The 57,671-nt window shown below is 68.3% G+C and carries 36 protein-coding genes and 14 pseudogenes (1 of these 50 running past the window's edge); 22 read left to right on the top strand and 28 right to left on the bottom strand.

Annotation, left to right across the window (positions count from 1 at the left end; translation table 11 throughout):
• The 4 genes and pseudogenes from IE277_RS39245 to IE277_RS50185 form a co-directional block, all read left to right on the top strand.
• Positions 1-1,047 carry the 3' portion of a sensor histidine kinase gene (locus IE277_RS39245; protein WP_189958528.1) on the top strand. 150 nt of this gene lie to the left of the window's left edge, so 1,047 of the gene's 1,197 nt are visible here — the last part of the coding sequence; the start codon falls outside the window, past its left edge; it ends in the stop codon at positions 1,045-1,047.
• Positions 1,044-1,712, top strand: a complete 669-nt coding sequence (locus IE277_RS39240) for a response regulator (protein ID WP_189958527.1) — start codon at positions 1,044-1,046, stop codon at positions 1,710-1,712. Before IE277_RS39245 ends, IE277_RS39240 begins: the two co-directional genes overlap by 4 nt.
• Before the next feature lie 6 nt (positions 1,713-1,718).
• Positions 1,719-2,054 carry a hypothetical protein gene (locus tag IE277_RS39235; protein ID WP_373310977.1) on the top strand — a complete coding sequence of 112 codons (336 nt, stop codon included), beginning with the start codon at positions 1,719-1,721 and terminating at the stop codon, positions 2,052-2,054.
• Positions 2,051-2,632, top strand: a pseudogene (locus IE277_RS50185) (ATP-binding protein); the annotation flags it as partial. The gene IE277_RS39235 and the pseudogene IE277_RS50185, both read left to right, overlap by 4 nt.
• 395 nt (positions 2,633-3,027) lie before the next feature.
• Here the strand turns inward: IE277_RS50185 and IE277_RS39225 are convergent.
• Together IE277_RS39225 and IE277_RS39220 are read right to left on the bottom strand one after the other, a co-directional pair.
• Positions 3,028-3,294 carry a hypothetical protein gene (locus IE277_RS39225; RefSeq protein ID WP_189958526.1) on the bottom strand — a complete coding sequence of 89 codons (267 nt, stop codon included), beginning with the start codon at positions 3,292-3,294 and terminating at the stop codon, positions 3,028-3,030.
• Positions 3,295-3,885: 591 nt separating this feature from the next.
• A complete protein-coding gene (locus tag IE277_RS39220; protein WP_189958525.1) occupies positions 3,886-5,127 on the bottom strand; it encodes an MFS transporter in 1,242 nt (413 codons plus the stop codon).
• Between the two features lie 99 nt (positions 5,128-5,226).
• Between IE277_RS39220 and IE277_RS39215 the strand changes: the two genes are divergently transcribed.
• Positions 5,227-6,312: a helix-turn-helix domain-containing protein gene (locus tag IE277_RS39215; RefSeq protein WP_189958524.1), complete on the top strand. Its 1,086-nt coding sequence runs from the start codon at positions 5,227-5,229 to the stop codon at positions 6,310-6,312.
• A gap of 229 nt (positions 6,313-6,541) precedes the next feature.
• Entirely contained in the window at positions 6,542-6,760 is a 219-nt protein-coding gene (locus IE277_RS39210) for a hypothetical protein (RefSeq protein WP_189958523.1), read from the top strand.
• An 18-nt stretch (positions 6,761-6,778) separates the two neighbouring features.
• Here IE277_RS39210 and IE277_RS39205 read toward each other — a convergent pair whose 3' ends face one another.
• The 6 genes and pseudogenes from IE277_RS39205 to IE277_RS39175 form a co-directional block, all read right to left on the bottom strand.
• Entirely contained in the window at positions 6,779-6,955 is a 177-nt protein-coding gene (locus IE277_RS39205; protein ID WP_189958522.1) for a hypothetical protein, read from the bottom strand.
• Positions 6,924-7,061, bottom strand: a pseudogene (locus IE277_RS39200) (IS5/IS1182 family transposase); the annotation flags it as partial. The gene IE277_RS39205 and the pseudogene IE277_RS39200, both read right to left, overlap by 32 nt.
• Before the next feature lie 165 nt (positions 7,062-7,226).
• Positions 7,227-7,691 (bottom strand): GNAT family N-acetyltransferase, encoded by a 465-nt coding sequence (locus IE277_RS39195; RefSeq protein ID WP_189958521.1) that lies wholly within the window; start codon positions 7,689-7,691, stop codon positions 7,227-7,229.
• A 58-nt stretch (positions 7,692-7,749) separates the two neighbouring features.
• A pseudogene (locus IE277_RS50180) lies at positions 7,750-8,826 on the bottom strand (IS630 family transposase).
• A gap of 71 nt (positions 8,827-8,897) precedes the next feature.
• A pseudogene (locus IE277_RS39180) lies at positions 8,898-9,209 on the bottom strand (transposase); the annotation flags it as partial.
• Positions 9,210-9,743: 534 nt separating this feature from the next.
• Complete coding sequence (locus tag IE277_RS39175) at positions 9,744-11,684, bottom strand: RICIN domain-containing protein (protein WP_189958519.1); 1,941 nt, start codon at positions 11,682-11,684, stop codon at positions 9,744-9,746.
• Between the two features lie 56 nt (positions 11,685-11,740).
• On the opposite strand from IE277_RS39175, the gene IE277_RS39170 reads away from it, so the two are divergent.
• The gene (locus IE277_RS39170; protein WP_189958518.1) at positions 11,741-11,944 is read left to right on the top strand and encodes a hypothetical protein; all 204 of its coding nucleotides are present in this window, start codon (positions 11,741-11,743) and stop codon (positions 11,942-11,944) included.
• A gap of 1 nt (position 11,945) precedes the next feature.
• On the opposite strand, the pseudogene IE277_RS39165 reads toward IE277_RS39170, so the two are convergent.
• Positions 11,946-12,211 (bottom strand): annotated as a pseudogene (locus IE277_RS39165) (RICIN domain-containing protein); the annotation flags it as partial.
• A 5-nt stretch (positions 12,212-12,216) separates the two neighbouring features.
• Between IE277_RS39165 and IE277_RS48050 the strand changes: the two are divergent.
• Positions 12,217-12,333 (top strand): annotated as a pseudogene (locus IE277_RS48050) (sugar ABC transporter substrate-binding protein); the annotation flags it as partial.
• A gap of 43 nt (positions 12,334-12,376) precedes the next feature.
• On the opposite strand, the gene IE277_RS39160 reads toward IE277_RS48050, so the two are convergent.
• The 4 genes from IE277_RS39160 to IE277_RS39145 form a co-directional block, all read right to left on the bottom strand.
• A complete protein-coding gene (locus IE277_RS39160) occupies positions 12,377-13,933 on the bottom strand; it encodes an alpha-L-arabinofuranosidase B (protein ID WP_189958517.1) in 1,557 nt (518 codons plus the stop codon).
• A gap of 160 nt (positions 13,934-14,093) precedes the next feature.
• Positions 14,094-15,644, bottom strand: coding sequence for an alpha-L-arabinofuranosidase B (locus IE277_RS39155; RefSeq protein ID WP_373310978.1), 1,551 nt, complete (start codon positions 15,642-15,644; stop codon positions 14,094-14,096).
• 150 nt (positions 15,645-15,794) lie between these two features.
• Positions 15,795-18,488: an RICIN domain-containing protein gene (locus tag IE277_RS39150; protein ID WP_189958516.1), complete on the bottom strand. Its 2,694-nt coding sequence runs from the start codon at positions 18,486-18,488 to the stop codon at positions 15,795-15,797.
• 316 nt (positions 18,489-18,804) lie between these two features.
• Complete coding sequence (locus IE277_RS39145; protein ID WP_189958515.1) at positions 18,805-20,736, bottom strand: glycoside hydrolase family 97 protein; 1,932 nt, start codon at positions 20,734-20,736, stop codon at positions 18,805-18,807.
• A gap of 306 nt (positions 20,737-21,042) precedes the next feature.
• Here IE277_RS39145 and IE277_RS39140 point away from each other — a divergent pair, with 306 nt between their 5' ends.
• Positions 21,043-22,533 (top strand): RICIN domain-containing protein, encoded by a 1,491-nt coding sequence (locus IE277_RS39140; protein ID WP_189958514.1) that lies wholly within the window; start codon positions 21,043-21,045, stop codon positions 22,531-22,533.
• A 231-nt stretch (positions 22,534-22,764) separates the two neighbouring features.
• Here the strand turns inward: IE277_RS39140 and IE277_RS39135 are convergent, their stop codons facing one another.
• The 3 genes from IE277_RS39135 to IE277_RS39125 all read right to left on the bottom strand — a co-directional run bounded on the left by IE277_RS39135 (position 22,765) and on the right by IE277_RS39125 (position 27,576).
• Positions 22,765-23,592, bottom strand: a complete 828-nt coding sequence (locus IE277_RS39135) for a transposase (protein ID WP_189958513.1) — start codon at positions 23,590-23,592, stop codon at positions 22,765-22,767.
• Between the two features lie 136 nt (positions 23,593-23,728).
• Positions 23,729-25,483 carry an RNA polymerase sigma factor gene (locus IE277_RS39130; protein ID WP_189958512.1) on the bottom strand — a complete coding sequence of 585 codons (1,755 nt, stop codon included), beginning with the start codon at positions 25,481-25,483 and terminating at the stop codon, positions 23,729-23,731.
• Between the two features lie 176 nt (positions 25,484-25,659).
• The gene (locus IE277_RS39125) at positions 25,660-27,576 is read right to left on the bottom strand and encodes an autotransporter (protein ID WP_229882292.1); all 1,917 of its coding nucleotides are present in this window, start codon (positions 27,574-27,576) and stop codon (positions 25,660-25,662) included.
• A gap of 235 nt (positions 27,577-27,811) precedes the next feature.
• On the opposite strand from IE277_RS39125, the gene IE277_RS48045 reads away from it, so the two are divergent.
• Entirely contained in the window at positions 27,812-28,135 is a 324-nt protein-coding gene (locus tag IE277_RS48045) for a hypothetical protein (protein ID WP_229882291.1), read from the top strand.
• A gap of 507 nt (positions 28,136-28,642) precedes the next feature.
• Here IE277_RS48045 and IE277_RS39115 read toward each other — a convergent pair.
• Positions 28,643-29,074: pseudogene (locus IE277_RS39115) on the bottom strand (helicase associated domain-containing protein); the annotation flags it as partial.
• Between the two features lie 314 nt (positions 29,075-29,388).
• On the opposite strand from IE277_RS39115, the gene IE277_RS39110 reads away from it, so the two are divergent.
• The 6 genes and pseudogenes from IE277_RS39110 (at position 29,389) to IE277_RS39085 (ending at position 35,833) form a co-directional block, all read left to right on the top strand.
• Positions 29,389-29,979, top strand: coding sequence for an ArsR/SmtB family transcription factor (locus IE277_RS39110; RefSeq protein WP_189958511.1), 591 nt, complete (start codon positions 29,389-29,391; stop codon positions 29,977-29,979).
• Positions 29,972-30,724, top strand: a pseudogene (locus IE277_RS39105) (ABC transporter ATP-binding protein). Before IE277_RS39110 ends, IE277_RS39105 begins: the two are co-directional and overlap by 8 nt.
• Positions 30,724-33,279: an FtsX-like permease family protein gene (locus IE277_RS39100; protein WP_189958510.1), complete on the top strand. Its 2,556-nt coding sequence runs from the start codon at positions 30,724-30,726 to the stop codon at positions 33,277-33,279. The pseudogene IE277_RS39105 and the gene IE277_RS39100 overlap by 1 nt, the downstream one beginning before the upstream one ends.
• A gap of 20 nt (positions 33,280-33,299) precedes the next feature.
• Positions 33,300-33,611 carry an abortive infection family protein gene (locus IE277_RS39095; protein WP_189958509.1) on the top strand — a complete coding sequence of 104 codons (312 nt, stop codon included), beginning with the start codon at positions 33,300-33,302 and terminating at the stop codon, positions 33,609-33,611.
• Positions 33,612-34,309: 698 nt separating this feature from the next.
• Positions 34,310-34,831, top strand: a complete 522-nt coding sequence (locus IE277_RS39090; RefSeq protein ID WP_189958508.1) for a hypothetical protein — start codon at positions 34,310-34,312, stop codon at positions 34,829-34,831.
• A 612-nt stretch (positions 34,832-35,443) separates the two neighbouring features.
• Positions 35,444-35,833, top strand: a complete 390-nt coding sequence (locus IE277_RS39085; RefSeq protein ID WP_189958507.1) for a hypothetical protein — start codon at positions 35,444-35,446, stop codon at positions 35,831-35,833.
• Between the two features lie 40 nt (positions 35,834-35,873).
• On the opposite strand, the gene IE277_RS39080 is transcribed toward IE277_RS39085, so the two are convergent.
• From IE277_RS39080 to IE277_RS49820, 3 genes are read right to left on the bottom strand one after another with little or no spacing between them, the layout of a single operon-like run.
• Entirely contained in the window at positions 35,874-36,245 is a 372-nt protein-coding gene (locus IE277_RS39080; RefSeq protein WP_189958506.1) for a MerR family transcriptional regulator, read from the bottom strand.
• Between the two features lie 30 nt (positions 36,246-36,275).
• Entirely contained in the window at positions 36,276-37,043 is a 768-nt protein-coding gene (locus IE277_RS39075; protein WP_189958505.1) for an SDR family NAD(P)-dependent oxidoreductase, read from the bottom strand.
• Between the two features lie 52 nt (positions 37,044-37,095).
• Positions 37,096-37,305: a hypothetical protein gene (locus IE277_RS49820; protein ID WP_373310976.1), complete on the bottom strand. Its 210-nt coding sequence runs from the start codon at positions 37,303-37,305 to the stop codon at positions 37,096-37,098.
• A gap of 202 nt (positions 37,306-37,507) precedes the next feature.
• Here IE277_RS49820 and IE277_RS49815 point away from each other — a divergent pair.
• Positions 37,508-37,642 (top strand): annotated as a pseudogene (locus IE277_RS49815) (2-phosphosulfolactate phosphatase); the annotation flags it as partial.
• On the opposite strand, the gene IE277_RS39065 reads toward IE277_RS49815, so the two are convergent.
• A protein-coding gene (locus IE277_RS39065) for an IS630 family transposase (protein WP_444544854.1) occupies positions 37,605-38,694 on the bottom strand; the annotation gives its coding sequence in 2 pieces (ribosomal slippage) (positions 37,605-38,552 and positions 38,554-38,694; 1,089 coding nt in all). The pseudogene IE277_RS49815 and the gene IE277_RS39065 sit on opposite strands and share 38 nt — an antisense overlap.
• 640 nt (positions 38,695-39,334) lie before the next feature.
• On the opposite strand from IE277_RS39065, the gene IE277_RS39055 reads away from it, so the two are divergent.
• Positions 39,335-39,568 carry a hypothetical protein gene (locus IE277_RS39055; protein ID WP_189958503.1) on the top strand — a complete coding sequence of 78 codons (234 nt, stop codon included), beginning with the start codon at positions 39,335-39,337 and terminating at the stop codon, positions 39,566-39,568.
• Positions 39,569-39,810: 242 nt separating this feature from the next.
• Here the strand turns inward: IE277_RS39055 and IE277_RS39050 are convergent, their stop codons facing one another.
• Together IE277_RS39050 and IE277_RS39045 are read right to left on the bottom strand one after the other, a co-directional pair.
• On the bottom strand, positions 39,811-40,557 hold the full coding sequence (locus IE277_RS39050) for an SAM-dependent methyltransferase (protein WP_189958502.1): 747 nt from the start codon (positions 40,555-40,557) through the stop codon (positions 39,811-39,813).
• A 189-nt stretch (positions 40,558-40,746) separates the two neighbouring features.
• Positions 40,747-41,910, bottom strand: a pseudogene (locus IE277_RS39045) (IS256 family transposase).
• Positions 41,911-42,459: 549 nt separating this feature from the next.
• Here IE277_RS39045 and IE277_RS39040 point away from each other — a divergent pair.
• On the top strand, positions 42,460-44,286 hold the full coding sequence (locus IE277_RS39040) for a reverse transcriptase/maturase family protein (RefSeq protein ID WP_189958501.1): 1,827 nt from the start codon (positions 42,460-42,462) through the stop codon (positions 44,284-44,286).
• A 403-nt stretch (positions 44,287-44,689) separates the two neighbouring features.
• On the opposite strand, the gene IE277_RS39035 is transcribed toward IE277_RS39040, so the two are convergent.
• The 3 genes and pseudogenes from IE277_RS39035 to IE277_RS39025 all read right to left on the bottom strand — a co-directional run bounded on the left by IE277_RS39035 (position 44,690) and on the right by IE277_RS39025 (position 49,096).
• Positions 44,690-45,220, bottom strand: a complete 531-nt coding sequence (locus tag IE277_RS39035) for a hypothetical protein (RefSeq protein ID WP_229882289.1) — start codon at positions 45,218-45,220, stop codon at positions 44,690-44,692.
• Between the two features lie 437 nt (positions 45,221-45,657).
• Positions 45,658-48,239, bottom strand: a pseudogene (locus tag IE277_RS39030) (RICIN domain-containing protein).
• Between the two features lie 677 nt (positions 48,240-48,916).
• Entirely contained in the window at positions 48,917-49,096 is a 180-nt protein-coding gene (locus IE277_RS39025) for a hypothetical protein (RefSeq protein ID WP_189958500.1), read from the bottom strand.
• On the opposite strand from IE277_RS39025, the pseudogene IE277_RS39020 reads away from it, so the two are divergent.
• Positions 49,092-49,811: pseudogene (locus IE277_RS39020) on the top strand (transposase); the annotation flags it as partial. The gene IE277_RS39025 and the pseudogene IE277_RS39020 sit on opposite strands and share 5 nt — an antisense overlap.
• Positions 49,812-50,742: 931 nt before the next feature.
• Positions 50,743-52,194, top strand: a complete 1,452-nt coding sequence (locus IE277_RS39015; protein WP_189958499.1) for a ricin-type beta-trefoil lectin domain protein — start codon at positions 50,743-50,745, stop codon at positions 52,192-52,194.
• 88 nt (positions 52,195-52,282) lie between these two features.
• Here IE277_RS39015 and IE277_RS39010 read toward each other — a convergent pair whose 3' ends face one another.
• Positions 52,283-55,324, bottom strand: coding sequence for a glycoside hydrolase family 2 TIM barrel-domain containing protein (locus IE277_RS39010; protein ID WP_189958498.1), 3,042 nt, complete (start codon positions 55,322-55,324; stop codon positions 52,283-52,285).
• Positions 55,325-55,591: 267 nt separating this feature from the next.
• On the opposite strand from IE277_RS39010, the pseudogene IE277_RS39005 reads away from it, so the two are divergent.
• Positions 55,592-56,966, top strand: a pseudogene (locus IE277_RS39005) (IS1380 family transposase).
• A gap of 179 nt (positions 56,967-57,145) precedes the next feature.
• Here IE277_RS39005 and IE277_RS39000 read toward each other — a convergent pair.
• Positions 57,146-57,466, bottom strand: a pseudogene (locus IE277_RS39000) (transposase); the annotation flags it as partial.
• Positions 57,467-57,671 lie beyond the last annotated feature (205 nt).

Raw genomic sequence — 57,671 nt, 5'->3', positions numbered from 1 at the left:
CAGACTGTGCTGACGTGCTCGTTGGGCGTGGCCGTCGCCGTCCGGCGGCTGCTGCCACTGCCTGCCCTGGCGGTGGGGTCGGTGGTGATGGCCACCGACGGCGCGCTCAGCCTGACGGGGGTGCTGGCGACTGCTTTGCTGGTGTACGGGGTGGCGGTCGCCCGACCCGCGCGTGTCGCGGCGTACGCGAGTACGGTGGCAGGCGCCGCACAACTCGCCTTGATGATCCCTATGCAGGGCATCACAGGGCACGACTACTGGGGGTGGCCGGGGATGAGCCAAAGCCTCATCGTCGAGGCCGCCGCCTGGGCGATCGGATGGTCCACCAGACAGGGGCGCGCCTATACCCGAGGCCTGGTCGAGCAGGCCGAAGAGCGGGCACAGCTCCTCCTCGTCGAGGAACGCATGCGCATCGCCCGGGAGTTGCACGACGTCGTCGCGCACAGCCTGAGCATCGTCGCGGTCCAGGCGGGCGTCGGCCACCACGTCATCGGCAGCCGGCCTGACGAGGCCGCGAAGTCCCTCTCCGCGATCGAGACGACGAGCAGGGCCGCCCTGGGAGAGCTGCGTTCGCTGCTGGGTGTCCTGCGCGATGACGACGGCGCCGAATGGCTGCCCGGCGGCCTCGACGACCTCAACACGCTCCTCGAACAGACCCGACGGGCCGGTGTCCAGGTCGAGTTGACGATCAGCGGTCACCCGCACGACCTGCCCCGAGGTCTGGACCGCGCCGCCTACCGCATCGTGCAGGAAGCCCTGACCAACGTCGTCAAGCATGCCCGCACCAGCCACGCCCGGGCGACGGTCGCCTACGCGCCGGGCGAGGTCGCTCTCACGGTCGTCGATGCCGGAGCCGGCCGCACGACCACCCCGGTCACCGAGGGCCACGGCCTGACCGGCATGAAGGAACGCGCCGCCCTCTATGGCGGCGAGGTTCACGCGGGACCGCTCTCGCCGCACGGCTTTCGCGTCACCGCCCGGCTGCCGTACGCCACAGACGAGCGAACAGCCCAGTTCCCCGTGGGCGCCGATCTGGAGGGCGCATGACGGTGCGGGTCGTCGTGGTGGACGACGAGACCCTGGTGCGTGCCGGCTTCCGGGTGCTGATCGAGTCGGAAAACGATCTCCAGGTCGTCGGCGAGGCGGCCGACGGGAACCAGGCGGTCAGGTTGATCCGTGAACTGCGCCCCGATGTAGCCCTGATGGACATCCGGATGCCCGGGCTCAACGGCATCGAGGCCATCCGCACGCTGCTCGGCGGCCCGTCTCCGGTGCCCGTCCACGTCCTGGTGCTCACCACTTTCGACCTGGACGCATACGTCTTCGAGGCGCTCCGCGCAGGCGCCGCGGGCTTCCTCCTCAAGGACACTCCCCCCGCACGCCTGATCGACGCAGTGCGGGTGATCGCCACCGGGGAGTCGCTGCTGGCACCCGGTGTCACCCGCAGGCTCATCGAGACCTACGTCCGCCGCCCCGGCTACCCCGGCCCGGTCACCCGCACTCTGGACGGCGTGACCGGCCGCGAGTGCGACGTGCTGGGTCTGATCGCACGTGGCCTGTCCAACAAAGAAATCGCAGCCGAGCTGTATCTGACCGTTGGCACCGTCAAGACCCACGTCAGCCATCTGCTGACCAAGCTGGGGGCCAGGGACCGGGCCCAACTCGTCATCGCCGCCTACGAAAGCGGACTGGCCGGGCCCGCACGTCGTTGAAGGTCATTGACCAGCTTCTGGAAGTCAACGTCCTCTATCGGCTTCGTGCAGCCCAAGGGGTTCTCGAGCTGCGGAAGAAGTACGGCGACACGCGGCTGGAAGCCGCTTGCGCCAGGGCCATCGCGGTCGGCGATCCGTCCTACCACGATCAAGGGCATCCTCATCGCTGGCACCGAGACCGATCCCGAGACCGATCCCGAGCCCGAGACCAGCGGAGACGCTGGAGCTGCGGCTTTCCTCCATAGCCCAGCCCGGCTCTTTGCCACCGTCGCGACCCCTGACACGACGGACGACGACCACGACGACCAGCTGGACGACGAAGCCGAGGTGGAAGCCCGATGACCGTGATGGACGCCGCCCTGCGGGAGTCACTCAAGGCCCTGCGACTGTCCGGCATGCTGGAAACCCTCGACGCCCGCCTGGCCCAGGCCCACGGCGGCGAACTCGGCCACCTTGATTTCCTTCAGGTCCTCTGCCAGGGCGAGATCACCCGCCGGGAGACCGTCGCCTTCCAACGCCGCTTGCCGCGAGCCAAGTTCGGGCAGCAAGTCACCCTGGAGGAGTTCGACTTCACCGCCTCCTCGAAACTGCCCGCGGCCCAGATCCGTGACCTGGGTGCCCTGCGCTGGCTTCACGCCGGCGAGTCGGTCATCCTCTTCGGCCCGGTCGGCGTCGGCAAGACGCACATCGCGCAGGCCCTCGGCCACCTTGCCGTCCGCCAGGGCGCCCACGTCCGTTTTGCGAAGACCAGCAGCATCCTCGCCGAGCTGGCCCGTGGTCACGCGGACCGCATCTGGGAGAAACGGATCCGCGAGCTCGTCTGCCCCGACGTCCTCATCCTCGACGACTTCGCGATGCGCCAGCTGGCCGCGGCCCAGGCTGACGACCTCTATGAGTTCGTCTCCGAGCGGCAGGGCAGACGCGGTTTTCGGGGCCGTGGACGTGCGGGCCGCGGCGGCGCAGCGCGTCGGTCACGGTCAGCGGGACCGTGTGCAGGGCCGGGCGGAGTGCAGGAAGGCGCCGGCCTGGTCGAGGAACGCGTCGAGGTCCGTGGTGAGGTATCAGTGTTCAGGATTCCAGGGTTCACGCGACCCCATGATCGGGGTCAGCCGGCGGGTTCGGACACCGGTTTGCCCCCCGTTACGTCGCCCGCTGCCCGATGCCTTCTACGACGGGTCGGTCCCTGTCCACTGGCGGGTCTGACGGTCCGATACTGGCGAAGTGGACGGGCAGTGAGCGAGAGCGGACAGCACCCGCGCGGTGCACACGGGCTGGGGCTGGTGGATCGGGTGGACTGCAAGGTGCATGCCCCCTGTCAGGCCAGCTCGCGGATCACCGGGGCCAGCCACTGGCGATAGCCTGCCGCGTCCTCCCGCAGGGCCCGGCTCACCACCACATGCCTCTTGGAGACGCGCCAGCCCACCGCGCCTGCGACTGGCAGTTCCGTCACCTTCAGGTCGAACGGACGAGCCTTGCGCCCTTTCTCCGCCTCCACTGCCCGGACCAGGTCTCCCACCCTGAAGCGATCGCCGCGCCGCATGGCCGTGGCGTCCTCGCGGCCCCGGGCTGAACTCCATCGCACGGCATCATCGAAGCATTCCCGTACCAGCACAGCGAGTCCCTTGCTGTCCCCGGCCTGGAGTCCGGCGGCAGGAACCCGTGGTCCGGGCGGTCCTGGTCTGTCAATTCCCGGTTCCGCCACCGGGTCCACTGCACCGACGCTTCCGGGACTGCCAGCCGGACAAGACTCGCTCGGACGTCGACCGCCGGCATCAGCGCAGGAACGTCAATGTCGGTGTGCGGACACAGACCAGCCGCATCGCGCAGGAACAGCCCGATCACGAGCCCCTGCGAGGTCCCACTTCGAACCTGCCAGCTGGACGACCCGTCATATCGCATGACGGACATACTCGGTCACTGACGCCGTCCGGACCAGACCTGAGGCGGTTCAGGCTCACCGGACATGCAACTGCCCGGAGTGTGGGACGTCCTGGACGGTCGGGGTCGAACGTCGTGTCTCGGCAACGTAATGCTCTCTTGTGCTCAGATGACCGGGTCCAGTTCGGCCGTGCGGATCCGGGCTCTGCGAGTCTGGTGCTGGCCTTGTCCTGGGACAAGGAGCCGGAGCGCGTCCGCCGCCGCTTCAGGCCGTCCCCCGGGGCGATCGCCGAGCTCACGAGCCTGCTCGCGCCCGCCGGAAGCGACCGCTGAGCCGCTTTCCTTGGTCCCTCTCGGTGGCAACGGCGGTGGCGGAGAGGAGGGTCGCAGCGGCGAGGCTGCCCCAGAGGGCGGCCGAACCGTGGGAGGCGAGAGCGGTGATGACCGCCGGTGAGACGGCGAGGCCGAAGCCCGTGGAGAGCTGGAAGCGGGCGAGGGCGCGTCCCAGGAGATGGGCCGGGGCGAGGGCGGTGACGAGCGCGGTGGCGCTGCCGGCATAGATGATCTCGCCGATGGTGCAGACCACGGACACCGTGGCGACGGCCGGGGCACTCCAGCCGTGTCCTGGTGAGGTGGCCGCGAGGAAGCCGAGGTAGGACACGGCGAGTACCACGCCGGCGAGCGCCAGCACGGTCCGCCGGGAGAGGCGGGACATCAGGACGGTGACGGGCACCTGCAGGGTGACCACGAGCACGGTGTTGGCCATGAAGATGGCTGCCGACCACATCGGGGATGCGTGCAGCTGTGTCACCAGGACCAGCGGGAGCGCGATTTCGGGAACGTTGAGGCAGAACACGTAGACCACGTTGGCGGCCAGCAGCGCGCGCATCCGGGGTGCGGGCCCGGAGGTGATGTCCTTGGCCGGAGCGGCGGCTGGATGCGCGTGCAGGTGGACCGACCATGCCAAGGCTGCCGCAGCGAGATAGGCGAGCCCGGTGACGGCTGCCAGCGCCTGCAGTGCGGTGGTGCCGCCCGCCAGGCATGCGGTGGCGAGGAGGGCGCCCGCGCCCAGGCCGGCGTTGCGCAGGGCGCGGCCTGCTGAGAGAGCGGCGTCGCGTTCGCGGCCGTGGGCGACGGTGGCCACGAGGGCTGTATGGGCAGCCGGCCATGCCTGGTTGCCGATGCCGAGGAAGAGTGCCGCCGTCGCGAACAGCCAGACGTTCCCCGCCGGGGCGGCCAGCAGCAGCATCACGCCCACCACCCGCACCAGCATGGACGCTGCCACGACCGTGCTGCGTGCGCCCTGGTCAAGCCATCGGCCGACCGCGGGCATGCACACCAGGCCCATGACGACGCCAGCCGTCATGGCGATGCCGGTGGCCGACGTGGACAGCCTCTGCACCGTCACCCCGTAGAGCAGCAGAAAGGGTCGCAGCAGCCCGGTGCCGAGCGCGTCCACGGCCAGGGCGACGGCATAGCGGGGGCCTCCGGAGGCACGGACGAGGGCGCGCGGCTGGATCTTGGTGGTGGTTGCCATGGCGTCAACGGTGCGTTCGGTCGCCGGGTGGGCTATGCCGGTTGACGGAAAGTGTCAATCGACGCGGTCGTCGGCCATTCGGCTGGCGATGATGGGGGGATGACGTTGAGGATTGACATCGGCGGCCTGCCGTCCGGGAGGCTGCGGTTCGCTGCCTCCCCGCTGGCCGAACTGACCGCGATGCTGCATGTACTGGCCGAACCTGGGCATCACCCGCAGCTCGCTGGCTGGGCCGGGGACGTCTGGGCCGGGCTGCGGCCGGAGCTGGCCGAGCGCCTCAGGGAGGCGGAGTTCCTCTGGCGTTCCTCACGGGCCGACTTTCTGGTCCCCGCCCGTCCCCGGCTCACCCTCGCCGAGGAGTTGGACGATGTCGACCGGATCGACGACGAAACCTATGTGACTGCCGCGCTCATCACCACGTGCGGCAGCAACCGGGTCCACTTCGCCGCGCCGTCGCCGCTCGCCGACGCGACGGCGCGTGAGCGGGCCCTGGACCTCGCCCAGGCCCGCGGCGCGCTCCAAGAGGCCTTCGCGGAACGGCTGCTCGCGGACCCGGCCGCGGTGCGGGCGCGGGTGCGTGACACCCTCGAACAGTGCGCCGAGGCATTCTTCGATGCCGCCTGGAAGGGCGTCGCCGTGCAACTTGCCACCGACCTGCGCGTCAAGAACGACCTGCTGAAGCGCCAGGGCATCGGGGCGGCACTCGCATCGGTCTCCGGCGCCGTGACCCTGGCGCCGGACGGCAACCGCATCATCGTGGACAAGCTGCAGGACAATGCGACCGCCGCCCGCGATACCGGGGTCACCTTCCTCCCCAGCGTTTTTGGCCGCCCGCACCTGGTGGCGGTCCACGCGCCCGGGTGGCGGCCGGTGGTGCAGTATCCCGTGGCCGAGGCGAGTACACCGGAGCCGGTATCGCTGGAAACGGTCACGCTACGGCTGGAGGCACTCGCGCATCCGGTACGGCTGCGGCTGCTGCGCACCCTGGCCCGCGGCCCGCACACCACCGGTGAACTGGCCCACGCCTGGGAACTCTCGCCCCCGGAGATTTCCCGCCACCTCGCTGTCCTGCGCCGCGCGGGCCTGCTCACGGCTCAGCGGCAGGGCCGTTACATCCGTTATACCCTCAATCTGCCCGATCTGGCGGCGCTGGGGACCGACCTGCTGGCGGCCGCACTGCGCTGAGTAGCTTCCGTTACCATCTCCTGCACACGATCGGCGGGCGGCCGGCGCAGCACGGCTGGTGGTGGGAGGAGAAGGTCGCTCGCGAGAAATTCCTCGACTGCGTCGGCCTGTACGGCGCGCCCGGCGCCGGCATCACCCTCACCGACGAGGAGACCGGCACCGTGTTGACGACCTGGCCCGATGGGCGGTGAGTGGCTGCCATCCTGGCCAGGATCAAGGAGGCGACGCCATGGCCCACCGCTCGTACCCCAACCGTGAGCGCGCGCTGAAGCAGATCGAGCGGCGCTGCTTCGAGGTGGGCCCCGTCGTCCCGCCACGGCCGCTGACGGCGTTCGAGCGGCAACTCCTCGACGGCACGGCCACCATCGTGGAGACCGTCGAGCCCATGACGGCCGCCCTGCACCAGATGGCGCCGTCGGCCGGCGAGTACCGTCTCTGGACACGCTGATCCACCGCCCTCGCCGGCCTATTCGGTGTGGTTCTCCGTGGCGTGCCGGACTGCCCGTTTCACTGCCTGCTCCAGCTCGTAGCGGTTCTCCCCGGACGCCTCGGCGTGTGCGGTGACGGCCTCCTGCGCGGCCTCGGCCGCCTCCCGCCCGGATGCGGCCAAGAAGACTGTCGGGAGGAAGCGCGGGATCCTCACCGACGATCTTCTTCGCGGCATCGGTTCCTTGGCTGGTCAGGGGCACGTTGGTGGAGGTCTTCACGCTCTGGGTGTCGATGACGGAGGCGGTTGGTTCCGGCTTCTGAACTTGATTGAGTGATGTCGGGGCCGCTCGCCAGACAGCGGCGGGCTGGCTCCGGTGACCCTGGGGCGTGAGGTACGCGCAGGGCGATGGGGTGACCGATGCACTCAGCGAAGAAGAGTCCTGCGGCTCGACGCCTACCACCGTCCGCAATGATCTGTGGTCAGTTCACCGTGCTTCCAACAACTCGGTCGGAGACTGGAAGCCGGATCGGCGGTAGAGCGGGACACTGCGTTCGGACGGCCAGACGATCAAGACGTCCATGCCGCTGCCCTGCGCGTGCCTTCTCAGAGCTTCAAGAAGGGCTGCCCCGAACCCTCGATTGCGGTGTTCAGGAACCACGTAGAAGTTCGTGACGTAGCCGACGGGGGTGTTGTCCTCGTAGGGCTCCGGCACCCTCTCCACCAGGTGGAGGAAGACATGCCCGCAGATCTCGCCGTCGCTTTCGGCGACCCAGGCCAGCCAGGTTTTGCTCGTGAGCCGCTCTTGGATCCAGTCCTCAGCGTGGCTCACGGGCCGAAGCGGCTCGGAGAGGCCCCCATCATGGTCCTCTTGCTTGAATGCCCAGCGCAGGCGGGCCAGTACTGGAGCATCAGCCGCGTCAGCCTCGCGCACATTGACGTCAGTGATCATCAGGCAAGTCTCGCGCCCCCCGTGTTGTCGCGCTCCCAGTTTTCTGGCGCCAACCCCATCAGTCTGTCGGTTTGCCGTCCATGATCAGTCCGGTGGCGGCCAGGCAGCCGTCGACCAGGTGCGGGCGGTACTGGATCTGCTTGAGTCGGTGTTTCACGGCCCTGGTGATGTGGCCGAGGTCGGCAGCGGCCAGGTTGCCGATGTCGCGCTTGACCAGTGACCAGATGCCCTCCTGCGGGTTCAGGTCCGGCGCGTAGGTGGGCAGTTGGAACACGGTCAGCCAGGCGGCGTTCGCCTCGATGAACTCCCTCAGCGGCTTGGTGAGGTGGAGGCGGACGTTGTCCCAGACGAGCGCGATCGGTCCGCCGAGCTGGGTCCGGGCACGGATGATCAGGTCGCGGAAGTCCCGCCAACCGAAGCCCTTCGGCTCGCCCTTGCGGCCCCGGTACTCGCGGACGGCGTAGATCAGCCGGGACCGCTCGCCCGGCTTGTAGCAGGTCATGCCTGCCATCGACACACGTCCCGACCCCCGGCCACGCACCCGGACGACAGGCGTCTGGCCGATCCCGACCCCAGGTCCTGGCACGCGGCGGCGTCATCGACTGCCCGGCTTCGTCCTCGAAGACCAGCCAGGCCCCGAGCGCCGCCGCGATGCTCTTACCCGCGGCCAGGTCTCCTTCTTCCACACCTCGACTGCCGCATCGTCACGCTCGATCGCCCGCCGGGCGGGCTGCTGCCACGACCAGCCGTGCCGCTTCAGCAGCCGCCACGTGCCCTCCACCGTGTACGAGACGTGGAACAGCCGGCCGATCAGCGTCTTCACCCGTGCCAGCGTCCACCGCTGGTCCGCCCAGCCATGCGCAAGCGGTCCCCGTTCCAACTCCCGGTCCAGCCAGACGATCTGGTCCGGGCCGAGCCTCGGGCGGCCCGGCGAACCCTTCGACCGGACGCCAACCTCACCCCGCTCGCGCCAGGCCCGCCGCCACCGCTCCACGGACCGCCCGCTCACTCGCAACGCGGCAGCGATCTCCCTGTTCTTCTCCCCGCCCTCGAAGCGTTCCACGGCCTGCAGCCGAATCCGCTCCCGCGCGGCCCTCTCAGCGTCGGTCAGCCCGCCGCCCTGCGCGTACCTCACGACCCAGGGCTACCAAAACCGGTGGCCACTGTCCGGCGAACGGTCCCGACATCACCCAATCAAGTTGAGTTGCGCCCGTCTTCGACGCGGGCGAGTCCGGCGAGGTCGTAGTTGAGTTGGGCGAGGATTCCTTCATCGCGCCAGGCGGCGTAGTAGGCGTAGACGGTGCCGTGGTTCGGGAAGTCGTGCGGGAGGTATTTCCAGGGGATTCCTGTGCGGTTGATGTAGAGGAGTGCGTTGAACACGTCGCGTAAATTGACCTTGGCTGGCTGACCGGTGGGCCTGCGGTCGAGTCGGGCCTTCCTCCAGGCCGTCAACGTTGGGTCGATCAGGGCCCATCGGGCGTCGGACAGGTCGCTGGGGTACGGCTTGCGTTCACTCACGACCCAGCGTGATCATGTGCACGTCGGAAGAGGAGGTTCCGCTGGAGGTCGGGCGGTTTCGGGGCATTCTGAAATCAGACGGGTTTCTGGTAATGAACGGACCCGAGACGGACAGTTGCGTGCGCGGACTGGAGGGGAACATAAGACTGCCACTCGGATGAAGGCCCCAAAGCGGGGCACTGTCAAAACCCGCATGCCGGAAGAACTCTATGTGAACGCCCTCTGAGAAGTGCAGATGGCATCGCGGTTCCATCGCTCGGATGACATGGGGCATGGGAGCCGTCACGCACTCCCTTTGTCGCCGGACTCCAGGAGTCCGTTTAATCTTTGACAAGACGCGCGGCACGGATCGTCTTGTGGTTTCTGGAGTTGAAGACACTGGTAGCGCTCCGTGAAGTACCGCATCTCGGCTTGACCACAGCTGGACGCAGGCCCGTACTCCAGCAGCAGTTGGCGTTTTCCCCCGACCAGCTGATCGGGAGCGCGTGCATCCGGCGCCTAGGCGCGCCAGATGCACGTCTCTTTCATCCGCTGTCAGGAGGGGATGATCTGCCACTGCTGCTGGGGGACGGCAGTGTAGGTCCACTGGTTGACGGCGGCTCCGTCGGCGGTGGAACCGCCGTCGACATTGAGGGACAGCCCGCTGAGCCGGTTGGTGAGGAGGTGGTAGCCGCCGCCGGTGGCCGTGATGGCCCAGTGCTGCTGGGGTGCGCCGGCGTCGGCCCAGATGTCGGAGCCTGCGCCGTTCACGCGGGAGACTCCGCCGATTTCCATGAGCTTTCCGCTGTTGACGTTGCGGAGTTTGTAGTAGCCGCTGTCGGCCCGGGCGATGGTCCACTTCTGGCCGGCCTGGTTCTGCCAGGACGACTGCAGGATGGGAGTGTTGTTGGCGGTGCCGGCGCCCGAGCCGGCGACCTTGCCGCTGTGGCGGGCGACGAGGCGGTACACGGTGCCGTCGCCGGGGAAGAGCGTGGAGATCAGGGCGGGTGTCGCGGTGCGGCCGCCGATGCGCAGGTTGCCGATGTTGGCGTAGCCGCCGGTGCCGGCGGTGACCTGGATGCGGACGAAGGCGGCGTTGCGGGCCGACCATTCGACGACTTTGGTGGTGCGGTCGCCGGCCCAGCGCGCGGTGGCGACCTGGGTGAAGGTGATGCCGTCGGTGCTGGTGGATATGGTGCAGGCGGTGATGTCGCCGTCGGTGGTGTTGGTGCGGTTCCACTGCTTGGGCAGGTACTCGAGGGTGGAGATGTTGCTCCATACGCCGCCGAGGTCGATGGTGATGGTCTGGGGCAGCGGGAGGCTCCAGGTGGACCAGCAGGTCTCGAAGTTCCGGTCGCTGAGGCCGTCGATGGCGTTCAGGGGGCCTTCACCGGTGTGGTAGGCGGTGGCGTAGGCGGCCACGGGGGTGACCGGGTGTTCGGCGCGGAGCATCTGGGTGGGCAGGGGCGGTCGGGAGGTGTTGGGGCCGCGCCAGGCGGCGCCGACCTCGGAGAGCCGGTTGACGATGTTGGTGTCCAGCACACCGTTGCGGTTGGGCGGGCAGTTGAGGATGAACGAGGTGTACTTGGGCTCCAGGTCCGCCAGGTGGGAGAGGATGGCGTCCTTGCTCATCGGATCGGCCGTGGGCGTCGCCGGGTGCCAGAACCACCCTCTGCTGATCGTCTGGCCCTGCAGCGAGGCGTAGGTGTTGCCTGCCGGTGAGGTGATGCCGACGGGCTCCTCGAAGTAGATCGCGTCGCCGAGGAAGGGCACCGACAGCCCGCCGTGGTCGATCATCACGATGTTGGGCTGCAGGGACTTCACATGTTCCCTGATCTGCTGGTAGGGGACGGCCTGCTGGCCCATCTGCCAGGCGTAGCCGTCGGTGACGAACATGTCGATGGTGCCGTAGTTGGTGAGCAGCTCGGTGATCTGGTTGAGGATGTAGGTGATGTTGCCGGGCTGGATGGCCTGGCCGGAGGCGACTTTGTGGCGGGCGTCGTAGGCCTGCACGCTGTAGGTGCGGTCCCAGATGGAGAAGTACAGGCCGACCTTGAGGCCCTTGGCCCGGAAAGCGGTCACGTACTGCGCGACGATGTCGTGCTGGTAGGAGCTGTTGGCGACGTTGTAGTCGTTGTAGGCGCTGGGCCACAGGCAGAAGCCGTCGTGGTGTTTGGTGGTCAGGACGCCGTAGCTCATCTTCGCCGCCGCGGCGGCCGCCGCCCACTGCGCGCAGTCGACCGCCGTGGGCGCGAACAGGGCGGGGTTCTGGTTCGGGGCGGCCCACTCCTGGTTGGTGAACGTGCCCATGTTGAAGTGGTTGAACATGCCGAACCGCATGTTCACCAGGTTGCTGAGATTGGTCTGCATGTCCGCGGCGTCCGCCTGGGGGAGCAGGCGGGAGAAGCCCGGGACCACGGGCAGCGCGCTCGCGGCCACAGCGGCGCCCGCGGCGCCCAGCAGGCTACGACGGGACAGTCTTCTTCCTGACGACATGGGTGTACTCCTGGTTTCGGGTGGCTCTGTCGTGTCGGGGGCGAGGTGGTCTGGGGGTGGACGGGGCATACGGCTACGAAGGCGTCATCCGCGTCGTCGTCTTCGGCAGCAACACCTCGGTCACCGCCGGCGGGCAGACCGCCGTGGCCGTCAGGGCCACCGAAGTGCTGCTGCCGGCCAAGCTCCGCCGGTACGCGACGTCTACCGACCGGGACTCAGCCTCCGCGCGCGCCGCAGCCGCTTGTCATGCCGGTGCGTAAGTCACAGCGTCGTGAAGGTCCACAGCAGGTTGGTGCTGCTCCCGTAGGCCCACTGGTTGGTGGCGGAGCCCGAGGCCACGTTGCCGTCGCCGTCGAGCACCAGGCCGGTGGTGCGGTTGGCGATCGTGTGGCGGCCGTCGCCTCGGTGGGTGATCGTCCACTGCTGGTTCGTGCCGCCGTTCCACGGCGCCTGCCTGGTCGCTGCACCGTTGCCGGTGGCCCCCAGCCGTCGGCGACCATGCCGTTGGTGCGGTTGACCAGTTTGTAGCCCCGGCCTGCTCGAGGACCAGCTCTCCGCTCCCCTGGTCACCGTCGACGGCGGCACCTACGGCGGTGTGTCCAGCGTCAAGAGCAATGACACCTCCCTGTGCGGCAACAACCTCGGCTGACCTGCCCCGCCAGGCACCCAACGGCTGAGAGGCCGGTTGGTTGTCAGTTCCAGGGGGATGTGGTGAGCCAGCTGGTGTCCTGGGCCCACGACATTGTGGAGTCCCATGAGTTGGTGCCGCCGTTGCTGGCTATGTAGGCGGTGAAGTTGTAGTGGCGGAGGTACTTCGTCGGGAAGTTGACGGACCGGAAGGAGTGACCGGTCCCGCTGCTGCCCGTGGTGGGGCAGAAGGTGGCGTCCTGCGCGACGGAGCTGCCGCCGTTGTCGGTGTTCAGGTAGAGCTGGTAGTTGAAGTGGCGCAGGTACTGGCCGGGGTTGTTGGCGGACTCGAAGGACAGGCAGGAGGTGTTGGCCAGGCCGGCGCGGACGATCCAGGTGGCGTCGGCCTTGTCGGTGGCCGAGCTGGAGGAGTTGATGTTGGAGATGACGACCTTGGTGTCGGCGTCGTCGTGGCGGAGGTAGTCGTTGGTGCAGCAGGGGGCGGTGGTGGCCTGGAGGGAGATCCGGGAGCCGGGGGTGAGCGAGCCGGTGCTGGTCGAGCCGCTGTCGTAGCCGGCGGCGGTGATGTTGGCCTGTACGGCGTTCTCGGTGGCGTCCGAGGGGTAGCCCGAGGTCATGACGCCTTCGTAGAAAGTGCCTTGCGCGCCCTTGCTGTTGTCGCCGCCGATGCCGAGGATGATCGCGCCTTCCTTGTGCATCGGATTGTAGCCGGAGACGTTGGGGCGCACGCCGTTGTAGTAGGTGGACAGGCTGCCCGACTGGGCGTTGCCGCCGCGGATGGCCCAGTGGTTCGGGCCGCCCTTGACGATGGCGGTGAGGAACCGGTTGGTGACGGTGGGGTCGCCCGTGTTGAGGTGCTGGTTCACGCCGGAGAACAGACCGTTCTCCAGGTCGGCCATGATCCAGGGGCCGTTGCCGGAGCCGGAGCCCCAGTGGTTGTTGTTGCCGAAGTAGATGGCCTCCATGTGGCCGTTGCCGGTGTCGTGGCTGCTGGTCTCGGCGTTGCCGTAGTCGAAGCAGCAGCCGCTGTTGAAGTGCGTGCCGTCGAAGATCGCGTACATGCCCTCGGGCTGGTCGCCGGTGGCGATGCCGTGGGTGTTGTTGTTGCGGTAGCCGGTGCCGGGAGCGACGTAGACGCCGTACGCCTTGTGGCCGCCGACGGTGACGGGGGCTTCGAAGGCGTTGGCGAGGTTGTCCGGCCCGCTTGCGGCTCCGCCCGCGGGTGCCTGGGTGAGGTTGTTGCCCTTGCCGGACTGGTCGTAGATGACGGTGATGACGCAGCTGGTGCCCGCGCAGAAGGAGTCCTGCGCGTCGGCGTCGGCGTATCCGCCGGTGCTCAGTACGCCGATGTCCTTGGTCGTGTTGTCGGAGGCGCGCTTGATCTGGTAGAGCGGGCCGTTGTACGTCGAGTACAGGGCGCGGGTGGTGCTGTGTGCGGCAGCGCAGGGGGTGCCGCCTGCGGCGTAGATGTCGCATGGCTGCCGGGTGGCGGCCTGCGAGGTGGTGGCCGTGGCGGTGAGCAGGCCGGCGGCGAGCGCTGCGGTGGCACCAGCCGCGAGCAGTGTGCGTCTGACGCTGCGTATCCACGGTGGCTTGATCATGAAGTGCTCCTTCATCAGGTGGGGTGAGGCGTCAACGAGCCCCCTGTGTCCGGCTAGTCGGACAGTGTTCGACCGTTCGGACGTTGTGGGCCGCGCTGACGCTTCCGGGTCCGGTGCCGATTCGGCTCTCTCCGGCACCGGACCCGGCGTTGGCTGCTCGTCAGCTCCAGGGGGAGGCGGCGAGCCAGCTGGTGTCCTGGGCCCACGAGGACGGGTGGTCCCAGGCATTGGTACCGCCGTCGCTTGCGATGTAGCCGGTGAAGCTGTAGTGGCGGATGTACTTGGCCGGGTAGTTGAAGGACTGCAGCGAGTAGCCCGTGCCGCTGTTTCCTGGCTTGGAGCAGAAGGTGGCGTCGGCGGCGAACAGGCTGGTGCCGTCGTCGGGCTGGAGGTGGAGCTGGAGGGCGTAGTGCCTGAGGTACTTGCCGGGCGTGTTGGCCGACTCGAAGGAGACGCAGTTGCTGTTGGCCAGGCCGGCGCGGACGATCCAGGTGGCGTCACCCTTGTCGCCGGCGGAGCTGGAGGAGGTCACCGGTGCGACGACGACCTTGTCGTCGCCGGTGTCGTGCTGCAGGTAGTAGCCGGTGCAGCACGACGTGGTGGCCTGCAGCGACACCTTCGCGCCCGGAGTGAAGGGGGTGGTGGTGCCGTAGCCGGCCGCGGTGATGTTGGCCTGGACCGCGGCGTCGGTGGCATCGGAGGGATAGCCCTTGACCATGGCGCCCTCGTAGAAGGTGCCCGCGCTCGCGTTTCGGTTGGTCTGGCAGCAGTCGCCGCCGCTGCCGAGGATGATGGCACCCTGCTTGTGCATCGGGTTGTACCCAGCGGGCATTGCCCCGCTGTAGAACCGGGTCAGGCTCCCGGACTGGGCGTTGGCACCCTTGAGCGCCATCTGAGTGGTGCCGTTGTTCTTGAGCATCGCGGTGACGAAGCGGCTGGTCTCGGAGACCTGGCTGGGGTTCCACGCCTTGCTGCCGCCGGTGAACAGGCCGTTCTCCAGGTCCGCCTGCACCCATGGCCCGGTTCCGCTGCAGCCGCCGAACCAGCATTCGGTGCCGAAGTTGATCGCATCCATGGCGCCGTTGCCGTCGGCCTTGTGGTCGATCTCAGTGTTGCCGTAGTCGAAGCAGCAGCTGCCGTTGACGTGCGTGCCGCTGGTGATCATGTACTCGCCCTCGGGCAAACTGCCGGTCGGCACGCCCCCGGCGGAGTTGTAGGCGAAGTAGCTGTTGCCGGGGTTGATGTACAGCGCGTAAGCCTTCTGACCGCCCACACTCACCGCTTCGGTGCTCGCGACGGCCGCCGAGTCGGCGCCGCCGGTCCCGCCGGGCCCCTGGTAGACCAGGGTGTTTCTGCCGCCGGTCTGGTCGTAGAGGCGAGTGATGGTGCAGGTGGTGCCCACACAGAAGGAGTCCTGCGCCGCGGCGTCGGCGACACCACCGGGAGACAGCACCCCGATGTCCTTGAGGGTGCTGTCCGAGGCCCGCTGCACCTGGTAGAGCGGGCCGTTGTAGGAGGCGAACAGCGCGCGGGTGGTGCTGTGCGCCGCGACGCACGGCGTGCCGCCCGCCGCGTAGATGTCGCAGGGCCCCTGCGCGGCGGCCTGCGAGGCGCCGCTGAAGGCGACAAGGCTGGCGAAGGCCAGCGCCACCGCGGCCAGGCAGACAACCGCCCTCCGCCGCAGTCGTCGGAACATGAACAGCGCAGGCATCATGAACTCCCTTGTTCGTCGACACGAGGATCGCGAATCCGTGCCCCAGCTGGTTCGTGGTGGACTGGTGGCAGGGGCGGCTCGTTGGAGGACCGAGGGCGGGCGGACGCATTCGGGCGAGCGGACACTCCGACGCGTCGGGTCACCCTGTCACTGGATCGTCCAAGCCTGGTTGGCCTGGTTCAGGGGCATCCACTGATCGATGGCGGCTCCGTTCGCCGTCGATCCGTTGCCCACCTCCAGGATCTGCCTGCTCTCGAAGTTGCGGATGACGTACCCACCGCTGGTCGGCTCGAAGTACCACAGCTGGTTGTTGCCGCCGTTGTAGGTGTACTGCTGCAGCGAGGTCCCCTTCCGGTGGCTGGAGGCGTTGACGGCGAGGGCCTTGCCGCTGTTCCTGTTCACGATCTTGTAGAGCTGCCCACTGACCGGAACGATGTTCCACTGCTGGTTGGTACCACCGTTGCCCGGCCACTGGATGACGCTCGCGCCGTCGGCGGTGGACTTCTGGTACACGTCCATCAGTTGCGCACTGTTGGCGTTCTTGATCGTGTAGTACGTCGACGCGTTGATGTTCGGCGTACTGGTTGAGTCCTCCAGTGCCCCGCCGGCCTGCTGCACGCTGAAGTCGGCGATGAAGAAGTACCCGCCGTCGGTCTTGACGACCCGCACATAGCGGAACTTCTGGCGGACGTCGATGTCGCCCGTCAGCGTCGACGTGAACGGCAGCGTGGTGGCGCCCTGGCGTCCCAGAACGGTGTAGGTGCCGAAGGACGGGTCGTTGGAGGCCCGGACCTCGAAGTCGCCGCGGGTCTCTGGCTGGTCAAGGTCCTGTCGGGTGGTCAGTGAGAACTGTCCGAGCCGGTAGGCCTGTCCGAGGTCGACCTGCCACCAGGCCGAGGTGTCGCTCCCGGTCGGCGACCAGCCGGTGGCACTGTCGTTGTCGTTGACTTTGGCCGCCCCCCAGGCGGAGCCGGACACCGAGGAGGAGGACGTCGGCTTGTTGTACGCAAGGTTGCTCTTGGCCGGCAGCCCCTGGTAGGCCGGTTCCAGCCCCGAGGCTTTGATCACCGAGGTGCCGGAGCTCGCGTTGCCGGAGAGTGTGACGTGGGTGCCGTTGCGGTTCTGGTTGATGAATCCGTCGGTATGCGACAGCACGTTGTTCGAGACGGTCATGTTGTCCGACCCCTCGTCCAGGTAGATGCCGCTGACCGCGGAAGTGCAGGCGGACGGCATACGCACCACATCGTGCACGTAGTTGCCGTTGATGACCGTGCCCGGGTCATTGGAGAGGTGGTAGATGCCGGCGGTGTCGCACAGTCGGTTGAGCACGTTGCCGATCCGGTTGAAGCTGATGGAGTTGTTCCCTTCGGCGTTGGGGGCGGACTGCCAGCCCCAGCCGAGGGAGATGCCGGCCCACGGGGCATCGGTGATGTCGTTGTGGTCGATCGTGGTGCTGTTGACGAAGCCGGCGTTGATCCCGGCAGTGCCCGGATAGTCCTGACCGGTCCGGGTGATCAGGTTGTCGCTGACGATGACGTTCTTGACGACCTCGCGGGGGTCCTCGCCGGCCGGAGAGGTCGGCGGGTTGTAGACCGTGTGCATCTCCGCGGTCGGGTCGGAGAACTTGCCGACCATGATTCCGTTGCCGGCGATGTCGTGGACGAGGTTGCCGGTCACGGTGCTGTCGTGCACGCCGTGGTGCAGGTCGAGGGCGGTGGAGCCCATCTGCGTGAAGGTGTTGTCGGTGAAGGAGACTCGGTCGGCGTTCGAGGCCTGGATCCCGGCCGGCGGACGACCGACGTACTGGTTGTTGGACGTGTCGGCCGAGATGTTGTAGTTGCCGCCCTGGCCGTTGAGGTAGCCGTTGTCCGTCGCTTCCATCCAGGTGGTCTGGGTGAAGGTGATCCCGGAGAAGCGCAGGTCGTGGGCGGGGCTGCCGAGGTTCGTGCCCTTGATGTCGAAGAGTGTCTCAAGCGTCGGCGCCTGCACGGTGGCCGTGGACATGTCCTCGCCGGGGCGGGGCTTGTAGTAGACGGTCTGCGCGGCCGTGTCGACGTAGAACTCGCCCGGTTCGTTGAGGAACTCGTGGGCGTTCTCGAAGTGCAGGGGAGAGCCGTTGGAGAGGACTGGGAAGGGGCGTGGGAACAGGACGCCCGCCTCGTGGTCCTGGATCGACACGTCGGCGGTGCCGTTGCCGGCGCTGATCGACTTCAGCCGCAGGTAGCTCTCGCCCCACTGCGTTTCCAGCATCATCTCGACCTGGTTGAGGTGGTCCCAGTCCGAGACCTGCGAACTGAGCACCTTCAGCAGCTTGTTGGTCTTGTCACTGCCCTGCAGCTGGAAGTCCGAGCCGATGTCGGGGAAGCGGGCCCGGGTGGCGCGGATCCCGTTGACGTACAGCTGCCGGAAGTTGAGGGTGCCCACGGGCGCCTTGTACTCGCCGCCCGCTGCCGGGGTCCAGCCGGTGATCGCCTTGCCGCCGGTGACCACGGGCGTCTCGCCGTTGTACGCCTGGTAGACGACTGTGTGGCCGTTCGTGCCCGAGTCACTGGTGCCGAAGGCGATCGGGGCAGTGAGGGGGTAGGTGCCTCCGCGCAGGTTCACGACGATGTCGTCGGACATGTGCCCGTTGACGGCTCGGACCGCGGCCTGGGCGGCCTGGATGGTCTTGAACGCTGCGGCGGTGCTGCCTCCCGAGTTGCTGTCGCTGCCATGGACAGGGTCGACATAGAAGTTCGTCGTGGCCGCGTAGGCGGGTTGGGCGGGCAGCACGGCCGCGAAGAGGACAGCCGCCGCCGCGAGCGCCTTGGTCGTCCCTGCGCCGATGCGTAGGGGTCTCATCAGTGGTGTCCCTCCTCCAACCCACGGCTACTTATGAGTTGCATTTATCGGGGATGGATGGTGCTCCAGTCAAGATGAGAGACATACTTATCTTCCACTGGCGTAACACCGATGACATGCGGGCGGATCAGGGGTATGCCGCGCACAAGCAGTGGAGAAGAATCACCTCAGGTGACAGCGCAGTTGTCTGCGGCCTTCGACCGCCGACCGCATCGCATCCGACCAATCCAGCGAAACCACCCTCCTAAAATGAGTAGTACTCATTTCGCGAACTGGCCATCATCAGAAGCTCGTTCTGCGCCAGGGTTACGGCTGCTCATCCATGGCTCAGGACGACTGCCTGGCCGCCCGCGGGCGCCATCGCGGCGCTCAGCGTGGTCGACGAGGTCACGGTCTGCGTGCTCACGACGACGGGGGTCTGGTAGGGGCTGCTTCCCGGCGTCCCGTCGGCGTAGATCGTGGCGGTGTAGGTGCCGCCGCCGAGGAAGGACAGCGGGATCGCCAGGGTGCGGGCGGTCTCGTTGGTCATCGCCCCCAGGTACCAGGTGCTGCCGCTGCGCCGGGCGACGGCGACGTACTCGCCGATCGAACCGGCGAGGGTCCGGCTCTGGTCCCAGACGGTGGGGATGGCGTCGAACCAGGGCAGTCCGGGCCACTTGGACGGAGGGGAGTACATCGAGGGGGTTCCGTACCAGTACAGGAAGTTCAGGGGCTGGTAGTACACGGCGGCCATCGCCATCTGGTGGGCGTTGGTCGTCCGGTCGCGGGACTGGCCGTAGCAGATGGTGTAGTCCATCGGGCCGCCGATGTTGCGGGTGAAGGGCAGGGTGACGTTGTGGGTGGCGGTCGGGAAGTGCTCGTTGCCCCGCACGCCCTCCAGGCTGATCCAGTTGGGGTAGGTGCGCTCGTAGCCGAAGGGCCGCACGTCGTCGTGTGTGTCGATCAGCAGGTGGTGTGCGGCCGCCGCCCTGGCCCAGGCGGTGATCTGGTTCGTCATCGCCTGTGTGCCGTCGTTGATGAAGCCCAGCTTGACGCCCGCGACGCCCCATCTCCGGTACCGGCCGAACAGGCTGTCCGGGCTGCTCAGGGCCATGGGGTTGACGTAGAGGAGGACGCCGACCCCTTTGCCGGTGGCGTAGGAGATGACCTTGCGCAGGTCGATGGCGGAGATCGGCTGAGTGGCGTCGGTCGAGGTGTGCTCCGGGCCGTACCACCCCGAGTCGTACTCGATGTACTGCAGGCCACGGGCAGCGGCGAAGTCGGCGCCCGCCAGCCCGTCCGCGGTGGTCAGATTGCACCGGAAGACCTTGCCCGGCTTGATCCACGACGTGTCGGCGAGGGCGCCGGCCGGGGCCAGGTTGACCACCAGCTCCGCGTTGTCGATCAGTTCGGCGTGAGTGGATCCGATCACCACCGCGCGCCAGGGCGTGGCGAACGGCGTCGTGACGGTGGACGTCGTCTGGACGGCTCCAGAGCCGCGCGCCGTGTGCCGCATCAGGTACGCCGCGAGGGTGTTGGGCTGTTCGGGTACCGAACTGAGCATCATCCGCGGGTAGTTGATGCGGGCCGACTCGCAGACACAGGCGATGGTCCCGCCGTTGTATGTCGCGGTGAGAGGGAGGTCGGTCAGAGGGCCGGTGTCGGTGGAGGAGGTTCCGGTGGACGGGATGGAGCCGGGCGCCACCGGGTTGTAGTCGTCTTCGTCACGCGCGCTGTAGACGAGTGTGCCGTCCGGGAAGACGAAGGTCGTCAGTTCGCCGGCGATGGCGGCGGTTCCCGGGTCCGCCAGGACGTAGCGGAACGCGACGCCGGTCGCGTAGGCGCGGATCTGGACACCGAAGTTGATGGAGGTGCGGTTGTCCCGGAGGCTCCAGCGCATCTCCTGGTAGGTGTCCGGGACGGTCGCGTTGCGGCCGTACACCGGCTTCCATGCGCTGTCGACGTGCCAGTGCTGGTGGTTCGTCAGAACGGCGTCGGTGCCGAGGGTGGTTCCGTCGCTCAGCCGCAGGCCCATGGCCGAACCGGCGACGACCGTCGCGCCGTTGCGACGGGCCGACCACCGGAGCGAGCCACCTGTCAGCGACATGGTGATGCTGGTGGTGCCGTCGAGCGACGTCGCGGTGACCGAGGCGTCGGAGGCCTCGGCCGGATATGTGCCGCCGATGCCCAGAGCGGCCGTTGCCGCGGCGGCAGCCGCACCCGTGAGCACCCTACGGCGGGAGGGTTCCTGACGCCCTGTCGCATTCACAGTCGGTCCACCTCGCTTGGGTATTGTTTCCAACAAACTCAACCAGTAAGTAACAGATTCTGACTGTCGCAAGGTTTCTACGCCCGCCCCGATTCAAAGGTCAACCCCTCGTGTCCGCCTCTCGCATGTCCGAAATCCTGGACGGTCCGGCCTGCTTGCGACCCTTGTGGGTCCAACTGGGTGCGGCGCGAGCTGGTCAAGATTAAACAAATTCGAACGCCATTCTTGACGTCGCGAACATGTCACGACTCTCATTGGTCCCCGTCGGCATCAAGGGATCGTCAACCTCGACAGAGAGGGACGCACATGTTCAAGGGAGCTCCCCGGACGCCCGCCAGCCGATGGCGGCGCAGAGCCGCCGCGTTCCTGACCCTGCTGGGAGCCCTTGCGACGTTTCTGCTTCCGGCGACCGAGGCGCACGCGGCCTCGGTGTCGTTCACCACGGGCGCCGTACGCACCGACCAGAACGGGAACGCGCTCCAACTGCACGGCCTCGGCATCATCAAGGTGGACGACACCTGGTACGGCTTCGGGGAGGACAAGACCGGCGAGACGTCGTCGGACACGTCGTTCCAGGACATCCCGTGCTACACCTCGACCGACCTGGCCAACTGGACCTACCGTGGCGTCGCCCTGGCCAGGCAGAGCAGCGGCGACCTGGGACCGAGTCGCGTCGTGGAGCGGCCCAAGGTCATCTACAACGCCTCGACCGGCACCTACGTGATGTACATGCACATCGACAGCACCGACTACTCCGAGGCCAAGGTCGGCGTGGCCACCAGCAGCACCCCGTGCGGCCCCTACACCTACCGGGGAAGCTTCCGGCCGCTGGGCAACCTCAGCCGTGACCTCGGCCTGTTCCAGGACACCGACGGCACCGCCTATCTGCTGAGCGAGGACCGCAACAACGGCCTGCGCATCGACAAGCTGTCCGCCGACTACCTGTCCGTGGACAGCGCCGTGGCGGTGCTCGGCAGCAGCGGCAGCGGCAGCGTCGAGGCGCCCGCCATGGTCAAGGTCAACGGCACCTACTACGTCTTCGGCTCGCACCTGACGGGCTGGGGCCTCAACGACAACATCTACGCCACCGCCACGTCACTGAGCGGACCCTGGTCGTCGTTCCGTGACCTGGCCGCACCCGGCACCCACACCTACGGCAGCCAGACGGCGAACGTCATCACCGTCCAGGGCTCCTACGGCACCACCTACATCTACGCCGGCGATCGCTGGAACACCTCCGACCTCGGCGCGTCGAAACTGATCTGGCTTCCCCTGACCATCAGGGGAACGACGGTGAACCTCGGCCAGTACCCCACCTGGTCACTCGACACCGCAGCGGGAACCTGGACAGCCGGCAGCGGGATCCCCGCTGAGGGCGTCCACACCCTGAAGAACGTCAGCAGCTCCATGCTGATGGACGTGTCGAGCGGCTCCACGGCGAACGGCGCCAGGATCATCCAGTGGCCGTCCAACGGCGGCACGAACCAGCAGTGGACGCTCACCCGGGTGGCGGACAACATCTACACGCTGAAGAGCGTGAAGAGCGGGCTGTGCCTGGACGTGCCGGACCAGTCGACCGCCACCGGCCTGCAACTGGAGCAGTGGACCTGCAACGGCGGGACCAACCAGGAATGGTTCCTCGACCTCGTCGGCAGCTACACCGGCAGCACCTACATGCTTGCCGGCGTGGGCAGCGACTTGAACGTAGGTGTCGCGAGCGCCTCGACCACCAGCGGGGCGGCCGTGGACCAGGAAGCGGGCACCGGCGCGACGAGCCAGCAGTGGAGTCTTTCCTGACGGGTGCGCGAGGACCACTGACGCGGATCAAGGACCACGTCGGCCACGAGTTCCTGACCTCGCAACGCTTGCACGCGGCCGAGGAGTCCGTCATCCGGCACGCGGCGGCCAGGTCATCACCGTCGAGCAGCATCTACGCTACTTCGCCGCCGTCCACCGAGGGAGGTCACCGAGGTGCTCATCGGGCGTTCCGCGGCCCCGTTGTACGCAGACATCCGATGGTTGCAAGAGTCACGCTGCGGCGGTCTCGACCGGTTCGAGGATGGGGAACGCGGTCATCTCGGCGTACAGATCTCCGTACTGGAGGCAGTGGTAGAGGCAGCCGAGGAATCGGTTGAACAGGTTCCGGAGTGCAGCGGCATGACGGTCTCCCGCGGCACGGCGACGGTCGTAATGTGCCCGGGCTCCTGGAGACCCGACAAGGGCGGAGAACGCCCAGGTGAAGCCGACGGAAGCCAGGCGGTCGTTCTTCACCCTTCTGTGTGTGACGACGGTGCTGCGACCGGACGTGCGGGTGACCGGTGCCGAGCCTGCGAATGCTTTGAGGCACCGGGCGTCGGCGAACCGGGCGCGATCGTCACCGATGTCGGCCAGGACCCGTGCCCCGGAGAGATCGGCAAGCCCGGGGAAGCTGGTGATCACTTCGTAGTCGGGGTGCTGCCGGAACGCATCAAGGCACGCATCGGCCAGCTGGTCGACGCTGACGCACTCGGCGTCCAGGGTCGCCAGCAGACGCTGTGCCTGGGTGCCCATCGCCTGTTCCACGAGCGGGTCTTGGCGAAGGTGCGGACGTTGCAGGATCGTGCGGAGTTCGGCGGCGGACTCCTTGACGCCTCGGATCCGGTCGGCTCGGCGGAGGGCCGTCTCGATGCGAGCCGTGGAGAGCTTGGCAGCTGCAGCCGGGGGCGGAGCCAGCTCGGCGCCGATAAAAGATGGCACGGACCGGTGGGAGGAAGCGGACCGGTTGCGCCGCCGCCGCGACACCCAGCTGTGCAGCGTCCTGGGATGCACGCCGAGTTCCTCTGCGACCTCCGGGATCGGCTTCCCCGTCTCGATCACGATGCGGACGCACCTCACGGAACTCCGCTTTGTACGTGCATTGTTTGGACCCCATGAATCCCAACTCTCCCTGCAATCACAGGCTCCGCGCTACGGGGGTACCCTCACACCGCCTCGCCTGGGCAACCGCGCGTGGTCAGGACACGACGGAGCGCTGGGGCACGGTGCCTGCGTCGGTCGGCGTGGAGCGGGTGGTGTACTGCGGTACGGGGGCGTCGTCACGGCCGGTGTCGCGCACGAGTCCGTACCGTTCGCGGTCGGCGGAGTGCGGGGCCGGGGGAGTGGCGATGTCGTCGGCTGTCTCCTGCCAGGAGGAGGGCAGGACGTCGAGGTTGTAGTCGGCCTGGGTTTCGTTGAGGTGGAGTGTGACGCTGCCGTCGAGGTAGTAGTACTCGTTCTGCCACATCTGCTGGGCTCCGGGCGGGAGGGTGATCAGTCCCTGCTGCCGGTTGCCCATCCAGGTGCCGCCGGCGGTCGCGCCCGGCTGGCGGTCGTCCATGCGGTGGCCGCCGCCCGAGGCCACGTGGAACAGCCTTCCTCGCAGTCCGGTCCACGAGGGCATGGTCAGCAGCCCGGGGCGCAGCCCGTACATCACGTCCCAGTGGACGGTGAAGTAGCCCTTCCCGTGCAGTACCACCGTGTCCCCGCGGTGGACGAGCTGGTAGCCGTTCAGGTGCTTCTTGAGCCCCGTCATCGTCACCGTGGTCTGCGGGCGGTGGGGCAATGCCGCGGGCGGCCGGTCCGGCGGCGGCGCGCTGTCCACGGTGTCGACCACGGACCCGTACTGCGGCCGGGGCGAGGGACGCGAGACGGCCGAGCCCAGTTCCTGTGCCGGCCGCGACGGTGGTGCGGATGCGGTGGGCGAGGGCGCGGGTGCCGGGCTGGAAGCCGTCGGGGCGGTGGCCGGACGCGCCGACGGGCTGGACCATGGTCCGGCGTACACGAGCGCGCCGCCCACGGCGAGCAGCGCACTCGCCGCCACCACGGTCTTCGCGGTGAGACTCGTGCCTGCGGTCCCTGCCGTCGCGGAACCTGCGCCGCCTGAAGTGGCCGTGGTGCTGGCATGGCCGGCCGCCGCGGCGTGCGTTCCCTCGGACAGCCACGGGCGCCAGGCCAGCAGTGCCGCCGGCAGGGGCAGGAGGGCCAGGGGCGCCAGCAGTCCTTCCAGGGCCAGCATGCCTTCCTCGTGGCGCACGCACCGCGGGCACTGCCGCACATGGCGGCCGAGGCGTTTGCGCCACAGGCCGCTGGGGGCTCCGTTCCAGTTCAGGGTCAGCCGGGTCAGTTCCCGGCATGCGGGCCTGGCGGCGAGGGCTCGGACGATGACACGGGAGGTGTGCAGGCGTTCCTTCATGCGTTGCACCCGTACAGCCGCTTGATGGCCGGTCATGTCCAGAGCGGAGGCGAGCTCGGCCCGGGCGAGTCGGCCGGCCGTCTCCAGCCACCACAGTGACAGCAGCTCCCGGTCGTCCTCGTCGAGCCAACGGGTCGCGCGCAAGGTCTCCTCGCGCTGCCCGGACAGCCGCAGGTTGAGGATGACCCTCTCGGTGAAGTCGGCGCCCGGGTCGGGCTGGTGCTCCGCCGCGTCGAACGCCGCTCCCGTCGTCTCCCTCCTGCCGCGCCTGCGGATGTGGTCGCGGACCTCGTTCACGGTGATGGTGATCACCCAGGATCGGAACGCCTCCGGGCGTTCCAGTCCCCCGATGCCGCGCAGGATGCGCATCATCGTCTCCTGGACGATGTCGTCGACGTCGTCGCGGTACGGGTGCGCACGCGCCGCGACGCTGTAGACCAGCGGAAGCGTCCGGGAGCTGAGCTCTTCCAAGGCACGGCGTTCGCCGGCCCGAGCCGCGGCTATCACGTCGGCCGCGGGCGCGGCATGCTGTGGCATCGGGTCTCCCTTCGACCTGCCGCGGGTACGAAGCCCCACTCGCGCCGAACGAGCCAGGTTGCGGGGGTCTTCGGGCAACCGCCGTCGGTAGCACGGACACCGTGGCAGCGATGCCATCGTAAGGGGCGAGCGCTGACAGCCATGGGTGGGCCTGTGCAATCCGTGGCGGGCGGGGATCAGCGGGAGTGACGCGGGGACGTGCGCGGACGCGAGCGGCTGCGCACGAAGACGAAGACCGCGGCGACGCCGGCGAGAACGACGCCCGCCAGTCCTGCGACGGTCCACAGACCACCGAGGTTGCTGCCGGTGTCCGCCATGGTGCCGGTGGGGGCGCCCGGGGGCGTGGCCGCTCGGCGGGTCCGGGCCGGGGAGGGCGCCGGTCCTGTCGCGGCGGAGGAGGCGAGAGCGGTGAGCACGGTGTGGTCGCCGGCCCGGCTGACGGAGAAGCGCGCCCTGTCGATGGCGAGACCGGTACCGGAGGCTGCTGCGGTCGTCGAACCGACGGTCAGCTCGGGGGAGTTCCGGGACAGTAGGATCTTCGCGCCTGTGACGACCCGTAGCCTGCGCAGGGTCGTGTCGCGTGCCTTGCTGAGGTCCAGGACGGCCGAGGGACCGGTCAGAGAGACCGCGTCAGATGTCCGCAGGGAGGTGCCGGAGACGATCAGGCTGCCTTTGGCCACGGTGGTGGCGCCGGTGTAGGCGGCGCTGGTGACGGTGGTGGCCGCGGCTCCGTTCTGTGTCACCGATCCGGCACCGGTCACCGCCGGGAGGGAGGTGGGCGTCCCGGTGTTGCGGAGCACGAGCGAACCGTTGTCGATCACTTTGTCGAAGGCTCCGCCGGTGTGGAGGCTTCCGTCGCCGCCGGCGGTCCCGGAACCGAGGCGGAGGGTCGCGTTCTTGTCGATGGTGGTGGATCCGTCGTAGTACTGCGCTGCTGCGAAGGTCACGTCGTTGCCGCTGGTGCCGGCGATGACGACGTCCCCGGCGCCGGGAGCACTGAGGGTGTCGTGATACATGCCGCCGCCGATGGGCGCGCCCAGGGTCACCGGTCCGTTGTAGTCGAAGGTGAGCCGGGAGCGCTGCCGTCTGGCGTGCAGGTTGATGTAGACCGTCTGTGCCGTGCCGGGCATGAAGATCTGGTGTGTGGTCCCGTCGCCCCACTGGACGTCGGCGCCCTCGATGTTGGTGCCGCGCTTGTTGAGTTTGTGGGCCACGGGCCGCCAGTTCAGTCCGGGGTCGCTCAGCGACGGCGCCGCCCCGTCGCCGCTGTCACTCCAGCTGTAGACGCCGGTGAGGATCACCTTGCTGCCCGGGCGGGAGTGCACGTTGACGTCGTTGCCGTACTCGTGGCTGTAGAACTTCTGCCGCTGTACGACGGTGTGGTCGAGCGGGGTGTCGATGATCCATGAACCGCGGTTGACGACGGAGCGGGCGTTGGGCAGGTCGGCGGCACAGGTGGTACTCGCGAAGTTGACGCCCGTGCCGTTGTCGAGGATGCCCGAGAACGGGTTGGTGCCACAGATCTGGAGCGTTCCCCACATGTTCCGCGGCTGGGTGACCAGGCCGGAGCCGCTGATGACGCCCAGGTTGAACAGCCGGGTCAGTGACAGGCGCAGCGTGCCGTCCACCCGGATGTTGTCCTGGTTCTGCTGGTAACCGGGCGTGTTGTACGGGAAGGACCCGATCAGGCCGGTCGTACCGCCGGTGCCGTACTGGAGGGTCGCCCCCGAGTCCACCGTGACCGCGGGCTCGTCGGGACTGCCGACCACGACGTACGGGTGGTTGCCGCCCGGGATCTGAACCCTCTGGTGCTGCCGGGAGTGCGGCAGGGTGAAGGTGCTGTCCTTGGCGAGGACCAGCGTGCCGATGCCGGACACGCGAAGGGCTCCTTCACCGCTGATCACGCCGGTGTACGTGTGGGTTCCCTGCGGGACGCGCACCACCGCGTCGCCGGTCAGGACGACGTCACGGTTGGCCAGGACGGCCGAGGTGATGTCGCCGTCTGCGGCGACTGCGCTGCCCACCGCGACCACCGGTGTGACGGCTCCCGCGACGAGAGCCGCCGCCAGGACAAGGTGCCAAGATCGCTTCATCGAGTCAGGGTGCTTCCTGGAGTGCTGGTGATCCTTACGGACCTGAAGACCGGTGGTCGGCCACCGGGATCTCAAAAACCCGGAGAAATTCTCCGTTCCGCCCACGCCGCCCATCCGCACCCTGGGGCGGCGCACATCGCGTGGTGGCTGGCACCGAGACGATCGCTGGAGGCGTGCGGGCGTTCACAGAGATGCTGCGCAAGCGCACAGACCTGGACATGGTCGTGGCGGCGAATTGCTTGTTGGCGCAGCACTGGACGCGGGCGAGGGAGCCGGCGAACATGCTCGGTCGTTCTGCCTGGTCGCCGTGGACGGCACCACCTTGTCCGCTCCCGACGAGGATGCGGTGACCTGGCGTGCAGACGTACACGAGAGCGGCCGGTACCCGGACACGGCCATGTCCGTGGTGATCGGCGATCCGATCCCGTGCACTGCAGTGGCCGTCAACATCACACAGTTGCGGGTCAACCGGTTCGAGGGTGCCAAGCTCCTCGGCCCCGTCGGTGCCGCGGCCATGGCCCGGGTGGACCAGGCTCTGCGCGCCGTCCAAGATCTCTAGCATCGAAGCCGGGTGCCGGCTGAGTTGCCGACCGGCCCGCCATCGTGCCGGTGTTCGGCCTTGCGGTCATCCTGCAGTGGCGGTCATCCTGCAGTGTTTGGACGACGGTGTGATCTGCCCGTTAGAGGAGGCATAGAGGCCTTACAGGGGTTCAGCGTTATGCCTCCTGGTGTCTTGGCCCAGCCGGAGTTGGTGGAACGGCAACCGCAGCCCCAGTTGGCGGCTGAGGCGTTCGTGGCTCCGGCTCCGACGATGGTGCCGGCCAGCAGCGCCGAGGCGGCCAAAGCCAAGGCAGTACGACGGAACATGCGACTTACCCGCTTTCAAGGAGGCGGAGAACGTGTGCATGTCAGCTGGCCGTACGTCGGACTGCTGCGGGAGGAAGTTTACCGGATGCTTCCCTGACAAGTCTGGCGGGCGAATCTCCCCACAATGGGCAAGTGGGCCGGCCCGGCCTGGGGTGGGCCGAGCGGCAGTCAGCCGTACCGGGCGACCTCCGACTGGCACCCAGGTGCCCGGCTGCTGGAGCCACTTGCCGATGTTGTCGCCGTCCATCAGCACGCCGGGTGCGATGTCGGGCAGGGTGCCGTCGGCGTCGACCAGGTCGGCGAGGACCCGGTAGTGGCGCTGCCAGTCCAGCGGCCACGGGCTGTCCCAGTCCGGGTCGATCGCGGTGAGCTGCGCCGCGCGCTGCGCGGCCCGCTCCGGGTTCTTGCCCAGGCCGTTCTTCGCGCCCTTGCGTCGGAGGTTGGCGATGTGCTGCCCGATGGGCACCGTCGCTTCGCTCTCGCCCCGGACCGCGTCCTGGCGGGGCGCGAGGTGTCCGGTTGCCCGGTGGTAGGAGCGGAGCGCGGCGAGCTTGGCCTCCCAGGCTTCCTCTCCGGGCTCCCATACCATCCCGGCCTCCGGTGAGTCCAGCAGTTCCTTGCGGCGTGGCTCCGGCGGCCGGCCTGTGGTGGTGTCCGCATCATGAAAGTGCCCTGTACGCAGGTTCTGTGATTCCCGGTCTGGCTGCTGGGGCAGCCTGCCGGGCGTGTTCGTGGTGTTCCCGTCGCGCCGCCTGTGGCGGGGCACCACGCATGCGGCCGGCCGCGCCGAAGACCGCGCCTGTCGTTGGTGACGCGGTCGTGGTGACGTTCTGGTGACGCGGCGGGGATGTCATCGGTAGGGGCGGGGCACGTGGGTTATCCCCACCATGGCCCGGGGTGCCTGCAGGATCGTGCACAAAGGTCTGTGCACAGCAATCTGTGGACATGACGTTCACCCCCTCCCTCAGCGGGCTGAAGGCTCTCGCACATCCCAGACGCCAGCAGATGCTCGAACAGCTGGCCATGCACGGCCCGGCCACGTCCGCCACCCTCGCCCGTGCCCTCGATCTCAACACCGGCGCGACCAGCTACCACCTGCGAGAACTCGCCCGGCACGGTTTCGTCGAGGAGGTCCGGGCCGACGCCGCATCCGGGAACAAGGGCAAGGGACGCGGTCGCGAGCGCTGGTGGCGTGCGGTCTCGGGCGACCTACGGCTACCGACGCGCAGCGCGCAGGATCCGCAGACCCGTGTCGTCGTCGACGAGATGAACCGGCTCGCCTACACCGCGGATCTACGGCTGTTCGAACAACTGCAGCAGCAAGGCGACGACCTGGGGGAGTGGATGGACGCCTTCCCCTACTCACGCGGAACCGTCCAGATGACCCTCACAGAGCTGCACGACCTCTTCGAGGAGTACATCGCGCTCCTCAACCGGTACAAGCGGCCTGAGGGAGCCCCGGCGGGGGCACGGACCGTGCTCACCCGATTCCTGGCCTTTCCGGCCCCGAACCAGTCAGGAGAAGACGTTGCTTAGCGGCACGCCCCAGGCCGTCCGGCTCGATTCGGTGACCAAGATCTACGGCAGCGCAGACCGCAGAGGGCGTGACGTCCGGGCGCTGGACACGGTGTCCGTCGCCATCCCACCTGGCACCTTCACCGCGGTCATGGGCCCGTCGGGATCGGGCAAGAGCACGTTTCTGCACTGCGCGGCGGGCCTGGACAGCCTCACCTCCGGCGCATGCTGGATCGGCGGCATCGCGCTCAGCGGCATGAACGAGACCCAGCTGACGAAGCTGCGCCGCAAGCACGTCGGATTCGTCTTCCAGGCATACAACCTCGTGCCGTCACTGACAGTCCGGGACAACATCGTCCTGCCACTGAGGCTGTCCGGTGAACGGGTCGACAGGCGCTGGCTGGAGGAGGTGCTGGCCCGGGTAGGTCTCACGGGAAAGGCCGACACGCGGCCGTCCCAGCTCTCCGGCGGCTAGCAGCAGCGGGTCGCCATCGCTCGCGCGTTGATCACGCGCCCTCATGTCATCTTCGGTGACGAGCCGACCGGCGCGCTGGACACGGTCACCGCCAGGGACATCCTCACCCTGCTGCGCTCGTGCGTTGACGCCACCGGCCAGACGGTGGTGATGGTCACCCATGATCCGGTCGCGGCGTCCTACGCGGACACGGTGCTCTTCCTCGCGGACGGCCGCATCGCCGACCGGATGCAGTCGCCGTCTGCCGACCGCGTCGCCGACCGCATGGCACACCTCGGAGCGTGGGCCTGATGCTGCGTTACGCACTGCAGTCCTTGAAGGCCCGCAAGGCGGGGTTCATCGGGGCGTTCCTGGCGCTGATGTGCGCCGCGGCTCTGGTGACCGCCTGCGGTGGTCTGCTGGAGACCGGACTGCGCGGCGAGATCGGTACCGAGCGGTACTCCGGCACGCCCGTCATCGTGGCGGCAGACCAGAACGTCCACCACGTCACGAAGAAGAAGGGCAAGACCAAGGACAAGGCCAAGCCGCTCGACGAAAGGGTGTGGCTGCCCTCCGCCACCCGAGAGCGGATCAAGACGGCCCCCGGGGTGCGGGCGGTCGTGCCGGAACTCGACTTCCCCGCGTACGTGGTCGGATCGAACGGCAGGATCTTCAGCGGCCCGGACGGCAAGGAGTCGTCGGGGCACGCGTGGGCGTCTGCCCAGCTGACACCGTTCCGCATCGACAAGGGGGCGCCTCCGCGGACCGCCCATGAGATCGTCATCGACCGGGGGCTGGCCTCCCGCGCAGGCCTGGCCGCCGGCGACAAGGTGACCGTTCAGGCCACCGGCTCGCCTTCGACGTACACGGTGACCGGGATCGCCACCACCCCAGGCGGTGATCTGAAGGAACAGGCCGCGGTCTTCTTCTCCTCGGACGAGGCCCGCCGGCTGGCCGGCCGCTTAGGCCAGGAAGCCGTGATCGGCGTGCTGCCCAAGGAGGGTGTGAGCACCACAGAGTTGGCCAAGGCGGTGCGGACGGCCCTCAATGACTCGCCCCACGAGCAGGTGTCCACCGGCGGTGACCGCGGCCGGGTGGAGTTCCTCGGGGCAGCCAAGGCCCGGGTCAAGCTGATCAGCATGGGAGGCGCGATCGGCGCTAGCGGGCTGCTCGTGGCGGTCCTGGTCGTGTCCGGCACGTTCGCCCTGTCCATCCAGCAACGCCGCCAGGAGATCGCCCTGTTGCGGGCCGTGGCGGCACCCCCCAAGCAAGTGCGCCGGCTGATCGGCCGGGAGGCGGTGTGCGTCGGCTTCGCCGCCGGTCTGTTCGGCGCGGCGGCCGGTCTGCCGCTGGCGTCCTGGCTGCACGGAAAGTTCGTGGGCTTCGGGACGATCCCGGAGACCCTCAAGCTCGTCCGCAGCCCCTTCCCGGTGTTGGTGGCGATGGCCGCGACACTGTTCGCCGCCTGGGCGGCGGCGCGTATCTCGGCGCGCCGCATCTCGCGAATCCGTCCGGCCGAGGCGATGTCCGAAGCCGCCATCGAGGGCGACCGCCTGCCCTGGGGGCGGCTCGCGGCCGGGGCAATCGCACTGGCCGGCGGGATGGTCCTGCTCGTGGTCCTGGCCGCACTGCACACGGAACCGACCTCGATGCCGGTGACCTACCTCGTGGTCCTCGTGATCTCGATCGGGCTCGCGCTGCTCGGCCCGCTGACGGCCAAGGGCGCACTGGCGGTCCTGGGCGTTCCGCTGCGGCTGTCCAGGGTCGCCGGGTATCTCGCGGCGCACAACGCCCGCGCCAACGCCAAGCGGCTGGCCGCCGTGATCACACCGCTCACCCTCCTGGTCGGCATGGCGTCCACCATCATCTTCGTCCAGACCACCCTGGGCAACGCGGCCGAGCATCAGGTCCGCAACGGTGTCACAGCGGACTGGGTGGTCGACTCCACAGGACCCGGCGTGCCCGGCGCCGTAGCCGACCGGATACGGAGCCTGCCCGGCGTGAGGGCCGTGACCGAGATCGTGCACACGTCCGTCCGCACGCCCGGCCTGGACAAGTACTCCGTCCAGGGCGTAACCCCCCGCGGTCTTGCCTCGACCATGGACCTGAAGGTCACCGAGGGCTCATTGGACCGACTCGGCGGCCACGCAGTCGCCGTCAGTGATGTGGTCGCCAACAGCAAGGGTCTTCATCCCGGCGACACGATGAAGCTGGTGCTGGGCGACGGCACTCCCGCCACCGTGAGCGTCGTCGCGGTGTACAAGCGGGGACTCGGCTTCGGAGACCTGACCATGGCACATGATCTCGTGGCCGGGCACATCGACAATCCGCTCAGCGACTCCGTGCTCGTCGCGGCCGGCGGCGGTGCCAAGCGGGACACGGTACGGGAGCAACTGGCAGGGGTCGTGAAGGACTTCCCCGGCGCGGTGGTCACCGGCAGCGGACGTATGGCGGACCGTCAGGCGACGACGCACGAGGAGAACGCCGAGGTCAACTACGTGGCCATGGGGCTCATCGTGGCCTTCACCGCCATCGCCTCAGTCAACACCCTGGCCATGTCCACCGCCGACCGGTCACGCGAGTTCGCCCTCCTGCGCCTGGCCGGCATGACCCGGCGACAGGTCCTGCGGATGCTCCGCCTGGAGGCCCTGACCGTGGCGCTCACCGCGATCGTGCTCGGTACGGGGATCTCGTTGGCCACGCTCACATCCTTCAGTATCGGCATGACAGGTGAGGCGGCTCCGGCCATGTCCCCCGTGATCTATCTGACGATCGTGGCGGCAGCCGCGGCGCTGGCCCTCATCGCGACGGTGCTCCCCGGCAGGATCACCCTGCGCGCAAGCCCCACCGACACGATCGCAGACTGAAGCCCGAAGCGAGAAGAAACATGAGGCGGGCCCGGCGAAGGTGCGGTCCACGGGCTTGTTGTTCGGGTGAGGGTCTTCAGGATCGGATCCTTGGTGGCGTGGCCTCGATCGCCGTCGGCGTAGCGGAACTACGCAACCGTGGATACGGCACTGGACACGGCCAGGCCAGCGCGCCCACCAACCTTGGAATCCGCCACGCCCAACTGGCTGCCAATGCGGCCATTACCTGGTGCCAACTCATGCTCGACACCTTGGGAGACCCCGCAGCGCCCTGGAGGAAGGCTGCGATCCCATGCCAGCCTCAGGCACCGACGTCGGCCGCGGCTACCTGACCGTGCCCACTCCGAATTATCGGAGCGGGACGATCGTGCCGTCATGTACTTGCGGCCGTCGGGGTAGAGCACCAGGTCCTCGCCGGGCAGCTCCGGCCGGCGGACCTTCCATCCGCGCTCGTACGACTCCCGAGGGTGGCCCTCGAACCACGAGTTACATGGTGCACACCAGCAGCAGGTTGTGGGCCTGGTTGATCTACTCCTCGCGGGCGCCGCCCATGCCGCGGTTCACGCGGTGGTGGATGGTCAAGTCCTGCCGTCCCCCGCAGCGCACGCAGATAGACGGTCGCCTTCACTATGCCGGTGAGCTCGGTTCGCCGTCGCGCCTTCACAGCACTGGTCGCCTCGCCTGCCCCGACGCCGGACCGCGGCGGGTCATGTGCCCTGTAGTGGTGCAACCGTGGCGGGGGGGGGGATCTTCGGTTGTGGGGTGGATCGAGTCTGTTCCTTGACGGATGGATCCAGCCGGGACTGAATCCGGATCTTGAGCGGTGGGCGCCTCTGCAGCAAAATCGACATCTGTGATCAAGGGGGGATCAACTTTGGTGGGCGGCGCGTTGGCAGGCCGCCTTCCCAGCCTGGTGCGTGTTGTGCTCGTGTCAGCGGTTTGCTGCATCGCAGCGGCCGGGTGCGGTGGGACTTCCGCTGGTCCGACTGGCAAGGGCGCTGCCAGCCCGTCCAGCGGCCGCCTACCGGTCGTGGACTCCACGCAACTGCAGACCGTTTTGCCCACAAGCCGCAACATGCCCTCGGACTTGGGGGGACGCACAGTCGATGCCTGGGACTTGGCGAAGGATCCTTCTCAGTGTCAGGACGAGGAGTGGCCGGGTGCCTGGTGCGCCAGGGCTGGGGCGGTGGGCCTTTCTGTGTTTATCAACCTTGTAGATCAAGAGATCGGGATCCACCTGGTTTCTTTCCCCGACGAACGGTCGGCGGCTCAAGCTTTCAAAACGAGGGACAAAACGGATGATATGGACCGCTATCCAGGTCCGACCGGTGAGCGCGCGTATACGTTCGACCTCGTTGCGCCAGAGGACCATTTGCTCTGGACGGGTAGGGGCATGACCTTCCAGCAGGGCACGGTCATCGGCAGGATCGAGTACTCGTGGAAGCCGGGAACGCACGTGCCGACCGAGCGTTTGTTGGCTGTGACGCGCATGGTGATCCAGCGGATCAATGAGAAGGAAAGGGGCCTGAACCCCACGGCTTCAGCGCGGTGAACCGTGCGTAGTGACCTGGTCGTCGCGGGCATGGATCTCGGCGAGTTCGCTGAGCCGGTTCGTCGCCCTGCTGCCCCCAATGTTGCCGTCGCGGTGGCGAACCGATCGGCAGTGCTGGCCGCGGACGCCCACCGTGCTTCGCGGAACGTACACGCCGCGAAGACCGCGTTTCTGCAGATCAATGAATTCCGCCCGTGGCCGAGTTCCTCCGCATCCACAAAGCCGACCTCGTGCGTTCCACTCCGGCCGAGTCGCCGCCCGAAACGGCGAATGAACCGGGCTGGACGAGAGCCGGCCTGCCCGGCCGAAGTAGACGGGGGCCAGGGCCAGGACGACGGCGGCGATCGGGAGGACAGGATGAGGCCGCCTGCCTTGCTGGCGGCGAGACCGACGATGAAGCCGACCCCGACGGCCGCGTAGCCGATCTCGTGCTTGGTGGCGCCGATGACGAGGCCGCACAGCGCGGCGGCGGCCACGCCGGAGGCGACCGCGTTTGCCGCGGTGATGGCGACCTGGGTGAAAACGGGGGAAGCACGGCACCGTCCTTGGCGCCTCTCTGCTGGCCTCCGATCGGAAACGCGATTTTCTGACCACAGCAAAGGGGGAACGACCATGCCGATCGATCCGCTCGGGGGAGAACCGTCCACCAGTTCATTTCCCGCCCGGCTGTTCATCGCCTCGGGTGTCTTCGTGGCTCTGGTGGTCCTGCTCGCCGTCTACGTGATCGTGGAAGGCAGCGGCCGCAGCGACGACAAGGCCGGCAGACCGCACGCCTCCAGCCCCGCCCCTACATCGTCCGCGCCGGCCCCGACTGGCACTGGCAACGGCTGCCCCACCCTGGCCGACACGGCCACCACGGTCCCGGACGCCGCGCCCCAAGGGGTCATCTGGGCACTCGTCGACGGATTCGCGCTGCCCTCGCAAAGCACGAGGATGGCGTACTCGTGTATTCCTTGGCCGGTGAGGGCTCGTGGTCACCGTCAGTGGCCGTGGGGAGCATAGCGACTCCAGGTTCCTCCGGCTTCTGCGACGAGGCGGGCGTTCAGGCCACTGGGCGGATCCGGCCACCGGTCGCCTGTCGCAACGCGGCTTCCAGCCGGTCGCGGGCCTCGGTCTGGTAGGCGATCCGTTCATTGAGGACCGCCAGCCGTTCCAACGCGACCCGCAGGCCCTTGTCCGAGGGCGGTCCGGCAGCCACATCGCCATCCAGGCACGGCAGGAACACCCGCACGTCATCCAGGGTGAGCCCGGCGGCCAGCAGGTAGCGGATATTGCGGACCCGCGCCACTGCCCGCTCGTCGTAGATGCGGTAGCCGTTGGGGGCCCGCTGCGAGCAGATCAGCCCGGCCTGCTCATAGTGCCGCAGCGCACGGGCCGTTGTCCCAGTCGCCCTGGCCAGCTCACCGATCCGCACCCATGCCACCCCCCCCCCGCACCACTCCTATCACGCCACGACCGCTCCGCCGTCGACGGGGAGTACCACTCCGGTGACGAACGACGCGGCCGGTGCGGCAAGCTGGGTGACTGCCCAGGCCACCTCCTCGGGACGGCCGATACGGGCCAGTGGGGTGTGCGCCAGCTGCCACTCCCGCACCGCTGCCATTCGCTCCGGTGTCAGGCCCTGGTGCTCGCCGATGGGGGTGTCGATCGCGCCGGGGGCGACCGCCACCACCCGGATCCCGCGGGGTGCCAGCTCGACCGCCCAGCTGCGGGTCAGCAACTCTAGAGCCGTCTTGCTAGCCGCATAGACCGAGCTGCCCGGCCAGGCCCGCTGCCCCACCGACGTACTGACATTGACGATCACCCCGCCCGACTTCTCCAGGAGCGGCAGCGCGGCCTGGGCCAGCAGGATGGGCGCGACGAGGTTGGTGGCAAGCTGAGCTGTGATCATCTCTGGCGTCAGCGTGCCGAGGGCACCGCTGCGCACGATGCCTGCGTTGTTGACCAGCACGTCCAGTCGGCCGTGTGTCTCCAGCACGGCCCGGATGATCCGATCCGGCTCGCCCTCGGCGGTGATGTCGGCGGCCAGTGGCGTGATTCGGTCGTGCCTGGCCGCGGTCTCCTTGAGGGGCTCGGCCCGCCGCCCGATCGCGACCACGTGGGCGCCCTCAGCGGCGAAGGCGTGGGCGGTGGCCCGGCCGATCCCGGTGCCGGCTCCGGTGACGGCCACGATCCTGCTGCTCTGCGGTACGGTGCTGTTCATGCCGATCATCGTGCAACCCTGCCGCCAGCGGCAAGGTCAAGCGGCGCCTGACGGGCGGTAGTCACCGCCAGTGGTCATCGGGGGCATAGTGCCGCCAGGTTCCTCCGGCCTCTTCGGCGATCCGGGTGGTGTGGTCGTCGTTGTAGCCGAGCATCCTGGCGATCACCGGGGCGGGGGCCTGGAGGACGAGTTGGCGGATCGCGACTGTGCGGCCTGGCCGGGTCGGGAAGCCAAGGTTGCGGAGCCGAGGTGCCAGAGCTTCTGGGGTCATGGGTTGTTCGGCCCGGCGTCCGGGAAAGAGCCATCGGGCTTCGGGGTTGGTCGCGGTCCTGGTGTTCGGCCGCGGTCCCAGGTAGTCGAGCAGCATTCTGTCGAACGGCGCGGGAACAGTCGACGATGGGTCGCCGAGCCGCACGAGGACGTTGCCGTCCTCGTGCTGAACGTCGTCGGTGCTGAGTCTGGAAATCCGCGTCAAAGGAGTGCGCCAAGGAGTCCATCCTGATGACGTCGCACTCTGCCTGGAACTCGACCGGTTCCCCTTTGCCATGGTGGCGACGTTGGAGGACTCGCTCATGATCCTGCGTCCGTGCGCCCTGCTTCCAGGGTGAGGCCGGTGCAGGTGAGGCAGCCGTCGATGAGTCCAGGACGGTACTGGATCCGTTTGAGGCGTTGCTTGACGGTTCGGGTGATCTGGGCGAGGTCGGAGGCGGCGAGGTTTCCGATGTCACGCTTCACCAGCGACCAGATTCCTTCGGTCGGATTCAGGTCCGGTGCGTACGTCCGCAGCTGGAACACGGTGAGCCACTCGGTGTTCGCGGCAATGAACTCCTTCATGCCGGCGGTCAGGTGAAGGCGGACGTTGTCCCACACGAGCACGATCGGAGCCCGGAGCTGGATGTGCGCGCGGACGATCAGGTCACGGAAGTCGCGCCAGCCGAAGCCCTTCGGCTCGCCCTTGCGACCCCGGTACTCCCGGACCGCATAGAACAACCGGGTTCGCTCCCCGGGCTTGTAGCAGGTCATAGCGGCCATCGACACCCGCCCGGAGCCGCGTCCTCGCACCCGCACGACCGGCGTTTGGCCGATCCGGCCCCAGGTCCTGGCGCACGACGGAGTCATCGACTGCCCGGCCTCGTCTTCGAAGACGAGGTAAGCGCCGCGCTCCGCCGCGATGGTCTTACCCGCGGCCACGTCTCCTTCTTCCTTCCACACCTCGACCGCCGCATCGTCGCGCTCGATCGCCCGCCGGGCGGGCTGCTGCCAGGACCATCCGTGCCGCTTGAGGAGCGCCCAGGTTCCCTCCACGGTGTAGGAGACGTGGAACAGACGGCCGATCAGCGTCTTGATCCGCGCCAGCGTCCACCGCTGGTCCGCCCACCCGTGGGCGAGCGGATCGCGCTCCAACTCCCGCTCCGGCCTGACAACCTGGGCTTCGCTGAGCTTCGACCGACCCGGCGAACCCTTCGACAGCACGCCCGTTTCGCCCTGCCCGCGCCAGGCTCTACGCCATCGCTCCACCAGAACGCACGCTCACTCGCAAAACGACCGCGATCTCCGCGTTCCTCTGCCCACCCTCGAAACGCTCCACGGCCTGCAGCCGCAACCGCTCCCGCGCCGCCCTCCCGGCGTCGGTCAGCCCGCCGCCCTGCGCATATCTCACCCGCACAGGACTACCGGCCTCGCCAACCTGCTGTCCGACGAACGCCCCGACATCACGCTTTCAGGTTCAGAAGCTGATCTGCTCGACCTTCCCGGAGCCCGTCTGCCCGACCTGGGGGAGTTGCGGGCCCGTGGGGTGCTCGGCACCCGTCCGGCGTCGGCTCCGGCAGCGCGGCGGACTCTTGGCGACGGTGGCCACGCCGCCCACCGGTCGTGGGCAGCCGCCGTCGATGGGGCGCCCTCAGCCGCGTGTCCTGACGTAGGAGACGCCGGGACCTCAGCGCTCCATGCGCTGGTATCCGGCGCAGAGACCGACATGGGCACCGGGGCAGGTGTGCGCGGAGGGGTCCGGTTCTGAGATCGGGGGCGCGGGAGTCGCGGGAGTCGACATCGTTCGTGCTTCCTGTTCCGGGCGGCACCAAGCCGCTTCGCTCGCAGGATAGCCCCCAGAATGGCACGGTTGTTCGATCTTCGTTCGTGCCAAACGATCAGGTCGAGCGAAGGGCTGAGGGTGGGCGACTGTGCCCCCGTTCGGTGGAAAAAGACAGCTCACCATATGTGCCGACCATAGGCCTGGGCAGGCCTGGTGTGTATCCGCACCTTCGGGAGGTCCCATGCGCAGCCGTCAGCCCCTTCGCGTCTTGATCATCCCTCTTGCAGTCGCTCTGCTGACCCTGGGAGCGGCCCCCGCTGCATCGGCTCTCAGTAGCGCCCCCGCCCCCACCGCCCCCACCCCCACCGCCCCGACCTCCGCCGGCAATGGCGGCAACAACAGCCTGGTGGCCAACCTGCTTCAGCACGTCCTGGGGGTCGTTGCCCCCGTCACCGCCAACATCGGCAGCGGCGTCTCCAGCGGTGCCACCAGCGGTAGCTAGACCTAAAGAGGAAGTGCCGCCGGCGCCGGCGCCGCTAACAACACCGCGTGGTTGCTGGTCGATCGGGCGACTCCTGCGGCACGTCTGAAGAGACGGTCGCGTCCCACCGGAGACGTGAGTAATCGTCAAGATCTGTGGATGACGTAGAGCTCGTTCTGCCCATGGGGTTCCAGGGTGTACGTCGTGCGGCGTCCTGCGAGTGGGCCCCGGCATGCCGTGCCGGGGCCCACTCGGAGTGGTGGTCAGCGGTTCATCAGGACGAATACTCCCCACCCGAGGTATTCGCGCTGATATCTGGCGTGCTGGGCGGGAGCCGCGGCGAGTTCGGTGCGCATCTGGTCGGCCAACTCATCGTCGGGGTTGGTGTCGAGCCAGCGGCGGGTGTTGAGCCACTGCGCCGCGGCGTACCGGTCCCAGCTGTCCTGGTCGGCCAGGACCATTTCCACGACGTCGCAGCCCAGGTCGCCGAACTGCTCGAGCAGTTCCGGCAGTGGGAGAAGGTCGTCCTTGCGGGCGACATGGCAGGCTTTGACGGTTGCCTGGTCCAGGGGCTCGCGCCGCCAGTACGGTTCGCCGATCAGCATCATTCCGCCGGGGGCCAGGCTGCGCCGAAGAAGGTCGACGGTGCCCGGCACGCCGGAGCCGATCCAGGTAGCGCCCACGCATGCGGCGATGCCGACCGGATCGTCGGCGACATGGCCCGACGCGTCCCCGTGCACGAAGCCGACCCGGTCAACCACGCCCAGCTCGACGGCCCGCGCGCGGGCGGCGTCGATGAAGACGGTGCTGATGTCCACCCCGGTGCCGGTCACACCGTGGTCGCGCGCCCAGGTGCACAGCAACTCGCCCTTGCCGCAGGCGAGGTCGAGCATGCGCGTGCCCGGCGACGGGCTGATGGCGTGACCCAGGATGGCCAGTTTCTCGCTGGTGAAGGGATTGCAGAGGCGATGGCTGCTCTCACGGATGGTGAAACTACGTGGTAGGTCCACTTCTGGGGTTCCTTTGGTTCGAAGAGGTCAGAACGGCTGGGGAGGGCGGCCGATGGAAGCTGGCCGCCATTGCCTGGACCGTCATCAAATGCACCTCTTCGGACGCTGAACACTAGAACTGGCCGGGCGACGGTAGGGCCGTTGGGATCGTCGTGTCCATCGAATTTCACGTCATGCCCGGCGCGCGCCTCATGCGATGCGAGGCTCGGGGCGTTCGACGAGGTGGCCGCGCTCGAAACGGGCTCCGGCGCGGACGAGGGCGACGAGGTGGGGCGCGTTGATGGCTCGTCAGCGGGCCTGGGCCGATTCCACGAGCTTGAAGACCATGGCCAGGGCGGCGGCCGCGCTGCCGGCACCCTTGGTGACCTTCGTGCGCAGGCGGACGGTGGCGAACGTGGACTCGATTGGATTCGTGGTGCGCAGGTGGATCCAGTGCTCGGCGGGGAAGTCGTAGAAGGCCAGCAGTTCGTCGACGTCGTCGGTGATCTTCTTGACGGCCTTGGGGAACTTCGCGCCGTATGCCTGCTCGAACGCGGAGACGGCGTTGAGCGCGTGGTCGCGGTCCTCGGCGTTGCAGATCTCCTGCAGGGCCTTCTTCGCCCCGGGCTGCGCGGACTGGGGCAGGGCGTTTGTGACATTGGCGGTCTTGTGAACCCAGCACCTCCGATGCCGGGCCTCGGGGAACACTTCAGCCAGGGCCTTCCAGAAGCCCAGGGCACCGTCGCCGACCGCGAGGACGGGAGCGCGCATGTCCCGGCGTCGGCAGTCCCACAACAAGTCGGCCCAGGAGTCAGCGGATTCGCGGTAAACGACGGTCATGGCGATCAGCTCTTTGGTTCCGTCCGCGCGCACGCCCATCACCACCAGGACGCACGACTTCGCCTCCCGCAAGCGGATACGCAGGTGGATGCCGTCGGCCCACACGTAGACATAGTCGCTGTCCGACAGGTCGCGCTCGCCGAAGCGGCTTGGTCGGCCTGCCACTGCTGGGTGAGCCGGGTGATGGTCGCCGGCGAGAGCCCGGCGGAGCTGCCAAGGAACTGCTCCAGCGCGGGTACGAAGTCGCCGGAGGACAGGCCGTGCAGATACAGCAGCGGCAGCACCTCGCTGATCTTCGGGGACTTGCGGCACCATGGCGGCAGGATCGCCGGTGACCTTCCTCGGCTGGTGATAGCCGTTGCGGACCACCAGGCGACGCCTGCGTTCGTCCCGTTGATTAGCCAACTCGGCTATGCAGGCGTCGACTTCAGCTTCCAGGGCGGCAGCCAGCATCCGTCTCGCACCCTCGCGGACGATGTCGTCGATCAGGGAGCCAGCCTCGGTCGTTCCATCGGCATTCACTACGCTCAGCACGGGCGTGGTGCGCCGTTTCACTCGGCGCTGGATCGTTCCCGCAGGGAACATGAGGAACGGAGGGAGCAACACCTCGTGGGTCACCCGCCTTACCTGAACGCGAAAGCGGGAGGGGACCATAGCATGGCGGGAAAGCGCGGGACGCAGAGAAGGCGTCGAAGGCGTGGCCGTGCGAGACCCGTGCGATATGGCGAAGGCCGTTTGCTTGAAGTCTGAGTCTCCAGAGATGCAAGTGCTCATCCTCCGACACGGCGCCTGATGTCGGAGCCGTCGGTACAAGGCCGCAAGGCACGTCACGGCCCCAATCTTTCCGGCCGGCGGGCAGCGGGCAGTGAGCCCGCCCAAGGGGATGGAAAGACCGCCTACGTCGCACTCGATACGTCCAGTGCAAGGGGAATGCGGGATCGCCTACGGGACGCAAGTCCTATGGCGACGGAGGGTCCGTAGTAGTCACCGGAGCTACACCCGGCCAGGGAGGACGGGAAAGCCGCCCACAGGGCGAAGGGACCCAGGTGTCAGAAGATCGTCCATGTTGGCAAGGTATGCGAAATGCAGAGTGCCGAAGCCTTACTGGGAATCATCCGCGAACGCAGCCGAAGGGGTTTGCCGCTGGAACGTCTCTACCGGTGCCTGTTCAACCCGGAGTTGTACTTACTGGCCTACGGCAGGATCTACCGCAATGCCGGTGCAATGACACCTGGCAGCACGATGGAAACAGCGGATGGGATGCGCCTGCAGAAGATTCAGGCGATCATCGCGGCTCTCCGCGGGGAGCGTTTCCGCTGGACTCCGACGCGACGCGTCTACATCGAGAAGAAGGGAACAGCGAAGAAGCGCCCACTCGGAGTGACGTCGTGGACGGACAAGCTGCTGCAAGAAGTGATCCGGCTCCTCCTGGAGGCGTATTACGAGCCGCAGTTTTCCGACCACTCGCACGGGTTCCGTCCCGGACGAGGTTGCCACACTGCCCTGCAGAGCATCAGCCCTGGCTGGCGAGGTACGACATGGTTCGTTGAGGGCGACATCACCGACTGCTTCGGATCTCTCGACCATTCGATCATAAAATCGATCCTGGCCGAAAAGATCCACGACGGCCGGTTCCTGCGCCTGATGGATGGGCTGTTCCGGGCCGAATATCTGGAGGAGTGGCGCTACCACTCGACGCTGAGCGGTTGTCCGCAAGGCGGTGTGATTTCGCCCGTACTCTCGAATATCTACCTGGACCGGCTGGACAAGCACATTGAGCCGAACCTCCTACCCGCCTACAACCGTGGAAAACAACGCCAGTTCAACCGTGCGTACATGCGGTTGCGTTACGCCTACCGGCGCCAGGAGAAGGCCGGGAACCGAGACATGGCACGGACGCTGTGGCAACAGATGCAGCAACTGCCCTCTCGCGATCCGGACGACCCAGGATTCCGGCGGCTTCGCTATTGCCGTTACGCGGACGACTGGCTGCTTGGATTCACCGGCCCAAAGCGGGAAGCCGAGGAGATCAAGGCCAGCATCGGCGAGTTCCTGCGCATCGAGCTGAAACTGGAACTCTCCCCGAGCAAGACCCTGATCACGCACGGGCGGACGCGCGCCGCCCGCTTCCTCGGCTACGAGATCACGGTTTATCAGAGCAACACCAAGCACTCCCAGCGTGGTTGGCGCAGCATCAATGCGCAGATCGGGCTGAAAGTGCCCCAAGGTGTCGCCCAGTCAAAGGCCAGGCCCTACCTCCGCCACGGCAAACCAATCCACCGGACCGAGCGCATGACCGACAGCGATTTCTCGATCGTCGCTCAATACCAGGCGGAATACCGGGGCGTTGTGAACTACTACCAACTGGCTGTCAACCGGCACTCGTTCGAGTGGCTGAAGTACGTCATGCAGTGCTCGCTGACCAAGACACTGGCGCACAAATACCGCATCAGCGTCCCCGAGGTCTACCGGCGCTACCGTGCCGTCCTGGCTACTGACCACGGTCCCCGTCAGGGACTGCAAGTGGTCATCGAACGTGGTGACGACCGAAAGCCTATGGTAGCCGAGTGGGGAGGGATCTCCCTGGCCCGTAGAACCGTGGTCAAGACCCTCGACGACCAACCTCCGAAGGTCTGGAACAACCAACGGTCCGAACTCGTGCAGCGACTCCTCGCCGAGACCTGCGAACTCTGCGGGTCCGGACAGAACACCGAGGTGCACCATGTTCGGCACCTGAAAGACCTTCAACGGAAAGGACGGGCTCCCAAGCCCGAATGGGCCGAGCGCATGGCCAGCCGCCGTCGCAAGACCCTGGTCGTCTGCCGTCGCTGCCACCACGCCATCCACAACGGACAGCCGACCGGGCAGCACACGCGAAACACGACACTGGAGAGCCGGGTGCGGTCATAAGCCCCACGCCCGGTTCGGGAAGGGGCCGTCGGAAAAGGACCCGTGCCCCGGGCACCTCGTCGGCGGCCTACTTCACCCTTCCCGACCGACGGTGCAACGTCGGCCTGCTCGATGACCAGAAGTCGATCACTCGGGAAGGTACGTCCTCCGCGTCCAACCCGAGGCCGATCCACAGACCATGAGCATTGCTCCCGGAGCGCGCTAGGCCGTTTCTGATGGCTCTTGGATGACGTCTCGGAGCCAGATGACGATCGCCGTGACAGCCAGAGTGCCGTTGAGGTCCACACTACGGGGGACGCCTCGCTGCCGCCGTATCCCCAAACCATGGAGACTGCTCTGATGATCCCGCGGGGATGCGAAGGGAGTAGCCAGAAGCAGCCCCGCGGCCGTTGCAGCCTTAGCCTCACGCTTTCATGAAGCGGGCTGTCCGGCAGGCGGTCAGGAAAGCAGAACGTGCCCCTGGCCAGCAAGAATGAGGATTGTCTGGGTCCTTGTTCCTGCCACCGCCGGAGGCACTTCCCAGGTGAAGCACCCTATCGGGTCCTACCCCCGTGTCCGCGTCCAGGACGACGGCCGCCCGGCCATGGTCAGCGGCGTAGGCAGCGAAGACCTCCCTCGGTGTTCCGCCCGTGTGGAGAAAACGCTGGTCGAGGATGGTGGCGAGATCTTCCGACGCGGCGGCAAGCAAGCCGCCGGTCATTCGGACGTCCAGCCGCTGCGAGGCCTGCCCGCGCTGGGCAAGGGCAGAGGCGTAGCCAAGGATGGCCGCCAGCGAGGAGTGGTCCTCGCCGTCATGGACGTAGTAGGCCACGGCGTACTGGGTGAAGTCGATGCGAACTCTTGCGGCCTCGGTGGCCAGGCTGTCCAGCAGCAGCGCCCCGGCGATGCTGTCGATCCGCTCGGTCGTCGGAGCTGAGTCGCGCAGGAGCGCCAACCGGAGTCGAAGGCGACCTTCAACTACCTGCGGGCCTACACCTGGAAGCAGGTATGTGGATGGCTGCGCCGAAAACATCGACGCGCCAACTGGAGGGAGCTCCGCCGCAAGAACACCTGCGACGGATGGTGGCCCGCCACAAGCGAGGTGACCTTGTTCAACCCGGCCGGGGTAAAGATCATTTACCACTCCTACCGGGGGCGAAGATTCCCGCGCCATGGCCGAGCGCCGCATAAGGAAGCCGGTAAATCCACTGGGACTTGCGTGGAGACGCGCACGGCCGGTGCGGGAGGCGGTCCGGGGAAACCCACCAGCAGAAACGCTGGCAGAGCACCCCCGGCCGACCTCACCTCATCCCCACCCAGCGCCGCCGCCACCGGCGCCGGCCAGCCGGGCCGCCAGGACGCGGTCCCGCCGCCCGTCCACGGGCCGATCGGTCAGGACGGGTCGCCGTACACCACGCCGCGGCCGTAGCTGCCCAGGTAGATCCGGCCGTACATGTCGGGGTCGCCCGTGATGACGCTTCCGCCGAACTGGTGCTGGTCGTCGTTGATCCGGACCCAGGTCGAGCCGCCGTCGGTGGAACGGAACAGCCCGGTCACGCCCTTGACCGTCCCACTGAGGTAGAGGGCCTGGTAACGGGCGCCCGGGGCCGCCTTGCCGAAACCGACGCCGCTCGCCTGCTCCACGCCGGCGACCTTGGTGAAGCTCGCCCCGCCGTTGGTGGAGTGCTTGAGTCCGTTGCCCCTGCCCGCGATCCACAGGTCACCGGCGACGCCCGGGACCGCCTTGAGCTGCCCGTCACCCAGGCCGGTGGCGCGGGCGGTGAAGTGCCTCCCGCCGTCGGTGCTGGCGTACAGGGTGCCGCCGCTGAGGGCGTAGAAGGTGCTCGCCGCGGAGCGGTCGGCCACCACGGCCGCATCCCTGGGCAGGCCGGAGACCGCCGCCCAGGACGCGCCGCGGTTGGTCGAGAGGAACGGAACCTGGCCCTCCGGGGTCCACACCACGGTTGCGCCGTCCGCCGAGACGGCCGTGGAACCGGAGGTCGCGTCGCCCGTCGGCGCCGCCGCGAACGGCGTCCAGTTCGCTCCGCCGTCGGTCGAGTAGGCGCCGTGCTGCTCGCCGCCGGAACCGACCCGCATGGAGAACTCCGGCTTGGCCTGGGCGAAGTCGATGCCCGTGGTGGTGGTGAACTTCGGCCCGGTCAGCGCCTTGGCGGGGACCTTGGTCAGGTCGTCGTGCCGGAATCCGCTGACGTCGCCGAGTGCGCTGATCAGCGGGAGGCCGGGCGGTTTGATCAGTCCGTTGGTCGCGGTCTCCTCCAGGCCCATGGCCGGGATCGTCCAGTGGGTCGGCCGCCCGCGGTCCGCCGCGGTCACGTCGGTGCTGCCCCACATGCCCGATCCGGTGCCGTACAGCACGTGCCCGGAGTTGAAGGGGTCGATGGCCAGCGCGCCCATCCAGTGCCCGATGCGTGTACCTACGTAGGGCGCTGTGGAGTCGTTGCGCACGGCGGTCGCGTTGAGCGCCTTCCAGGTGGTGCCGCCGTCGGTCGACCGGTAGAGCTCGTCGGAGGGCCACCAGCGGTCCAAGGTGGTGACCATCACCGTGTCCGGGTGCCGGGCGTCGACCGCCAGGCCGGCGAAGCCGTAATTGCCGCTGGACGGCGAGATGTTCTTCCACGCCCCGGTGGCCGGCGTGTACTTCCACACCGATCCGGCCGTCACCGGCTGCGGGCCCGGCCCGTTGCTGTACGTCAGGTACAGCGAGCCGTCGCCGGACAGCACGCCGTGGTGCGGCAGCTGCCCGGTCGGCTGGCCGGGGACGGCCTGCCAGGTGCTGCCGCCGTCGGTGGAGCGGTACAGGGAGGTGGTCTTGTCCGCCACGCCCACGTAGATCGTCTTGCTGCCGACGGGCCGAAGGTCACGAAGGACAGGCCGACGCCGCTGCTCGCACCGTCCTTGACGGGGAAGCTGCCGACCTGGCTCCAGGTCTTGCCGTAGTCGGTGCTGCGCCACAGGCCGTTCTTGCGGGTGCCCAGGTAGAGCGTGCTGTGGTCGGACGGGTCCACCACCAACCGTTCACCCATCGACCGGCCGTCCTCGTTGCCGCCCAGCTTGAACGGCAGGTTGGTGCGCTGGAAGGTCTTGCCCTGGTCGGTGGAGCGGAGGATCGCGCCGTTGCCCGCCCAGTCGTTGGTGTAGGTGCCGCTGGCCAGGTACAGGCGGTTGGGGTCGACCGGGTCGGTCGCCAGGCTTTCGATCCCCAGCAGGTTCCAGTCGTCACCACCGATCCAGTCGGTCAGCGAGATCCAATGGCCGGCGGCCGCGTCCCAGCGGTACGCGCCGCCGACGTCGGTCCGGGCGTACAACAGGTCCTTGCGGGTCGGGTTGAAGACCAGCCCCGTCACGAACCCACCGCCGACGATCTGCGCGTTGTGCCAGGTGTACCCGCCCCTGCGGCCGGACACCTTCACCAGCCGCCACTGCTGGTTGGTGCTGCCCCGGTCGGCGTACTGGACGAGTGGCACGCCCGCACCGCTGCCGCCGCCCCACACGTCCAGCACCATCCCGCTCCTGCGGGAGACGAACTTCACCGTTCCACCGCCCACGTCCTGCATCCGCCACTGCTGCGCGGCAGAACCGCGGTCGGTCTGCTGCTCGACGGCGGCAGCCGAGTATGAAGAGGCGCCCCGCACGCCGAGGACCTTGTGGGTGCTGCGGTTCTCCAACTCGTAGTAGCCGTCCGCCGCCGGTCTCAGCCGCCACTGCTGGCTCGCGGCACCGGCCACGCGGCTCTCCTGCCGTATCCGGACGCCGTCCGCGGTGTCCGCCCCGGGCACGTCCAGCACCTTGTCACTGCGAACGGACACCAGCGTGTAGTAGCCGTCGGGCTCCACCGGCGCGGCGTTCGACTCGGTCTGCACGAACAGCAGGTAGGGGCCGACCACAGCGGGCACGCCCACCGCCAGGCCCAGCGCGGTCCAGCGCCGCCGGTGGCGCCCACGCGGGCGACGCACGCCACTGGCCGCGTGGGCGCGCCGACTACGGCCGCTCGCCGTGGGATCCGTCTCGTTCATGGGGGGCTACTCCTTGCTTCAGCCCTGCCGTGCGCCTGTTCAGGTCGGCGGTGCATGGCGGCAGGCGGTATGGGGATCGGACGACACGTGGGTGTGATCGCTTCTTGGTCGCCCGTCAGTTGCCGCCGTTCCGGAAAAGGTTGCCGCTCGCTCAGAAATTCGGCAGATGTGCGGCGGTCTCGGATGACCTCCGCGCGGAAAGCGGGAGCCAGGCGGCCGCCAGCTTGGCAGCCGGGCCGTACAGTGCTGCCCGGACAGCACGTCTTCGCCGGCCAGTACAGCCACGCCACGGGCGGGTGAGACGGCGAGGACGACACCTACCCCGCCGACGCCAGGACCGCCGCAGGCGCCCTCGCGGTCCAGGGCGGCTTCGCCCCGACGGGATGAGGGCCACGCCGATCTCCGGCTCTACAAGCTTCTCTCGCGGCGATCACGCGTCAGCCCCCGCATTGTCAGACGCACCATCTCCAAAAGCCACCACCAGCATCGAATCCTCGCGGCCGCAGGCCCTTGACGAGGTGCCCCAGCCGCAAACCTCACGACCTTGGGGCCGGCCGGGCACGAGAGCGCAGGCGCGCACCGCGTCCCCGTGGCGCTCGCCTGCGCCGCGTCGCTGGTCAGGACTCCCCGGGGCTGACCTTGAGCACCGGCATCGCCGGGATCGGTGTGCCTTCGGGGAGGCGCACGGTCAGTTCCTGCGGGCCGCGCTCGAAATCCAGCGGATCGGGGTGGCCGACCAGATGCACGGCGCCGATCCGCTGGTTGTAAAGCGTCAGGTCCTGGCCCAGAGAACGCAAGGTTGGGCTGGACCAGGCGATATCGAGGGCACTGATGCCGTGGCGACGTCCGCGGGCGGTGCACGATCCGGGGAAGATCCTGCTGGACCTGGACCTGGACCTGGACCTGGACCTGGACCTGGACCTGGACCTGGACCTGGACCTGAACCTGAACCTGGACCTGGACCTGGACCTGGACCTGGACCTGGACCTCGCGGTCGCCGTGGGCGGGGACTGCCTCGCGGATGTCGGGATGCTGCGGGCCGAGCCGGCCGTGTTCGGACCAGTGGCCTCCGACCCGACGGTCTCCCGCCCGGTCGACACCCTCGCCGCCTCCGGGTCGAAGGCCTTGTCCGCGATACGGGCCGCGCGGGCCGAAGCCCGCGAGCGTGTCTGGAACGTGGCCAAGACCGCGGCTCTGGATGCCGCGGGGCAGGTGATCGTGGACCTGGACGGGGTGCTCGTGCTGGCCCACTCCGAGAAGCAGGACGCCACTGCGACCTGGAAGGAGACCTTCGGACACCATCCCCTGATGGGGTTCGTCGACCACGGACGTGGCGGCAGCGGTGAGCCGGTGGCCGGCCTGCTCAGGCCGGGCAACGCAGGCAGCAATACCGCCGCTGACCACATCACCACGGCTCAACTGTCCCTGGCCCAGCTGTCGAAGAAGTACCGGCGCGGGCGCCAGACGCTGATCCGTACCGACTCCGGCGGCGGCACCCACGAGTTCGTCGCCTGAGAACTACTTCAGAAGCAAACAGTCAAGGGTCTCGGCAGCCCTTATTCCCGTACCGGACAGACAGTGAGCCGCGAACGTGGGAGTGAGCAAGACATCCCATGCGTAGGCCCCGCTCCCTGCCCGAGCACCCCTTGACCGTCCCGTTCGGTCAGGGCATGCTCATCCAATGTCTCGGCTGTCCCGACGGGTGGGACGCCGGACCGCGCACCGAGAGTCGCCTGGGAAGCTCTCGCAGAATCCATCCCATGTATCGGTTTCATCGTCGCCGCCATCTACCGGCTGGTGTCCGCCGGCAAGCAGTACAGCGCCACAGACAGAACCAAACATAATTCGACATGACGGGCAGAACCGCACGCAGTGTCCACGATGGGCCTCGTCGGCGGGATGGCTGTCCCACGCAGAACGGGAGTTTCCAGAGCGAGTCGCCCTCTGGTCCGGAGCGCAGGTGCGGGTCCGGGCTGGAGCGGCGCGCCGCCGAGGATGCGGGCGGTGCGGTCAGTTCGGCAGCTACCTGCTGCGGTACGCCGGCCGGCGGCACAGGCACGTTCGGCATCCCGCCGGTGTGGCCCGCGCGCGTGCCGTCACTGCCCGTGTCGGCACGGCAGGATCCCAGCGCCCCTGACGGCAACCGCCGGGCTGCGCAATGGCTTTGAGCGGGCGTGACGGCGCCCAGACGGCCCCCACGTCCGGGGACTGCCGGCTGCCGCGGTGGCCGTGCATCGGCTGCGCCGTCTGCGCTCTGCGCGGCCGGACCGGCTCAGGCACTGGCACTCGGACAGCAGTATCTCCTGGCGCTGAGGTCTGGCCGCGGTGATGCCGGCGCGGTCAGGGTCCCGCTTCCTGACCGCTGCCACCACACGGCGGGTGAGCCGCGCCTTCAGCGGAGCCCGCACCGAGCAATGCGAACCCTGTTCCTGAAGGAGAGTGTATGAAGCTCCACCTGCGCCACTTCCGGCGCTTCACCCCGGTCGGCATGGTCGCCGCGATACTGCTGAGCCTGCTGGGAGTGCAGGCGGCGACCGGGACTGCGGCGCACGCCACCACCAGCCAGTTCCACGGCGTGAACTGGGCCGATCCCAACGACAACTTCGTCACCGGCAACATCACGCCGGTCGGCCTGTCGAACACCGACAACTATGCCACGACCTACGCGAAGTCCACATCCATCCTCAAGGGTTTCCAGGCCCTTGGCGCCAACACCGTGCGCATGGCGTTCAACCAGGCGACCGTGACCGGTAGTTGGTGGAACAGCTATACCGCCGCCTTCGACGCGGCCACCGCCTTGGGCATGAAGGTCGTGCTCACCCCCTGGCTGCAGAACGGCGTCATCGGCGACACCAACGCGTTCTACGCGATGTGGAACACCGTGATCAGCAAGTACCAGGGCAACAGCCAGGTGTACTTCGGCATCATGAACGAGCCGTGGGGCTACAGCACCACCGACGAGGACAACATCGCGGCGGCCTGGGTGGCGCACTTCTCCCAGGTACCCCGTGGGCGGATCCTGGTGCCCGGCGCCTGGGAGGGGAACCTGTGCACCGTCGGCGCCGACTCCCGACTGGCCGGCACCCTGCTCTCGCTCCACGACTACACCCTCGGCGGAGAGACCCACCCCACCGAGGCCGATTGGATCACCAGCTTCGAGAACAACGTCTGCGGATACGACAGCCGCGCGGTGCTCACCGAGTTCGGTGTCCCGATGAACACCAATGTGAACTACGACGGGCCTCGCGACGGCGTCAACGACGTGTCCTTCCTCTACGCGCTCACCGACACCGTGCGCAAACAGGGCATGGGCTCGATCCTGTGGACCGGCGTGAAGTTCGCCGACCAGACCCAGGGCCCCGGCCCGTGCGAAAACGCCTCCTGCGCGATCACCTCCCTGCAGGGCAGCGCGCCGAACTACACGCTGAGCCTCAACAACCAGTCCGGTCTCGACCGGCTTCAATACGGCTGGGGCACCGGCAGCACGGGCGGCGGAGGCGGCCCTGTCACCGGCCCCCTCCACGCGGTCGGCGCGGGCAAGTGCCTGGACGTGCCCGGCGCATCGCAGACCAACGGGACAGTGGCGCAGATCTGGGACTGCAACGGCGGCAGTAACCAGACCTGGACGCACACCGTGAGCAACCAGCTCACTGTCTACGGCGCCGGGAAATGTCTGGACGCCTCCAACAACCAGACGACCCCCGGTACACCGGTGGAGATCTGGGACTGCAACGGCGGCGCCAACCAGCAGTGGATCCTCAACGCCGACGGCACGATCACCGGTGCGCAGTCAGGGTTGTGTCTCGATGTGACCGGCGGGGCCACCGCCGACGGCGCCAAGCTCGAGTTGTGGACGTGTTCGGGACAAAGCAACCAGCAGTGGAAGCTCGGCTGACGCCACCGCACCTCAGCAGCCGTCAGGGGCCGCACCCGCAGCGGCCCGCCGCACCAGGAACTCCGGTGTGGCGGGCCGCTCGGCGGTCTCAGCTGTCCGGCAGGGGAGTGAGGATGAACGTGAAGTTTGCCGCGGCGAGTTCGAGCCGGTAGTGGGGCAGGACGCCGGGTCCCACGGCGGCGGTGCCGAGGCCCTGGACGGCATGGTCGGTGTGGAGGTGGATGAGCGGGCCCGGGACGAGGTCGCTGTGGTGCCGTGCGGCGTCGAGCTGTCGGTCGGTCCAGCGGCGCGCGGCGAAATAGAACGGTTCTTCACCGGCGACGCGCAGTCCGTTTCCGGCTCCGTCGGTGAAGGTGGCCCAGCGGGTGTCCGCACGGTTGCCGTTCTCCTGGGGGCGCACGTAGGGGGTCTGAAGGTCGTCCACGGTCGCGCGGAAACGTCCGACGCGAACTGCCTGGCGCGAGTCGGGGTAGGCCTCGCCCGGGCCCGTACCGAACCACTCCACCCGGGACCGGTCGGCGGGCATCCCCCAGTCGAGTCCGATACGGGCCAGTGAGCGGGACTTGTCCCTGCGGACCAGCTCCTCGTACTCATCCTGCGAAAGTGCCGGGTCCACCATGGTGTCGCCGAAGTCGTCGCCCCGCTCCGGCCAGTGGCCGACGGGTTCGCCGTGCACCCGCAGCCGCAGGCTGTCACCGTCGCTGTCCCAGCGGTAGGTGGTGAGATAGCCGGAGCTGCCCGCGGCGGCGGCACTGCGGACGACGACGGCCAGGCCGTGCGCGTCAGGGGTGACGGAGACGGTGCGGTGCCGCAGTCGGTCCAACCCACGGTCCCTCCAGTAGGCCGCGTCGCGCTGGGACCAGGCGCGGTCGTTGTCGGTGGGGGCGCGCCACAGGTTCAGCCGCGGTCCACGCAGAGGGACTTCGCCGATGCCGAGCAGGGCTCCGGTGGTCTTGTCGAAGCGGCCGGGGCCGAGCAGGATGTGCTCGCCCTCGCCGCGGATCCGGGCCGGCGGGCCGGTCATCGGTCGTCGGCGGCCCGCCGCGGCGAGCCGGAGCTGTCCCCAGGCGACCACGTGGCCTTCGGGGGCCCAGTCGGCGGGCTTGTCCAGCTCCGCCTGGACGGTGAGCCAGAGCTCGCCGCCGCCGGCCTCCCCGCCCTTCTCGTCCGGCGGATCCAGCCGGGGCGGCGGCAGCCGGCCGTGCTCCCCGGCCGCCAGCCCCGGTGTGGGCAGTACCCCGCGGGCCAGTTCGACCCCTTCGCGGGCCAGCGACCAGGTGAACCGCAGATGGGACAGGTCCAGCACCTCGTAGCGGTTCTCCACCACGAAGGCGTCCGCCTGCGGGCCAGGGACGATACGGACGGGCGCGATCACCTTGGCGTACTCCAGCAGGCCGGGGGAGGGAGTGCGGTCGGGGAGGACCAGGCCGTCGCAGATGAAATTGCCGTCGTGCAGGTCCTCGCCGAAGTCGCCGCCGTAGCCGAAGAACTCGCGCCCCTGGGCGTCGCGAGTACGCAGTCCCTGGTCCATCCACTCCCAGACCCAGCCGCCCTGGACCCGCGGGTACTCGGCGCACAGTTCCATGTACTCGGCGAGCCCGCCGGGCCCGTTTCCCATGGCGTGGGCGAACTCGGTGAGCAGGAAGGGCTTGCGGTTGCGCGGGTCGTCGGCCGGGTCACCGGAGCCGGCGCGGGCCGGGTAGGAGACCTCTCCCGGCAGGAGCTGTCCCCGGCCGATCCGAGCGACGGCGGCAGGCGGCCGGTACATCTCGGCGTGGACGTCGGTGTACTCGCCGAGCCGGTCGCCTTCGTAGTGGAGCGGGCGGGACGGGTCGCGCCGCCGGACCCACTCGGACATGGCCCGCAGGTTGCGGCCGTCCCCGGCCTCGTTGCCGAGCGACCACAGGATGACGCTCGGGTGGTTCTTGTCCCGTTCCACGGTCCGCTCGATGCGGTCGAGGCAGGCGTCGTGCCAACGGGGGTCGTCGGAGGGGTTGCGCTGCCAGCGCTCCGGGTCGGCGTGCTCGAAGCCGTGGGTCTCCAGGTCGCACTCGGCCATGACCCACAGGCCGAGTTCGTCGCACAGGTCGAGAAACGCGGGGTGCGGCGGATAGTGGGCGGTGCGCACGGCGTTGATGTTGTGCTGCTTCATCAACTCCACGTCACGGCGCATGACGTCGAGCGAGAGCGCACGGCCATGATCGGGGTCGAATTCGTGCCGGTTCACACCGCGCAGCACCACCCGGCGGCCGTTGACCCGGAGCACTCCGGCCGCGTCGATCGCCACGCTGCGGAACCCGACCCGGATCCGGACCCGCTCGCTGCCGGTGGCCAGGTACGCATCGTAGAGCTGCGGATCCTCTGCGCTCCAGGGCCGTACCGCCGGGAAGGCGAACTCGGTTTCGGCCGGCCGGCCGTGGACCCCGAGGGCAGGGATGTCGATGCGCACCGGCGCGTCCCCGTCGGCCTCCACCCGCAGCCGGCCCGCGCCGGTGGCCGCGTCGTAGTCGGCGTGCACGAAGACGTCCCGGATGCCGCCCGCGGGGCGGGCCAGCAGGGACACGTCGCGGAAGATGCCCGACAGGCGCCAGGTGTCCTGGTCCTCGAGGTAGGTGCCCGCGGAGAACTGGTGCACCCGGACCGCGAGGACGTTGCGGCCCGGCCGCAGCACCGCCGTCACATCGAACTCGGCCGGCAGGCGGCTGCCGTATGTCACGCCCAGCTCCGAGCCGTTGAGCCAGACCCTGGCGCAGGAGTCCACGCCGTCGAAACGCAGCACGGCCGGTGTGCCCGCCCAGCCGGCGGGCAGGTCGAAGATCCGGCGGTAGTCCCCGGTCTCGTTCTCGTCCGGGACGAAGGGCGGGTCGACCGGAATCGGGTAGGCGATGTTCACGTAGATCGGCCGGCCGTAGCCGTGCAGTTGCCAGTGCGAGGGTACGCGGAGGGTGTCCCAGGAGCCGTCGTCGAAGTCCGGGGCTTCACATCCGTCCGGCTCCGGGCGCAGGGCGGGTGAGAACCGGAACGCCCAGTCCCCGTTGAGGTCGATTCTGGGCGCGTCGGAGCCCAGGGCGGCGCGGGGCACGGCCCTGCCACGGCCGGGTGCGTAGTCCTCGAAATAGCGTGCGGACATGCGGAATCCTCAAGGAGGTCGTGGGCAACGGGCGCGACCGTACTATCGAAATAGTTTTCCGGGAAGCGCCGCCATGCATTCACCGGGCCGCTCCCGGGGAGAGGCTGTGCTGCGCAACGGCGCAGAGATTGCCCCCGCGCGCTAGCCTCGGGCCTTCACGAACGTCGCTGTCCGAGGCTTGACCAAAAGAACGAGGAGTGCCGCTGAACTGGGACAATGGGGCTTATCTAGGGTCCTGATCATCCTCAAGAGAGTTGCACTCCTCAGGTGAACAAGCGTAGTGGGTTGTATCCGTGTGTCCGCGTCCGGGGCGGCGGTGAGGGGGCGGTCTCGCAGGCCGGCGGGGTGCTGCTGGTGGAGACGGCTCGCCGGACCGGCCTGGACACCGCGTTGTCGGCGGCACTGGACCCGTGGCGCAAGCCGCGGGCGGTGCACGACCCCGGCACGGTCCTGCTCGACCTTGCGCTGGCCGTCGCGCTCGGCGGCGACTGCCTGTCGGATGGCCATGCTGCGGGCCGAGCCGGCGGTGTTCGGGCCGGTCGCGTCCGACCCGACCGTCTCCCGGCTGGTCGACACCCTTGCCGCGGCCGGCCCCCGCGCGCTCGCGGCCATCCGCCGAGCACGATCCGAAGTCCGCGAACGAGTCTGGCAGTTGGCCGGACAAACGGCGCCGGACTCGGGCGGCGAGGTGATCGTGGACATCGACGGGGTGCTGGTCCTGGCCCACTCGGAGAAGCAGGACGCCACCGCGACGTGGAAGAAGACGTTCGGTCACCACCCGCTGCTCGCGTTCGTCGCTCACGGGCACGAGGGCTCCGGGGAGCCCGTTGCGGGCCTGCTGCGGCCCGGGAACGCGGGCAGCAACACCGCGAGCGACCACATCACCGTCGCCCGGAAGGCACTGGCCCAGCTCCCGGTCAAGCACCGGCGCGGACGGCGGGACGCTGGTCCGCACCGACTCAGCGGGCGGAACCCACGAGTTCCTCAACCGGTGGACACAGCGCGGACGATGGCTGTCCTACTCCGTCGGGATGGTCATCACCGGCTCCATCCACCAGGCCGTCCTCCTCGTCCCCGACACTGCCTGGACGCCCGCGGTCGAACCCGACGGCAACGTGCGTGACGGCGGCTGGGTCGCCGAACTCGCCGGCGACGTACTAAAGGGCCGGCCCAACGGCATGCGACTGATCGTCCGCAAGGAACGGCCCCACCCCGGCGCCCAATTGCGGATCACCGACGCAGACGGCATGCGGATCACCTGCTTCGCCACCAACACCCTCGGCGTCCCGATCGCGGTCCTGGAACTGCGGCACCGCCAACGAGCCCGCGCCGAGGACCGCATCCGTGCCGCCCGCGACACCGGTCTGCGCAACCTGCCCCTGCACGACACCACCCAGAACCGCGTCTGGCTGGCGATCGTCCAGATCGCTCTCGACCTGCTGGCCTGGATGCCGATGCTCGCCCTGACCGGGCAGGCTCGCAAATGGGAACCCAAGCGTCTGCGGTTGCGACTGTTCTCAGCCGCCGCCCAGCTCGTCACCACGGGACGCCGCCGCTGGCTCCGCCTGGCCCGCCACTGGCCCTGGACTCCGGTCATCACCAGGCGTTCGACCGACTCCAGACCCTCCCTGCACCTGGTTGACCAGCGGAAACACCCGCCCGGACGAGTCATCCCGCGACCGGAGCAGTGGAACCCGGCGACCACCCGACGCGACAGTCGGGCCGCAGTCGCGCCCGACACCACCCCGAACAGCCGAAACGGCCCGCCAGGCGAACCGACGGACCGTCACGAAACATCGAGGTGAGGCAGTGTCCTGGCGATCACGAGCGAAGCCAGATGACGAGTGCGGCTGCGGTGACGGTACCGAGGTAGACGTAGCCGCGCTTGTCGAACCTGGTCGCGACTGCGCGGAAGGTCTTCAGTTTGTTGATCGCCCGCTCGACGGTGTTGCGCTTCTTGTAGCGATCCTTATCGAAGGCGGGCGGTCGGCCCCCGGCTTTGCCGCGTCGGACACGGTTGGCTGCCTGGTCGGCCTTCTCCGGGATGACGTGCCGGATCCCGCGTCTGCGTAGGTAGTGCCGGGTCCGGCGGTTGCTGTAGCCCTTGTCCGCGCTGACGCTGTCCGGCTTAGGGGGTGTCCTGGCGATCTTCGACGTCAGTACGCTCTCCGGAAGACCAGGACCTGATACCCCAGGTCGGCGAACAACGGGGAAGGCCAGTAATGCGGGTCGAGTACGACGCATCGGCGAATATGGCGTACATCATCGACCTGATCGCCTGGACTCAAACCCTTCTGCTGGACAGCGAGTTGGCCACCGCGGAACCGAAGAAACTCCGCCACCGGCT

It is taken from the genome of Streptomyces alanosinicus, assembly GCF_014650595.1.
Classification (GTDB): domain Bacteria; phylum Actinomycetota; class Actinomycetes; order Streptomycetales; family Streptomycetaceae; genus Streptomyces; species Streptomyces alanosinicus.
The sequence above is the reverse complement of the archived record's forward strand: the minus strand, read 5'-3'. Positions and strand labels throughout refer to the sequence as shown.

Coding starts and splice junctions, on each gene's coding strand:
- IE277_RS39240 (WP_189958527.1), top strand. CDS start 1,044: ATGACGGTGCGGGTCGTCGTGGTGGACGACGAGACCCTGGTGCGTGCC.
- IE277_RS39220 (WP_189958525.1), bottom strand. CDS start 5,127: ATGGCAACCACCACCAAGATCCAGCCGCGCGCCCTCGTCCGTGCCTCC.
- IE277_RS39215 (WP_189958524.1), top strand. CDS start 5,227: ATGACGTTGAGGATTGACATCGGCGGCCTGCCGTCCGGGAGGCTGCGG.
- IE277_RS39210 (WP_189958523.1), top strand. CDS start 6,542: ATGGCCCACCGCTCGTACCCCAACCGTGAGCGCGCGCTGAAGCAGATC.
- IE277_RS39195 (WP_189958521.1), bottom strand. CDS start 7,691: ATGATCACTGACGTCAATGTGCGCGAGGCTGACGCGGCTGATGCTCCA.
- IE277_RS39175 (WP_189958519.1), bottom strand. CDS start 11,684: ATGTCGTCAGGAAGAAGACTGTCCCGTCGTAGCCTGCTGGGCGCCGCG.
- IE277_RS39160 (WP_189958517.1), bottom strand. CDS start 13,933: ATGATCAAGCCACCGTGGATACGCAGCGTCAGACGCACACTGCTCGCG.
- IE277_RS39155 (WP_373310978.1), bottom strand. CDS start 15,644: ATGCCTGCGCTGTTCATGTTCCGACGACTGCGGCGGAGGGCGGTTGTC.
- IE277_RS39150 (WP_189958516.1), bottom strand. CDS start 18,488: ATGAGACCCCTACGCATCGGCGCAGGGACGACCAAGGCGCTCGCGGCG.
- IE277_RS39140 (WP_189958514.1), top strand. CDS start 21,043: ATGTTCAAGGGAGCTCCCCGGACGCCCGCCAGCCGATGGCGGCGCAGA.
- IE277_RS39130 (WP_189958512.1), bottom strand. CDS start 25,483: ATGCCACAGCATGCCGCGCCCGCGGCCGACGTGATAGCCGCGGCTCGG.
- IE277_RS39125 (WP_229882292.1), bottom strand. CDS start 27,576: ATGAAGCGATCTTGGCACCTTGTCCTGGCGGCGGCTCTCGTCGCGGGA.
- IE277_RS39110 (WP_189958511.1), top strand. CDS start 29,389: ATGACGTTCACCCCCTCCCTCAGCGGGCTGAAGGCTCTCGCACATCCC.
- IE277_RS39100 (WP_189958510.1), top strand. CDS start 30,724: ATGCTGCGTTACGCACTGCAGTCCTTGAAGGCCCGCAAGGCGGGGTTC.
- IE277_RS39095 (WP_189958509.1), top strand. CDS start 33,300: ATGAGGCGGGCCCGGCGAAGGTGCGGTCCACGGGCTTGTTGTTCGGGT.
- IE277_RS39085 (WP_189958507.1), top strand. CDS start 35,444: ATGCCGATCGATCCGCTCGGGGGAGAACCGTCCACCAGTTCATTTCCC.
- IE277_RS39075 (WP_189958505.1), bottom strand. CDS start 37,043: ATGATCGGCATGAACAGCACCGTACCGCAGAGCAGCAGGATCGTGGCC.
- IE277_RS49820 (WP_373310976.1), bottom strand. CDS start 37,305: ATGACCCCAGAAGCTCTGGCACCTCGGCTCCGCAACCTTGGCTTCCCG.
- IE277_RS39040 (WP_189958501.1), top strand. CDS start 42,460: ATGCAGAGTGCCGAAGCCTTACTGGGAATCATCCGCGAACGCAGCCGA.
- IE277_RS39015 (WP_189958499.1), top strand. CDS start 50,743: ATGAAGCTCCACCTGCGCCACTTCCGGCGCTTCACCCCGGTCGGCATG.
- IE277_RS39010 (WP_189958498.1), bottom strand. CDS start 55,324: ATGTCCGCACGCTATTTCGAGGACTACGCACCCGGCCGTGGCAGGGCC.